The following is a 40830-nucleotide window of genomic DNA, read 5'->3' on the forward strand; positions in this document are numbered from 1 at the left end:
ACTGTTATTCGATTTTCTAAATAAAATTTCTGATTTAGCGTGGAATTAATCGATTCAATAATAACCTTCATAATAAGGGATACATTCCTATTGATAATGACGCCTTCCCTAATTCCCTGTTCGATTAGATTGCGAAGCAATTCCCAATCACTTTTTAGTAAGGTATCCATCTTAATCCACTGTTCAGGATAATACCGTTTTATTTGGTCTAATATATTTTGATCAATAAACTCATAATGATCTGGCAAAACTGTTATAACACCTTTAATTTTTTCAATTAAGGATAATTGGTCATTCTCAATAATGGCTATGGCTTTTTTATCCATATCTTCAAATGTGTAATCAATAACCGCATCCAGCATTTCCACTTTTGAAGAGAAATACTTGTACAACGTTTTTTTACTAATGCCTAGTTGTTTCGCCAAATTATCTAATGGGAATTTCACCCCTTTAAGTTGAATTTCTTCAATAACAGCTTTTATAATTCGATCCCTAATACATATCATCCTCTCAATCTTCCGGTGGAAACTATAGAAACTATAATAGTTTTCAATATCATAACATTGAAAGAATATTTTGACAATAGGAAAATGAGCACTGGAACTAGTTAATGGATTTGGTTACTTGATTGACTATTCTTGAAGTTTAGGAACTAGGACAAAAAACCATTATTTCTCATAACATAGAGATTGTAGTACCGAATCAATCGGATCAGGAATACATACATAGAAAAATTGTTGAAGATTGTCGATACCATTTTTATGAACAAAACTCATTGACCTTATTTAACTATAGGGAGATTGAGTTGAACAACGGAGGTAGCTGCGGCACCTCTTTTTCTTATTCCAAATTTAATTTGTGAAGGATTGTACTTAAACTAACGGTGCGTTTGCTCAAGATCAGAGCTGTCTTTAAGGCAGCTTTTTCTTATAGGGGCAGATTAGTTGAATAAGCATTTTACTAATAAAGGGACAGTACCTATTTTACATGGTATTGTCCCTTTATCCCGTGTGATTTATTTTTTCAAACCAGCTGCAAAGAAGGGACCATTGACTGTAATGGTCGATAGGATGCGGGCCATTTCTTGAGGGGATTCCTTCCTGCCGCTATCCAGCCATTGTTGAATGACCCCTATATGTGCAGATGCAACGTAAGAGGCTAAATATTGTCCTGGAACAAGTAAATGATCCTCCTTAATAAGTGCGTTTGGATCGTTTCCAAACATTGTTTTCCACATAAAATCTTTCAGTCTTGTTTGAAATGATAAATCTCCTTTTGGACCTAACACCGCTTTCATGAATCCACTATTTTCATTAAAATACTCAAATATTGAAACTGCGAGGGTAAATGGCTCTAAAGTGGGGGCGCCGGTTCCAAGTGCGGCAATAACAGCTGGAAAGTTCTGTTTTGCTATTCTGGACATTTCAAGCATGATTTCTTCTTCGTATTTAGTCATTAAATCAAATTTGTCTTGATAGTGGGCATAAAATGTGCCTCTATTAATTTTTGCCCTGGTTGTTATATCTTTGACCGTAATTGCTTTGAAACCTTTTTCATCGATTAATTCTACTAGTGCATTTCGGATGGACTCTTTTGTCCGAATGATCCGCAAATCCGTATTACTCTCTAGCAAGCTAATGCCTCCTTACTTTTATCCAACACATTTATTTACGGTGTTCCGTAACCAACACATGTGCCATTTTTGATTATTGAAACAGAACTTGTCCCCAAATTATAATTTGGATTGTAGTAAATAAAACAACAGGTTGTTCTTTATTATAACCGAAACCAAGGAGGGGTAAAATATGTTCAAAAATAAACTGGTATTGGTTTCACCGATCATCGCATTGGCCGTTATTTTTATTTTTTCACTGACATTATTTCCATCGGTTCAACCACAGCCGAAAAATCTGCCGATTGCAATCGTAAATGAGGATGAAGGAGTGGAAATTCCTAATCAACCAAAGATGAACATGGGGCAAACGATTGTTGAAATGATACAAAAGTCTTCAGCCTCGACAAGGGATAAAGACCCTGCTGTAAAATGGGTGGAAGTGGACAGTATGGAGGCAGTCCAAAAAGGTTTGGATAATCAAAAGTATTACGCGGCTTTAGTTATCCCCAAAGATTTTAGTCCAAAGCAGGCATCATTACGGACACCAGCACCTTCTGCACCTGAAGTGCAAATATTTATTAACCAGGGGATGAATGCGGCTGCTTCGACGATGGCAGGACAGGTCTTGAATGGAGTAGTTGACAACATGAACAACACGGTCCGAAAACAACTACTTGATGGATTTGAAAAACAAGGAGCAACTTTGACAGCAAAACAGGCAGCAAGCCTTGCAGTTCCAATCACTAAGAAAGTCACGAATGTCAATGAAACCGGCACGAATAGTGCGAACGGAAATGCTCCTGTTTCCTTATTCCAGCCATTATGGATGGCTAGTTTGGCTAGTGCTGCGATAATCTTTATTTCTATTAGCAAAATGCCGATCCGCACTAGAAAAGAAAAACTTGTCACGAAGGCCGGGCAAATTTTAATGGGTGCGGTTGTAGCTCTGGTAATTGGATTTGGCTTTACCTGGATAGCAGATGGACTGGTTGGTTTGAATATCCCGAATTTCATGGATACGGCTTTATTCTTATCAATTTCCGCCTTTAGTTTCTTCTTAATGATTTCGGCAGTATTTTCGTTAGTTGGAATTAAGGGCATTGCAGTCTTTGTCTTATTACTTTTCTTCGGTGCCCCTTTACTGGCAATGGCACCTGAAATGATGTCCCCATTTTATCGGGATTGGATTTACTCTTGGTTGCCCATGCGATTTATGGTAGAAGGTCTTCGGAAATTACTCTTCTTTGGTGAAGGCTTAACCTGGAACACTCCAGTTACAGTCTTTGTTTGGATTGGATTAATAAGTATGATTGTGATACTGAGTACTGCTGCTTTAAAACGCAATGGAGTGAAGGAAGCAGTATCGGATTCTCGAAATGTATAAAAAGTGATTGCAAGGATATAACGTTGGCCAATTTGTTGCCATGTTTACCAAAAAAATCGTTTTCCTTATAGGGAAAACGATTCTTTTTATTGAGTATGTAAAAAATTAACTTAGAGGAGATCGACTTTTTAGGTTGGTATTCATTTAGCGTATAATTTCTGAAATGTGTTACTTTAGGAATTATTTTGTACATCTAACTATTGTAACTTTAAATAAACTAAAGGATTTAAGAAAAAAATAAACACTATCTAAACAACTTGATGGGTTTAAGCTAAAAAAGGTTCACAAAAGTGAGCCTTTTTAGCTTAAGTACAAATACAATTCTTCATTTCACATTAGCATATAAATCAAAATATTATATTTTCAGTAGTGTACTAAAACCGACCGTTTTTGGTACACTACTAATTTGTAGTTTAATAATAAAGTCGTTCCTTTTATAAAAATAATAAACCAAAATCAATACTTGATTTTGGTTTTCTTTTATGAAGGATTTTTTTTTCCGCAATCGTGCCATTTTCTTGAATAAGAAGTTGCATAAAATCCTACTTTTTTATATGGCTACCAGGTGCGCGAGTGTGCACAAACGTTGATTTAACAATGATAAAATCCTGAAAAAATAATAAATTGTGACAGGTTCTTGGCGCCCAAGGGGGTTTGTGAGGGGAAACTTCCGTTAGATTAATTATGTTAACTTAATATGAATAGAGTATGCAAGACCTTTTTCGCAGGAATTCAATCATTTTATAACGAATTACTAGAAGAACTTTATACAAGAGGAAGGAGGATTATAGTGGGGATAAAAATTGACGAATACGAACTTCTTGACATAGATTCAGGCCCTTATGGAATAACTGCTGGAAAAGATGGTGCGCTATGGTTTACACAACATAAAGCCAATCAAATTGGTCGAATGACTGTTAACGGTGAAGTCACTCATTTCGTTGTTCCTACACCCAGTGCAGGTGTGCTATCTATAATCTCCACAACTCAGGGGGATGTATGGTTTACGGAAAATAGGGCGAATAAAATTGGAAAACTGAAAGTAACAGGTGAAATCATCGAATATACTCTCCCGAGTCCAAATTCAGCACCTTTTGGAATAACTGAAGGACACAATGGAGACATTTGGTTTACCGAAATGAATGGAAATAGAATAGGGCGAATTTTACCATCAGGTGAAATTATTCAGTATGATATACCGAATCCTGGCTCCTATCCCTCTTTTATTGTTGCTGGACCTGACGGTGCCATCTGGTTTACTGAGAATCAGAGTAATCAAATTGGTCGGATTACGATGCTCGGAGAAGTGACTAATTACATTTTGCCAACAAAACATGCTGGTCCTGTAGGTATTACAAGTGGACCGGACGATGCACTTTGGTTTGTGGAAATTAACGAAAATAAAATCGGAAGAATTACTACCTCTGGAACAATAAGTGAATATACCATCCCTACTGCAAATGCTCGCCCACACGCAATAGTAACGGGTCCTGACCGTGCTTTATGGTTCACTGAATGGGGAAGTAATCAAATTGGCCGAATTACAATGCAAGGTGAAATTACGGAATATCCAATTCCTACACAAAATGCGGAGCCACATGGAATTGTATTAGGCCCTGATGGCGCCATTTGGTTCGCTGAGGAATGCAATAAGATAGGTCGGCTAAGTTTATAATAAAAATCCTGAAAGGCAGTGGATATCCATGGAATCAAATAAGCAACATGGACCAAATCCTAAAGATAAATATCCGATTAAAGGGAATCGCGTCGTGCAATTTATAAAAAATACAATTACTAGACCAAACATTATTGTGGGTGAATACTCATATTACGATGCAAGAAATGGTGAATCTTTTGAAGATCAAGTGTTATATCACTACGAATTCTTCGGTGACCGACTTATCATTGGAAAATTTTGCGCCATAGCACCTGGTGTAAAGTTTATTATGAATGGAGCTAATCATAGAATGGATGGTTTTTCAACCTACCCATTCAACATTTTCGGACACGGTTGGGAGAAATATACGCCAACGTTAGATCAGTTGCCGTTTAAAGGTGATACCATAATTGGAAATGATGTTTGGATAGGAATGGATACTGTCATTATGCCTGGAATAAAAATAGGGGATGGTGCAATTGTAGCAGCCAAATCGGTTATTACAAAAGATGTGGAACCTTACACTATCGTTGGAGGAAATCCTGCAAAGAAACTTAATACCCGTTTCTCAGAAGAAATCATTAACGAATTGCTGGAAATTAAATGGTGGGATTTAGATATTGAAATCATTTCTGCTCATATTGATGTGATAGTGAATGGAGAAATGGAGAATCTAAGAAATTTTAAAAATAAAATATGACAAAATAAAAACTGTCTATAAGGCCCAGTGACAGAGTTCTTACTCTAATCCGTCAAATGTTTTATATAAAATGCAAACTAATAGGAGGATTATCATGGTCTATGTCGCACTGCTTAGGGGAATCAATGTGGGTGGGAAAAATAAAATTAACATGAAGTTGCTTAAACAAGCCTTTGAACGAGTGGGTATGAGCTCTGTAGTTACATATATCAATTCAGGTAATATTATTTTCACAGTGAATGGCCAATCGAAAACAACAATATCCCATATTTTAGAAGAGGCTATACATAGAAACTTCGGATTACAAATCAAAGTTTTAGTCCGTAGTTTTGATGATGTTAAAAAAGTCATACAATCCCTTCCAGAGTCTTGGACGAACGACCAGCAGATGAGAAGCGATGTGCTGTTTTTATGGGACGAAATTGATGATGAGTCAGTGCTTAATAAGCTGGTCATCAAACCAGAAATTGATACGGTGAAATACGTTCCTGGAGCCATTCTATGGTCGGTTGAAAAAAAAAAAATTACCAAATCCGGTATGGCTAAACTCGTTGGTTCAAAGCCATATCAACAAATAACAATCAGGAATGTAAATACAACTCGCAAAATATACGAACTTATGCAAGCTGCAGAGGTGTGAATTACATGATACTAGCAAGAACTATTTTCTAGTAATTGGAAACTGTCTGACGAATTAGAGCAAGAACCCTGTCACTGGGCCTATAACACCCGTTATGGTAAAAAAAAGGTTAGGTGCTTTTTTGGATATCCAACCTTTTTTGCTGATAAGACACTTTATGAAAGTTCTGTTATAAACACCAGTTAAATTAAATTAATCAATCTTCAACAATAGGGCGCGATTCTTTAATAAGAAACGCTTTTCTTAATGAACTAACGAGTGCGTTAGTTCATAAAGGTGTATAAAAAAAGCCTGTATCAATGATTACTCGGTAATCTAAGGTACAGGCTTTATATTTAGGTAACTTTTATATATATTTAAAGATCATAGGCTTTTCAACTGGATAATTATAAAGAAAGGACAGGATCAGGTTGATCCTCTATTTTGATCAAAGAAGGAACAGTGACTTGTCTTCAAAATGAAATACCAAGAAGTTAGAATGGCAGCTAAATTCTTTTCAATTTTAGAAAAATATTATCAATATTGCTAAATTGGTAATTTCGATAATTACTATGTTTTGCAGGGAACCTTGCCAAAAATGAAAATAAATAAAGAATTTTAATAGTAAAACTGTAGATTTTATAAGGTTTACAGAATTGGCATAATTTTTGCATATAAAGATTTGCATACAACTAATGAGAAAATAAAAACGGCAGCATTTCAGATTACTAAAATTAGGAGGCATAATAATAATGAACTATTCATCAAAGCTAGTAAAAGTAAATAAAGATCCAGGGCATGGCTCACACATCTCTCCTGTTTATATGACTTCAACATTTGTTTTTGATAATGCAGAAGTAGGAGCACAACGCTTCGCAGGTGAAGATCCAGGATTTATGTATTCACGTCTGGGAAATCCAAATGTAAGAGAACTGGAAGAGAAGGTAGCGGCATTGGAATTTGGTGAAGGTTGTTTGGCTTTCTCATCTGGCATGGCTGCTATAACTGGCTGCCTTTTGGGTGTTTTGCAGGCAGGAGATCACGTTGTTGCACACACAGCGTTGTATGGGGCGACGCACGCATTTCTATCCAAAACGGTAAAGAAATTTGGAATTGATGTAACATTTGTACCATTTAAGACAGGGGAAGAGCTTGAACCACACATTACAGATAGAACGAAAGTGGTTTACTTCGAAACTCCTTCTAATCCCACGCTTTCCTTAGTGGATATGAAGAGTGTAGCGGCGATCGCTAAGCAAAAGGGTATTTTGACTATTGTTGATAATACGTTTTTGTCCCCATATTTACAAAATCCTATTCTATGCGGCATTGATATTGTTGTCCACAGTGCAACGAAATATTTGTCGGGTCATGGATATCTTATTGGCGGACTAGTGATTTCCAGCAAGGAAATTATTGATCCGATGAGAAAAGAAGTGCAGAAGACTATGGGAGCAAATTTGGCCCCTATGGATGCCTGGCTTCTCTTTCAGGGGATACGTACATTGCACATTCGCATGGACCGCTCACAAGAAAATGCACAAATTTTGGCTGAACGCTTGGAAAAACATAAGGCTATAGAGAAGGTTTATTTTCCAGGGCTAGCAAGTTTTGAAGATAAAAATATCATGGAGAAACAAATGAAAGGTCCTGGAGCAATGATTTCTTTTGTCTTGAAGGGGGGATACGAAACAGGTGTTAAAGTTATGAATTCTGTAAAACTGAGTACTTTAGCAGTTTCCCTAGGAGATGTAGGTACATTAATCCAACATCCAGCTTCGATGACACATGCGATAATCCCTAAAGAAGAAAGAGAAAAAGCAGGCCTTTATGATGGACTCGTTCGTTTTTCGGTTGGCATTGAAGATGTAGAAGATATATGGAAGGATCTCGAAATGGCATTAGAATAAAGGTACAGCTGAAGGAATTGTCAATTTCATTGCGGTTAATGGCATGAATAGCAAATTAATATTCATATTTAAGAGATTAGCGAACCAAGGAGCCAAGTAATGTATAGAAAGGAAAAGGGAAGCTCCTGAAATCTGATAGAATCAGTGCAGTATCAATCATCGAGGGTCGTTTTCTTCCGCAATCGGGGATAGGAATTGAACCGGGAGATTTGTTGAGTGTTTAGGTTAAATATAATCTGGAAAAATCCAACCAGGTAAAGAAGATGTAAAATGCTATTACCCATTGGCTTTAGAATTAAATCATGTCATTGAAGAACGGAATAATCAGTATATGAGATGTTTTCAATGTTAGGAAAATCCTTGTATTAGTAGCGGAAGAATTAAAAATTAGTTTATCGACACTTTATCGTAAGCTAAAACGATACAATCTAAAAGTTTTATCCACTTTACCTAAGATTGCAAATTTTATTTGCAATCTTTTTTCGTCTCCGTGGTGGATATTTCGCATATTTGGAAATATTTATTCCGAATTTGGGAAGCGAAAAACAGTGCGGATCGGTAGGTTACCACTATATTCGTCGCGGATATGGGAATTTATCAACTAGTTCGATAGAAGGGATGTTGAATTAACAAGGATTTTATTTTGGCACAACTCTTGCAAATAATATGTATGATAACGAAAAGGAGGAGGTGGAGTCCATTTGAAAAGTATAGATAAAATTTACAGAATATTAAAAATATACAGAATATAAAACACATTCTTGAAACAAAATCAACCGAAAAACTTTACAAATTAGCTGTTATTTGAGGGCTGTTTATGGAAACCAGTGTATATCTGACTTCGAAAGATTGAATGAAAAGCCGTCCCTTAATGAGCAATTTGGTTGTTGTTGTCGGCACAGATTTAATTGTAAATGAATTTCCAAAATGGACAGAACCACCTTTTATAAGGTATTTACCTTTTTGGCTTCAAACAGAAAGAATAATCAAACTGAAAATTATGACACTATTTATACAACGCTGGTGAGGGGGGAATTATTTATGAAAAAGAGTTTCATCATCATCGCTTTTTCGATACTCGTAGCACTTGTATTATCTGCGTGCGGAAAGCCTGAAAATCAGGCAGCAAGTCAACCAGGCAAACAGGCAGATGAGAGCAGGGATATACTAGAGCAAATTAAATCAAGAGGGACCATTAAAATTGGAACAGAAGGAACCTTTGCACCTTTTAGCTACCATGATTCTTCAGGGAAGTTAACCGGTTTTGATGTTGAAATCGCGGAGGAAGTAGCAAAAAGACTTGGTGTGAAACCAGAATTCATTGAAACCCAATGGGACGGTATGTTCGCAGGACTCGATTCAAAGCGGTTCGATATTATTGCTAATAATGTAGGAATTACTCCTGACCGCCAGAAAAAATACGATTTTTCAGTGCCGTATATTATGTCAAAACCTTTCTTAATTGTTCACAAGGACAATAATACGATTAAATCATTTGAAGATTTGAAAGGAATAAAATCAGCTCAGACATTAACTAGTAACTATAAAGATATAGCAGCATCCTATGGTGCTGAGATCGTTGGAGTAGAAGGTTTTAATCAATCCATTGATTTATTACTTTCAAAACGTGCGGATGCGGTTGTAAATGACGGACTATCCTACCTAGATTTCAAAAAGCAAAAACCTGATGCACCGGTTAAAACTGTCGCAGAACTTGATGATCCGGCAAAAATGGGGGTCATGATGAGAAAAGGGAATAAAGAATTGGAAGAGGCCGTAAATAAAGCGCTTTCCGACATGATGAAGGATGGTAAATATTTAAGTATTTCACAAAAATATTTTGGAAAAGATGTTTCAAAATAGGGAGGGTTCTACATGTTTGCTGATGAAAGAATGGACCAAATTGTTGACATCATTGTAAATTCCTTTTTCCCGATGTTAAAAGCTGGGGTTGCGTTTACGGTTCCCTTGACATTAGTATCCTTTTTACTGGGACTCCTTCTTGCTTTACTTACGGCATTAGCTCGAATCTCGGGAATTAAACTCCTAGACGCTGTTGCAAGATTTTATGTATGGGTGATTAGGGGAACACCGCTGCTTGTTCAGTTGTTTATCATTTTCTATGGCCTTCCGAGTATAGGCATTACGATTAGCCCCCTTCCTGCTGCGATTATCGGTTTTACGCTTAGTGTTGGCGCCTACAACTCAGAGATTATTCGTGCGGCTATACTCTCCATTTCCAAAGGTCAATGGGAGGCGGCTTATTCTATTGGGATGAGCTATCCGCAGGCATTAAAAAGAATTATTCTCCCTCAGGCAACAAGGGTATCTGTCCCGCCTTTGGCAAACAGTTTTATTAGCTTGGTAAAGGATACATCGTTGGCTGCTACCATTACGGTGACTGAAATGTTTAGAGTTGCTCAGCAAATTACCGCAACAACCTATGAACCATTGGTACTCTATTGTCTAGCAGGATTTATTTATTTGATTTTCAGTACCGTTCTTTCGAATGCACAAGGACAGATGGAAAAACGGCTCGATCGTTATGTGACGGGCTAATTTGATAGGGGGAACTATACATGATTGAAATAAAGAACCTGCATAAACAATTTGGACAAACAGAGGTTTTAAAGGGAATCGATCTAAAAATTGAGGAAGGCAATACAGTTTGTATTATTGGGCCATCGGGTTCAGGGAAAACAACCTTGTTACGTTGCCTGAATTTATTGGAAACGCCTACAGAAGGGACCATTAAGCTTGGAAAGTTTTCTTTGGATTTTCAGGATAAAAAATCAGTTCCAAAAGATAAGGTAATTAAGTTCCGTCAACAAACGGGTATGGTTTTCCAAGGTTACAATTTGTTCCCTCATATGACTGCACTTGAAAATGTTATGGAAGGTCTTGTTTACGTTCGTAAACAAGACAAGGAAGCCTCTCGTACGAAGGCTCTTCAATTGCTGAAAAAGGTAGGATTATCGGAACGGGCGAACCACTATCCATCCCAGCTATCCGGTGGACAACAACAACGTGTAGGAATTGCACGGGCGATGGCTATGGAACCTGAAGTTCTGCTTTTTGATGAACCTACTTCCGCGTTAGATCCTGAGTTAGTTGGTGAGGTTCTAAAGGTCATGAAAGAACTTGCTAAAGAGGGAATGACCATGGTTGTAGTGACACATGAAATGAATTTTGCGCGTGAAGCAGCGGATAAAGTCGTATTTATTGATAAAGGTGTAATCGTTGAAGAAGGAACACCTCAACAAATTTTTGAACAAACAGGGCATGAACGGACATTACAATTTTTAAATAGACTTTGTTCATAGGTAAGGACCGATAGCCTAAGCTGCGGAAGAATGGAAAACTCGTTACTCGGCACTTTCCCGCAGGTTAGGACGACAGAATCTTATAACTTTACCCTAGGATTGCAAATTTCAATTGCAATCTTTTTTTGAATAATTAAGAAAAGGAAAAAGCCCTACTTCAGTTAGAACAAGCAGTCAAGCAACTTTCCCATACAGGAAAGTAAAACATAAGAATATTGAGGAGGAATTAAAATGGATCACATGAATAAATATGATTTCAAAAATTTTGTTCAAGATATGACGGTTATGGTGGAACGGAGTCAGAATGATAACGAATGTGTTGTGGAAGCAGAAAGGTTAGTTGGTAAATTAATTCAATCCCAATCATGGCTTCCTTTTGAGAAAAGAAGACCAAGTGAGGAAGGCTACTCGCGGCATCTGTTGTATTGTGACCCAGAGAATCGTTTCGAAGTGATCGCGCTAGTCTGGAAGCCCGGCCAGAAGACCACTCTTCATGATCACGATGATACATGGGGAGCAGAAGGAGTTGTCGCGGGTAAGGTTAAAGTGACTAATTATATACGATTAGAGGAATTATCTGGGGGCAATATTGTTAAGTTACAGCATACTGATACCATCATTGTAAACGAGCAGAATACAGGAAAGCTACTGCCTCCAGCAGACTGTCATATCTTGGAGGGGGTAGGTAATAAATCAGCTATCACGATCCATGTTTATGGAAAGCAATTGAGAAAATTTCGGGTATTCACCCCTTTAGACGAAGAGGGGCTATATCTTGCAAAAGAAAAGCGGGTTGAATACTCCCCTGCTTTGGCTTTTAATCCACCGTTTGAAATTTGAGTTGGTACATTTTTCTTGGTCTTGAAAAAAATTTTCTCAAACGTGATAGGAAATAGGAATGATTAACCTATAAGAGGCTGAAAAAATAGTGATTTTGCAAGGAATTAAAGGTTGGCACGAATATTGCAAATTAATATTCATGACTAAGAGATAAGGAGGTAAGCGATGTATAAAGCCGTTATTCTAGGGACTGGACCTGCTGGGTTAACCGCAGCAATCTATTTAGCACGTGCTAACATAAGTCCTTTGGTCATTGAAGGGCCTGAACCAGGGGGGCAATTGACATTGACAACAGATGTCGAGAATTTTCCTGGTTTTCCTGAAGGGATTATGGGACGAGAGTTGATGCAGAACATGCCAAAGCAAGCTGAGTTTTTTGGAGCAAAGTTTATAAGAGGCTGGGTTAAAAAAGTCGACTTTTCCAATAACCCTTTTACCTTAACGGTGGAAGGAGTAGGGGAGCTTAAAACGCAATCTTTAATCATTTCAACGGGAGCTTCAGCGAAACTTTTGGAGATTCCAGGGGAAAGAGAAAATATTGGGCGTGGGGTAAGCACCTGTGCAACATGCGATGGATTTTTCTTTAGAGGAAAGAAAATTATCGTTGTCGGGGGCGGAGATTCTGCTATGGAGGAAGCAAATTTTTTAACGAAGTTTGCTTCGGAGGTTCGGGTTGTCCACCGCAGAAAGGAGCTTCGCGCTTCCCAAATTATGCAAGACCGTGCCAAAAAGAATCCAAAAATTACGTGGAGCTTAAATTCCATTCCTGAAGAAGTGATCGCAGGGGATCGACACGTTACTGGCTTGAAAGTAAAAAACAGCGAAACAGGAAAAGAGGAAATTCTGGAAGCTGATGGTATTTTCATTGCCATTGGGCACAAACCGAATACAGCATTTTTAGACAATCAAATCAAAACGGACGATATTGGATATATCATGGTGAATCCTGGTACTACCGAAACGAATATCCCAGGTGTATTTGCCTGCGGGGATGTTCAAGATCATAAATACCGCCAAGCCATTACGGCTGCGGGAAGTGGTTGTATGGCTGCTCTGGATTGCGAAAAATATCTTGATGCAAGTGAATTATGTAGTGGAAACAATCAATCTATCAATGAGAACCAAATATGGGGAGGATTTTAATAATGAAAGAGATTAAAACAAAACAAGAGTTTGAAGAGGCGATTTTATCAACAAAACCAGTTATGGCCAAATTCTATGCCGAATATTGCCCAGACTGTCAGCATACCGATTTATTTATGCCCATCTTGGAAGAAGCGTATAGAGAAAAAGTAGATATGATTGCAGTAAATCGTGAACATTTTCCAGAGGTATTAGAGAAGCTGGATGTGTACGGAATCCCAAGCTTTATTGTTTTTAAAGAAGGGAAGGAACTGAACCGCTTTGTAAGTAAAGTTGGAAAAAGTCAGGAAGAGGTTGAACAGTTTCTTAATCAAATTTTAGAGGGAAGTGGAAAACTAGGATAGAAAATCCTTGCCTGGAGCCAATAAATATTGAGCAGTCACTCAATATTTATTGGCCATTTTTTTAGTCTCAACAATCTTATCAACTTATTTTAATAGAAACTATACAGTTTTTAGAGTGCATTTAGTAGATGAATATTGTATGACCTTTTTTGCTTCAAGGGGGATAAGAAATAGAACTTATGAAATATGTGAAGGAATAAAATGATCTAAAATCCAAAATGGAGTCATCAGCATTAAAGTATGGCCTATGTGATTCAAGAACGATTGAATATAGCCAGGAATTAGATCTATTACTTAATAAAATTATGAAAAATTAGATACAGGATTAAAACAGTTTAAACGTCTTAATGATTTGTCAGGAGGAACAGAGGATGAAAACAACAAAACGATTCCAAAAAGGCGTATAAAATTTGGAGGCAAGAGTAAGCTAACATACGTATATAAGCTGCCGCGGGAGGTGAGTAAGTATGAGTAATGATGCAAGAGGTTCTAAAAAAAACAAACCAAATGATGCAAACCATGTGAATGCTGCGACGAAAGCCCATCAAAGACGAATTTCAGAAAAGAATAACCAAGAGAATAATGATAAGAAAGAATAATGGGGAGATTCAGTAGTGACTGATTTTTTTTGATTCCACTATAAATTTCTTCTCATATAACAAATAAAGAATATAGAAAAAATTTTTACTAGAGAACTGATATATCGACATCAGTTCTCTTTATTGATTTATCACGCAAGACTTGATACTGCAATAAATGGAACGGGTGGGGATGAAGTTATCCAACAAACTGTTATTAAAGAGAAGTGAGCTGCTGCCTCAACATTTTAGCTTCAGACATAATATCTTTCATTAATCTTTCAACGGGTTGACTTTTGGCTAATCTTGGACTTTGTCCAGACCAGAGTGACATGAAATCTTGATTATTTTGTCCACTGCTCGTTTTTCTAATTACTTGAGTTAATAGGTTTTGAACAGGAAAATCGGGTACAAGCAATTCATGCTCCAGCATATCTGCAATAAATTTGTTTTTAATACCTCTTGCCCATTTACCAGAAAAGGCACGAGTAAAGGTTGTCTGGTCTTCATCACTATTCAATATGGCTTCTTTATGTACCTTGTGTGCCCCACTTTCTATACAAGTCAAGAAAGCTGTGCCCATTTGTACACCTTGTGCCCCTAAGAAGAGTGAAGCCATTAATCCTCTTCCATCCATAATTCCTCCTGCAGCAATAACGGGTATGCTCACATTGTCAACAACCTGCGGAATAAGTGACATTAAACCTACCAGGCTCTCCTGATGACCATCAATAAAGTTCCCGCGGTGCCCGCCAGCTTCACTGCCTTGCATAACAACCATATCCATTCCCGCTTTTTCATTTTCAACGGCTTCCCTAACCGTTGTAGCTGTTCCTATAAGAGTGATGTTATGCTGTTTTAATTCATCCATCACTTCCTTAGGAGGAATACCAAATGTAAAGGAACAAATGGAAATATTCTCTTCAATGACAACCTGAACTTGTTCAATGAAGCTTTCATGAATTTTTTTATACTCAGGAATGTCAAAGCTGTCTGTTCGTTCTAAATGTAATTGCTTACGAATGGTGTGTAAAAGCTGGTTGGCTGATTGGACCGCTTCAGGCGTTACGTTAAATTCGTTTGGCACGAATAGATTGATGCCAAAAGGGTTTGGCGTTAACTGCTTGATTTCTCTAATCTGCTCTCTCGTTTGTATGGGTGTCTGATAGCCTGCCCCGATCATTCCAAGTCCCCCAGCATTGGATACCTCGGCCACTAAATCCGAAGTGGTGATCCCGCCAGCCATAGGAGCTTGTATAATAGGATTCTTAATCTTCAAATGCTTCATCATTTCATTATTCAACATCATTGACTCCCCCAATTTTGTATTTTGATCCCACTTAATTCTCTTCTGTTTTTTTTATATTGGATGGATGAACGTTAGGGTTGATCTCGAAATGAATCCCACTTGAAAGCAAAATTGCCCCAAAGAAGACAACACTCGCTGCGCCAATAAAAGCAGCATTGAAATCATGTGTGAGTGATGATAAAACCCCAGCAAGGGTTGGTCCTATCAACTGTCCAATAGCATAAATAGCGGTAAGCATGCCAATGGTCCGATTGCTATCAGATGGATTCATTTCCCGTCCCAATGTTGTAGCCAGGGTGGTGATACCCATAAACGTGGCTCCAAATAATAAAGCACTTATGACAAAACTTGTTTTTGACATCCAAAAGGCTGGCATCGCAATACCCAAGGATTGCAGAGCCATTGCAAGCACTAAAGATTTAATGAATCCCCATTTTTTAGCTAGTAAAGACCAGATGAGACAGGATGGAATCGCGGCCAATCCCACCATCATCCAAACTAAGGTAGCACCATTATGAAAGTATGAGGTCTTTTCAGCGATGGATACGATAAACGTTCCTGTAACAATGTAACCTAATCCTTCTAAACCATACGCAATAATCAACCATATAAGCCATTTAGCGGGGGGCACTTTTACAATCATATCTTGTTTATCTTTCTTCCCGACAACGTTAGGGGGATCATCGAGCCAGATCCAAACAAAGATAGCAAGAAGTCCACTCACAACAGCTAGCCCTATCCATGTTCCTTCCCACCGAAATACATGGTTTAAAGTCGGAATCATTAGACTGGATAAAAAGATTCCCAAACCTACTCCCCCATAAAAAACCCCCGACCAACTGGTTTTTCTTATAGTTGCAAGTTTATCTAACACGATACCGGAGGCTGAGACCAACACAAAGGCACTGGCAAATCCTGATAGAAAGCGAAGTCCATTCCAAAGTAAAGGAGAGTATGAGAGACCCATCAGGGCAGTGGTTAAGATACTGATGATCAGACTTATTCTTAACAAACTGGTTCTATACTTCTTAAAAGGAATGGCACCTGCTAAAATTGCTCCAAGCAAATATCCTGCGTAATTACTGGATGCTAGATAACCAGCAACTGTATTTGATAAAGAAAGTTCTTTTTGCATAAGGGGAAGAATGGGAGTATATGCAAATCTTCCAATCCCCATAGCAATGATTAAAGAAAATATTCCCCCTATTAAAAAAAGATAAGATTGATTCTTCAAAGATTCTCCTCCAAAAATTGTATACTATACGCATACATTCATAGCTATAATGAACCTGTTAGAAACTGTGCTTCCCCTCCTCCAAAACTCCAGTCAGCATCGCTGTTTTCCGTTATGGAGACCATCAAGTCCTGTGGAGAAATCCCACAGTCCGATTCAAGTTTATGAGCAAGAAGTGAGTATAAGGTTTCTTTCTGTTTTACCGTTCTTTTTTTACTTACAATACTGATGATTACTAGGTCTCTGCTTCTTTTAAACCCCAGTCCGGTATCCTCGATCATTAGTTCATGCGGCGGGTGCTGATGAACGATTTGATAACGATCGCTTTCAGGCACCTGGAAAGCTTCCACCATCGCATGGTGAGCCGAATCCAATAATTTTTTTAACGTTTCTTCGCTTCTTCCTTCTACCAAATCAAAACGTAATAATGGCATTTTGTTTATCCCCCTCAAAATAAATAATGGTTTTAGAGTGTCCATTTACATGTAGGATATTATAAGCATATCTTTTATTTGCTATATGGTATAATACTTAAAATTTATATTTGGTATCACTCTTATTGATGGCTAAAAGATAAATCAACTAAGGAGAGATTATTTTGGATTTGCATTCATTAAAAATTTTCCAGAGTGTTGCTAAGATGGGGAGTATTTCTCAAGCAGCGAGGGAACTTCAATATGCACAGTCAAATATCACGATGAAAATACAGCAGTTGGAATCGGATCTTCAAACAACTCTTTTTTATAGACATAATCGTGGAACTGCATTAACTGACAAAGGAAGCATGTTGCTAACATATACAGAAAAAATATTCGATCTTATAGAGGAAACCAAAAATATGATGAATGATGATCAAACACCTAGAGGTCCGTTAACTATTGGTTCAATGGAAACGACCGCAGCAGTTCGCTTACCAGTCTTGTTTTCAAAGTATCATAAAGATTTTCCAGAGGTCGATTTAACTTTAAAAACAGGCTCCACTGAACAAAATATTCAAGCTGTGCTTCAGAATGAATTGGATGGAGCATTTGTGGCTGGACCCATTAATCACCCTGATCTCATTCAGAAAGAAGTGTTCGAAGAGGAACTAATTCTCATTACAGATACAGCCCATCCTCCTATATCATCTATCGAAGATATTCAAACAAGGACGCTGCTTGTATTTCATGCAGGGTGTGCTTATCGGGAAAAGTTTGAACTATGGTTAAAACAAGAGAAGATGATACCCAATAAGATAATGGAGTTTGGCACTATAGATGGGATCATCGGTTGTGTCGCAGCTGGTCTAGGAATAAGTATGCTTCCACAAAGTGTTATTGCAAAGCATGAACAAGACGGCCTTAGGCAACATTCAATTCCCAATCTATGCGGAAAAGTCAAAACAGTATTCATTTATCGAAAAGATAAGTATGCACCTGCGTCTTTAATAAAATTTATCAATATGTTAAGTGATGAGGAGGAATTGGTAGAAAATAAAAGGTTCATTTAAGCGGGGGTTATATTAATAGGTCCTTTATTAAAGGCTGTTTTCGCATACTTTGTTGCTATTTACCAAGTAAAGCGGTGTGTTTGATTTCCCCTCCAGATGCTCGCTTTCCGCTGCTCCCGCAGGAGTCTCGCACTTGCGCTCCAATCAACCTTAAATCGTTTCGTTCTTAAAAAACAATCTTTACGAAAAGAGCCTTATGTAGAATGGTATTTAAACGATATTAATTTTAGATTACATGGGTTATTAGGAGTTTGAGGTTTTCGAGTATTGTACTATGATAAATTTAAATTATTTAAGTTGGGAAGGGTAAGGGACAGTGACCATACTCTTACAGAATGACCTAAGGAGTGATAAAATGGCACGTGTTTTATTTATTAATGGTGGATCAGAAGGACATATCAATCCAACTCTTGGAGTTGTGCAAGAGCTTATTTCGTGTGGAGAAGAGGTAGTGTACTTTACGATAGAAGCTTTTCGGGAGCGTATTGAGAAGACGGGAGCTACTGTACGAACATTTGACGGTGAAAAATTTATAAAAGCTTTTATCTCAGGTGGAAGAAATTATTTACTTGAAAGAATCAACGGTCTTTTACGTACGGCAGATATCGTCATACCTAGCGTTCTTGAACAGATCAAAGGAGAGCATTTTGATTACATCATCCACGATTCTATGTTTGGTTGTGGACATTTACTTGCCAAAATCCTTAAGCTTCCTGCAATCAATTCTTGTACTTCTTTTGCGCAGACAAAAGCATCATTCGATAAAATGTTGGAACAGCTTTCTGAAGGAATCCCTACACGTATATACGATGAATTTCAAAGCCTGACGGCAAGGGTGAAGGGGAAATATGATGTGGAGATCCATTCTCCTTACGAAGTTTTTTGTAATCTTGCACAACTTACAATCGTTTATACAACTAGGGAGTTTCAACCTATTGGAGAAGCATTCGACCAAACTTACAAATTTGTAGGTCCATCCATCTCTTCACGATTAAAACAGGATAACTTTGACCTTGCTGCTATCAAAGGACAAAGTCCCATTTACATTTCACTCGGGACAGTTTTTAACCGTGATGTTGATTTTTATAAGCTTTGTTTTGAAGCATTTGGAAATAGCAATCACACGGTTGTAATGTCGATCGGTCAACAAACCCCATTAATTGATTTAGGAGAGATCCCCCAAAACTTCATTGTAAAAAAATATGTTCCACAAACGGAAGTGCTAAAATACACGAAGTTATTTATCACACATGGTGGAATGAATAGTACCAATGAGGGGCTCTACTACGGGGTTCCGCTAATTGTAATCCCACAAAGCGCGGATCAGCCAATTATTGCAGGGCAAGTTGCCAATATCGGAGCAGGTATTAAATTACAAATGCAAAGCTTGACTGTAAATCAACTGCGTGAGGCCGCAGATCACGTGTTAAACGACCCATCTTTCCATAAAACTGTTTCAAATCTAAGGGAATCCTTTCAAAAATCGGGTGGATATCACCAAGCTGTTGATGAGATTTTTGAATTTAAAAGTCAATATGATATCTAAATATAAAAATTTCTCAGCTGCCATTGGTGACTGGTAAAAGGTTTTGAACAACAACAACCGAGAATGTTTCAAAAGATATTACGTCAGGGATAATTTAAACCTTGTTAAACTAACAGGTGCTGTAGCTGATGATCGGAGCTGTCTATAAGGCAGCTTTTTCTTTATGCAACTATCAGGCTGATAAGCGGTGACATATAAAGGTATTGTCCTTTTTACATAGAATATTTTAAGAGAATAGCAGCTGGCTAAATGGGGGATATATATGGATATTTGTTTTATTGGCGGCGGAAATCACACGAATAATGAATTAGTTGAAGTGTTCCTGGAACTCTCAAAAATGATTAAACCTGAAGCTAAGGTTTTAATAATTCCTTTTGCAACCGACAATTCCAGGTATGAAAGTTGGATGGCAAGTATCAGACAAGCTTTTTCAATAATGGAGAATGTAAGTATTGAATTATTAAACGAAGACCTTTCAGACAAAGAAATGAAAAAGTCTATAAATGAACATGATATTCTTTACTTTATTGGTGGAAGGCCAGAAAGGTTGATCCATGTTATAGAAGGAAAAGGACTTGCCCCAATTATCAAAGACTTTCAAGGTTTAATCATTGGTTATAGTGCGGGTTCATTAGCTTTCTGCAATGATTGCATAATAACAAAAGATAAAGACTATCCAGAAACGATAGTGATCAAGGGCTTGGGATTAGTCAGGTTTAGCGTCGAGGTCCATTACGAGGATAATATAGATGGAGATCTAATTTCCTTATCAAATGAACGAAAGATATATGCAATACCAAATGGAAGTGCAATTTTCTCCAAGAACGGGGAACCATTTAAAGTTACAAATGATATCTATTCCTTTCAAAATATGAAAAAGGAAATTGTGAACTCCTGAGTCTTAAAGAACTAGCTGGGGTTGGCGGGGAGAATGAAGGAAGCTTGAAAATGGACAGGTTAGCTATAAAGTCTAATTGTTAGCGTAATTAAAAGTTGAGTCAATGAACTCAATTTAAAAGCCTTCCAACAAATTCGATTTACAGAGAGGGATGGGACAATGGAAAGTAAATGGCCGAATGAAATGAAAGTAGCGCAAATCCGGGTTGCACGTCCTACTGATCAACTAAAAAAGGTTGTAAACTTCTATTGTGAAGGCTTAGGTTTGAAAAAGATCGGTTCTTTTGAAGAGCATGAGGGATATGACGGCATCATGATCGGGCTTCCAGATTCCAGCTATCATCTGGAGTTTACTCAGCATAAAGATGGCAGTCCTTGTCCTGCCCCAACAAAAGATAATCTGCTTGTCTTTTATATTCCTGAACGTAAAACCATTGAGGAAATCACGAATAGATTAAAAGGTATGGGCTATGAACCGGTTTCTCCGGAAAATCCATATTGGGAAAAATCCGGTGTTACCATTGAAGATCCGGATGGTTGGAGAATAGTATTAATGAATTCGCCCGGCATAGGAAATTAAATTTCACGAGTAAACAGGCTAAATTCACGAGTAAAAGCGTGGAATTCACGAGTAAATTGGTGAAACTCACGAGTAAATTGCTGAAATTCACGAGTAAATCGCTAAAACTCACTCGTAAATCGGCTAAACTCACGAGTAAACGCCGACTCACGAGTAAAAGCGTGGAATTCACGAGTAAATGCATAAATCTCACGAGTAAACAGGCTAAACTCACGAGTAAATCCCCGAAATTCACGAGTAAATGCTTAAATTTCACGAGTGAATTTTCTATATTTTGGTTTGTTGCAATACAATTGGCTTTATAAGGGTGTAAAAGAGATTGAAGAAGGCAATAATTTCCCTTTCATAAGCAGTTATTGGCGCTGGCGGATTCTGTTCATCGGAATCTGTTTATTCATCATTTTCACAACTGTACATTCATTCTTTCGTTAAAAAGCCTTATTTTAAAATTCTTGTAATGATTTATTTAGCCTTGGACATACTTAATTAAGATATCAAAAAGTAACATTCATTTAAGGAGGAAACCCAATGGCTAACGAAAATATACAAATGAAAATGGAGCATATTTGGCAGGATACATGTGGATCATGGGAAAACTGTACCGAAACCACAATTCAGTCATTCTTGGCGAAATCTCAAGAAAGCAATATAGACCCGCAATATTGCATGAGCTGGGTGGAACAACATAAAGCCGAAATACCTGAGTGGGATACCGTTTCAAAAGTGTCGCTTGACTGGGTTAATCAACATACCTCAACGGGTTCACCCATTTCAATCAAGGAAGATTTTTAAAAAGTTATCTTTGTCTGCTTATGATTGGTTCGAACTCTACTATGTTTAAGAGGTGAAGACAGTTGTCAAATAATGAGGAACAAAACGGTAAATCAAATCGTCGGGATCCAGATTACAAGGTTAATGCTTGGGATGAAATGAATGATGAAGATAAATTTGTACAATCAGCGATCCAAGAGGAATTCAATAATCCAGTAATTGAAGAAACGATCTTGAAGTTCAATAAGATAGCGAATGAAGAAGAAACGGAAACTTGATTTTGGACGCGCCCTATAGGGCGTTTTTTTTTGAAGTATGAACAAGCAGGAGCTTTTCGTTGGATACCTCTTTCACCGGGTACCTTGGAAATTCAGGATTTGTTTTGTATAAACAGTGAAATCGCTGAGATGATTCACTACGATTTGTTCTAAAATGTCTAAATTAATGTTTTGGTAATCATGAACAGCAATGTTTCTAAATCCAACCATAGCTTTTAAGCGCCTAGCTATATCTTCATTAATAACCGAATGATCCTTCAGCATATCAAAAGCATCCCTGCTTGATTGAGGCAACCCAAGTCTTTGATCAGCTACAATATGCATGGCCAGGTCAATCGAGGATTTGCATGCACGTTGTATATTAAGGATGATGGAATCTTGTTTCGTATAGTCCTTTAGGCTTTCTGGATTATTCGCGTATACAACCTTAACGCGGTTCATGCAACGCTCGATTACACTGGTCTTGTTCAAAATCACACTTTCCTCTATTTTTTTAAAGATAATTTCCCGTTCCTCATTCAATTTAGCGTACATGCTAAGAGCAATCATTTGTTGGTTTTTTAGAAGTGTGTCATCTTTTGAATAAATCACAATGCCGGTTGTGTATATTTGTGCCTGAAGAACGGTTGATGCTGTCTTTAGATTAATCAGGTCCACATCTATTTTCAGGATATCTGCCAGTTCCTGTGCCAATAAAAATAACTCATATGTAATATGTGATGAATCTTGACTGTAGAACGCTACATCGATGTCACTATCCCTATGTGCAGTGTTCTTCGCGTAAGAACCAAATACGAAGATAAAGGAAGGATCAATTTTGTCTATTAGGAACTTTTGGATACTTTGAAACATCTCTGTTTTCATAGAACACGCTCCCTAATGATAATAAGCATAGTATAACAAACATTAGTTTTCCTTTGTACTCGCCACAAAGAATCCTATGAAAAATATGGATTCATTTAAGAGTGGTGATGAGGAGCTCTGCTTCAGGGATGGGGGCAGAGTCCAAGATTAATAAAAAATAATATACAAATAAAGGGAAAAGGCATTTTGGTATCGTATAAAGCATAGTATAAATCGTTTTTATTAATGGCTGTTTTCGTAAAGATTATTGTTTTTAAAACGAAACGATTTAAGGTTGATTGGAGCGCAAGTGCGAGCCCCCCGCGGAAAGCGAGCATCTGGAGGGGAAATCAACCACACCGCATTACTTGTTAAATCGCAACAAAGTATGCGAAAACACCCTTATTTTTTTAGCAATATCATTAAGGAGTGAAGATCATGGAAGCGTCGGTAGAACGGATTTTTTCTAATGAATTGGTGAAATTGGCTGGGCATCTTTTTCAAGTGAATGCTGGGGACCCGGTTAAACTTGGAGATGCAGAGAACTATGTATTTGAGGTTTACAGGGATGGAACGCCATACATCTTAAGAATGACACATCAATCGCATCGTACAAAAGGTCAAGTGCTTGCTGAGTTAAAGTGGATTGAATATTTACAGAATAATAGTAGTGAAATTCCTAAAGTTCTCTCTTCGAAAGAAAATAACTTAGTTGAAATTGTAAAGGGTTCGGATGGTACGGAATTTTATTGTTGCCTGTTTGAAAAAGCTCCTGGTGTAAGGATGAAAGTCACTGATGAAAATTTCGATGGACCTTTATTTTTTGAATGGGGAAGAACGATTGGCCAAATGCATAAACAAACTAAAAACTATCAGCCTGAAACAAAATTTAAGAGGCTGGATTGGCATGAAGAGGAACTATTGAATGCCGAACTCTACCAATCCGATGTTCCAGAGCAATTGATGCACCAACAAGAATTAATCAAGAAGAAATTAAATGCCCTTCCGGTTCATCAAGATAATTTTGGATTGATCCATTCTGATATACATAACGGCAATTTCCATTTTCATGAGGGGAAGATTCATGTTTTTGACTTTGATGACTGTTCTTATCACTGGTTTGCCAGCGATTTGGCCATACCTCTGTACTATTTGATATGGAGTTTGGAACGTGAAGGGATAAAAGGGCTCGATGAATATGCCGCCAAGTTCATGCGGGAATTCATAAAAGGCTATGAAACGGAAAATATCCTGGCACCTGAGGAATACGAAGCGATTCCTCTATTTTTAAAGTTAAGGGATCTAACGTTATATAATTTTTTTCATAAAAAGTATGATTTGAAGAATGCGGATGGTCAATTATTCAAAACCGTCAAAAGTATCGAACAAAGAATAATTGAAAGCCGTCCTATTGTTCACTTCGATCCGAACATGGTTCATTAAGGGGGATTGGAATGTCAGAGATGAAAAATAATGGACTTGCATATCTGATTCGGACCGGTGAATTGGAAGATGCGGAAGCGGTTTTGGATGTACAGAATTCCGTTATTTCCGAAGGAGAGTATTTTATTGCGGTATCGGAGGAGTTCGATAAAACACCAGAACAACAAAGAGATTGGATCCGAAGGTTATTGGAAAATGAACGAGAAACCATCATCGTGGCCGAAATAAATGGTGAAGTGATTGGGTGGATAGGATTTCAATCGGAAAATAGGAAGAGAATGTCTCACAAGGGCTCATTTGGGGTGATGATCAGAAAAAAATACAGAGGGATGGGGATTGGAAAAGAGCTTATTAAAGCATTATTGGAATGGGCAGAAGCCAATCCGTTCATTGAAAAGGTGAGCTTGGGAGTTTTTTCAACAAATCAGCGGGCAATATCACTGTATAAAAGGCTGGGGTTTGTTGAAGAAGGACGTAAAATAAAGGAATTCAAGATGAGCGAACGTGAATACGTCGATGATATCATCATGTACAAAATGGTTTGAACAGACCAAAAGAGCATGAATCGATTCAATACATGCTCTTTCGGTTTGGTTATGTATCTAGTTTTATATGAAAACGATGTGTATGTCACGCATCATCTAATAATCTTCACGTTCACTTGCTTTCTTCCCCACGTTAAAGCATCCGCTTCACCCGCGATGAATACATCGATTCTGTTTCCTTTGATCGCGCCGCCCGTATCTGCAGCGATTGCTCGTCCATAGCCTTCAACTTCAACGATGGATCCTAGCGGAATCACGTTCGGATCGACTGCTATCAGTTTGGCATCATCATATTTTTTTAGGTCAACGCCCATTCTTGTAGTTCCTGAGCATCCCTCGCAGCTCGCTGTATATGCTGTACTTGTAACCGTTATTTCTTTAACGGCAGAGCTTGCTGAACTTGCTCTTTCTTTTAATTTACTGAGGGTCCGTGCACCGGCTATTCCATCAGCTGATAATCCCTTTTGCTTTTGAAAGGTGATGACGGCTTGCTTTGTACCTGTTCCATAAATGCCATCGATCGTTGATGTGTAAACGTCCCAGGCTTTCAATAACCTTTGCAGTTCAGCTACAGGTCTTCCCATATCCCCGCTTTTTAGTACCTGTATTTTCTTATTCGTTTGTGTTCCTGCTATTCCATCGACTTTCAGTCCTGATTTTTCCTGATACTTCTTTACGGATTCTTTTGTAATCGGTCCGTAGTAACCTGTTGCTTCGTGATAGGGAAAGACCCCTTTTGTCAGTAATAATTCTTGTAATACTTTTACATCACTATTACTCATTCCAAATGAAAGTGTGCGATCCAAAGCAGCGGCTTCGCCTTTTGTTGGCATGCATACTCCTAGAATGAATACAGAAGCCGTTAGGATCGTTAATAAAATTTTCTTCATGTTTATCCTCCTCGTTGTTTCCTGCAATAAACGATTCGTTAAACTATCACTCTTTTAGGCGCAGTTAAGGAAAAACACCGCGAAGGCACTAAGTAATTGTTAAAACATGTAACATATAAAAAAGAAATGAGGCGGACATCGGGTTACCATATCCTTAGTGATTAACTAATTATGGAAAAAGGTCAAACTTCCCATGGAACGAACGGAACCGTTTGGTTGAACAAGGGAATTCATTCATGTACGTTTATGTTAATAGAAATTCAATTTCAAGGTTAAAGGAGGAAATCATTATGATTAAAGCAGTTATTTTCGACTTTGATGGTTTAATTTTAGACACAGAAACGGCTTGGTATGAGGCTTATAAAGAAACGATGGCTTTTTATAAATCTGATTTGCCCCTCGAACATTTCGTAAAATGCATCGGAACGGATAATACTGAACTTAATCAGTACTTCAAGGATCAGCTGGGGGAAAGTTGTAATATTGAAGAAATTGAATCCAGAGCAAAAAGCTTTCATGAAGTCAAAATGAAAACATCACAGGCACGTGAAGGTGTAAAGGATTATTTAGAAGAAGCAAAAAACAATGGATATAAAATCGCCCTCGCTTCAAGCTCGACAAAAGAGTGGGTCACTCATCATCTGGGGGAACTTGGGCTGTTAAACTATTTTGAAGTTCTTATTACAGGGGATGATGTTGAAAAAGTAAAACCTGCGCCTGATTTGTATGTAAAGGCAATTGAAGTCCTGGGCATTCGGCCTTCAGAAGCCGTGGCATTTGAAGATTCGTTAAATGGGCTTCAAGCGGCCCTGACGGCAGGATTAAAGTGTGTAATCGTTCCTAATCCCGTTACTGAAGCTTTAGCTTTTGAAAATCATCATTTACGCCTCCGATCCATGATGGATAAGAGCTTGTCTGACGTTATAAAACATATTGAGCAATAAGCGTTCGAAGGAAATTATAGTATGATGAAGGAATGAAACCGCGCCGAAGATGGCAGAGTCTTCGGTTTTTCCGGTTTTTAATGAATTGGTGGGGAGGGTGACATTATGGGATTGCAAACCAATGACGAAGGAGTACGGCTGCGGGAGGTCATGGATCGTGATCTTCCTATCTTTTTCGAGCAGCAACTGGATCCTGCCGCAAACTATATGGCTGCTTTCACATCCAAGGATCCATCAGACAAAGTGGCGTTTTTGACACACTGGAAGAACATCTTATCGAACCGGGATATTGAAAAAATGACCATAATCCACAACGGATGTGTTGCGGGCAGCATTCTCAAGTTTGAGCAGTTTGGTAACCCTGAAGTGAGTTATTGGATCGGGAAGCAATATTGGGGTAAAGGAATCGCTACAGAGGCACTACTCAATTTTTTGCCGAAAATAAAAGTTCGTCCTCTATATGCCCGGGCAGCCAAGGATAATCTCGCATCCATCAGGGTGCTGAAAAAATGCGGATTTGAAAGATTCGATGAAGACAAAGGGTATTCCCATGCAAGAGGGGAAGAGGTCGAAGAATTCATCTTGAAACTTGAATCCTAAAAACCAGTTAAGATAAGAATATAACAATATCGTTTAACCTATGAGGAAATGGGTGACATACAATGGGATATAAGATTTTTTCCATCATTTTTATTTTATGCGGTCTTTTTGTAATGTGGTTCGCCGTTTTTGGCAAAAAGAAAGAGATCAAAGAGTTCGGCTCCGGAATATCAACGAATTTCATCGATGTAATTTTAATGATGATATATAAGCTTTTACCATCTATTGTTAGAAAAGTCCTTCTTTTTGCATTGGGCCTGGCCATTTCCATCGGCTTTACTTATATATTGCTTAGTTTGTGATTATCCGTAAATTTTCCTGATTAGATAAAATAATCCTGTAACTTTATTCGAACAAAAACGTATTAAAAGAAAAAGGTACATAGGAGTTGTTGCTATTTCGAGGAAAAAGGTGTTTATGATAATGCGGGCGGGAAGGTGACGCCGATGGGGGCATTGGTTCAATATACCCGAATGAAAGAATATCAGTATAGTAATAATATGCATAATATGGTAATGTAGGGTTTGTGTGATTTTGGAAAAAATGAAAAAAGGAAGGTATTATATGTCTGAATCGGTTCTTAAGGTTCAATCCTTAACTAAAAAAATTGGAAAAGCAACCATCGTGGACAATGTTAGCTTTGAAATAAAAAGTAATGAAATATTTGGTTTGCTTGGTCCGAATGGTGCTGGTAAGACCACTATCATCCGTATGATCACAGGTCTCATCAACCGTACGGGCGGTACTGTCATGATCAATGGCAGTGACCTCGATAATGATTTCGAAGGTGCAATGAATCAATTGGGGGCCATTGTTGAAAACCCGGAGTTTTATAAGTACATGACAGGCAGAAAGAATATCCTCCATTATGCCCGAATGTCATCCAATGACATATCCAATGAGAGAATAGAAGAAGTCATCAAGCTTGTCAAACTGGATCATGCCATCGATAAGAAGGTTAAAACCTATTCATTAGGGATGCGCCAGCGCCTTGGCGTGGCACAGGCCATTTTACATAAACCGAAGTTATTAATTTTTGATGAACCGACGAATGGTTTGGATCCACAAGGGATTCGCGAGTTCCGTGATTATTTGAAAGTACTGGCAAGTGAAGGCGTCGGGATATTGATTTCATCACATTTACTATCGGAAATGCAATTGATGTGCGATAGTTTTGCCGTTATCGAAAAGGGAAAACTGATACATACGAAAGAGCATATTGTTGATGAAAAAACCGAAACGATCAATGAAGTTTCATTCACTGTCAGTGATGGGAAGCTAGCTAAGAAAATCCTTCAAGAACAGTTTAGGGATATTACGATTCTGAAATTTGATGCGAAGACAATCTCCGTATCGGCCACTCGAGAACAAACGGCCAATATAAATAGGAGTTTTATTGAAAATCAACTCGATGTCTATGAAATTGGCATTACTAGAAAATCACTGGAAGACAAATTCTTTGAAATCACTGAGCAGGAAATGAGGGAGTCTGTATGATGTCCTTAGTAAAAAATGAATGGATGAAAATCTTTTCAAAAGTATCAACTTATATATTCATCGCTTTTCTTTTATTGGCAGCATTAGGGGCTGCAGTCATCGATTATAAACTAAGTCCCGACGAATCGGGTAAAGATTGGAAGCAAGAGTTAAAGGCAGATATACAAGAACAGGAAAAGGCTTTGGAAGCTAAGGAAATCAGTGAAGATGAAAAAGCCATGATCATGGAAGATATTAATCTCAACAAGCAACTGTTGGCTGATAATATAAACCCTGACTTAAACACGAATTGGACCTATATGGCGGAATGGACTACATCATTAACTTCATTTGTCACTTTATTCGTCGTTATTGTTTGCAGCTCGCTCGTTTCCTCTGAATTTTCGGATGGCACCATTAAACAACTTTTGATCAGGCCTTATAAACGTTGGAAGATTCTACTTTCCAAATATATTACTTCCCTATTATTTGCAGCGTTATTACTTGCGAGCCTACTTATATTCAGTTATCTTATCGGCATCATATTCTTTGGCAATGGTTCGTATTCAGACAAAATCATGGATCCCGCATCTTTCGGTGAATTCAGTACGGTGGTGGTCGGCGAATATTTCGTGGACATGATCGTATACTGGATACCAGGATTCCTGGTCATCACGACAATCGCTTTCATGTTAAGCACATTATTTAAAAACCAAGCACTTGCTGTAGGTATATCCATTTTCATCCTATTTGCTTCCTCGACATTAAATATGGTCATTCAATCATTCATCGATAAATACGAGTGGTTAAAATTCGTCTTATTCCCCCACCTTGATTTAAGGGGCTATATTTCCGGAACCATAGAAATGTTCGATGGAGCTACACTAGGATTCTCGATGGGTGTACTGGGAATCTATTACCTTATCTTTTTAGCGCTAACTTTCTTCTTCTTCCAGAAAAAAGATATCACTAATTAAATAGAGCGAAAAACCGAAATCAGTAGCTGATTTCGGTTTTTCTTATGCAAAAGGAATGTGGCTACTTTGAATCTGGCATAAAGTGAAACTTTTATCCAAATATATCCGTATAAGATAATATAAGGATTTTTAGTAGGGCATAGGGGTGTAAAATGAATAAAAAAAAGTTTTTGTTAATTGGACTTATAGGATTCTCTTTATTTCTAACGGGCATGATTATTTCACAATGGACAGTTGTTGGCGTAGTGATCGGGATAGGCGGAGGATTCATAATGGGGGTCAGTTCCTACCTGTTTGCTAGTTAGCAGCTCAATTTACAGAATAGTCGACCCACGGAAATAATCCGATAGAGATGGAGTAGATTCAAAGATGGGAAAAATGCATGATAAACGAAAGTTCATAATTGTACTTATTATTATTGGAACAGCATTAGGTTTCTATGTGTACTCGGCATTCTCTGAAAAATTGACAAAATCAACAGATTTGTCCGATGAATCCATCGGGGGATTTAAGGTTTTGGATAACATATCGAGTCTGGAATTTATTAGGAAATATGGAGAGCCCATCGATCAAGATAATAATAATGCATATGATTATTATTATTGGAAAGGCGGTTTAAAAACGGCCTCTATCAATAAAGAAGAGCATAAAGGGAAAATTATGCGGTTAATCATTTCAAGTACGGACGACGATCTATTTGAAAACTCCCTACAAACAAGCAAAGGTATTAAATTAGGGAGTAAGAAAGCGGACGTTCTTTCGAAGTATGGAGATCATTATTATAAAAGTTATGAACAGGGAGCAGATATTATCGGCTACATTGATCATAAACGGAATATTACTTTAGAATTTTGGTGTGTTCAAGGAGGAAGGGTTGCAGAAATACGATTGGACGATGCAGAGGTCATGTAATGTTTTTTCTCGAGTGCCCTCGATTAAGAGGTTCGGCCGTTTAAGAAAGGGATGCAATAAAGAATATGTATAAGGAACAATTTTCCATTTTTTTATAAGTTCTGAAACCATTCCTTACTTTATCCGTATATTTAATTATGTACGGTGCTGGACCGGTATTTATATATAGAATGGGAGATGAAGGATCATGAACGAAAAGGGTTGTATGAAATGCGGAAGCAATGATGCTGCTAAGAAGGATGTAGCCATGACAGGAACAGGCTTGTCAAAAATGTTCGATGTCCAGAATAATCAATTTACGGTTGTGTATTGCAAGAATTGCGGTTATTCGGAGTTTTATAATAGGCAATCATCGGCAGGCAGTAATCTGCTGGATCTATTCTTAGGATGATCACTGCACGAAAGGAATCCCCTTCTTCATGAAAAGGGGATTCTTGGTTTTTCTTCATGGCTCTTTTCGTAAAGATTGTTGTTTTTAAAACGAAACGATTTAAGGTTGATTGGAGCGGAAGTGCGAGACTCCTGCGGGAGCAACGGGACAGTTGAGACCCCACAGGCGTTTACGCCGAGGAGGCTCACCGCCCGCCCCGCGGAAAGCGAGCATCTGGAGGGGAAATCAACCACACCGCTTTACTTGGAAAATAGCAACAAAGTATGCGAAAACAGCCTTCTTCATTTTAGGAAGGGAATTACTGATGGAGCCGGACTGGGCCGCCAAAATGAAGGAAGGCAGGGAAGACGAGATCATGACGACCTTGCCGTGCGATAGCAGGTGTACATGAATGATTCCAGATCAAATGTGGGCGAATATCATCACACGTGACGGCATGCCGGAGAAATGTTAGTATGAATGTAAAAAATGGAAAATTCTTGAGGGGAAATTAAATGAATAAAATAGCACTTCTTCAACTGACTCTAGCCATGACGATCTTTGGTTCTGTCGGTTTCTTTTCAGGACTATCAGGACTTCCTGCATTGGAATTGGTTTTTGTCCGCTGCATTTGTGCTGCCATTTTCTTATGTGCAGCATGGATGATTACAGGGCATTTCAAGAACGAAATATGGAATTCCAGAGAGGTAATGCTCATCATTTTCTGCGCAGTGGCCAACTTGTTAAACTGGATATTCCTCTTTAAATCTTTCGAGCTGATATCCGTGACAATAGCCATTTCGCTCTATCATTTAGCACCGATCATTGTACTCATTATCGGGAGCTTCATCTTCAGGGAGAAAATGAGTTTATTCTCCATCCTGGCCATTTCACTTTGCTTCATTGGCACATTATTCATTATGGGAACAGATGGATTTCGATCATCAACCCCTGAATGGGAAGGGATCATTTATGGAATCATTGCTGCATTTTTCTATGCGGCAACCATGCTTTTAGGAAAGAGCATTTCAAAGACCAGTGTATACGCGACCACCTTTCTGCAAATGTTCATTGGATTTCTATTACTGATCCCTTTTGTCGATTTTTCAGTCTACACAACGCTAAAATCTTCCGAATGGTTTTATACGGTACTTACTGGCATCATCCATACAGGCGTCGTGTATCTGCTGTTTTTTAATAGTATCCGTCACTTGCCTACAAATGTAGTTTCTTTCATGATTTTTGTCGATCCGGCAGTTGCCATCCTTTTGGATATTCTGCTTTCAGGATTTCAACCGGACAGGATTCAAATCTTGGGCATTACATTGATATTTATTGGGGTGCTCTATTCACTTAAGACGGCAAGACCAACTGAAAATGATGCCATTCAAAAAAGGCCGCACACAATGTGAGGCCTTTTTTCCTTATGGTTTTTCTATTAATCTATTGATTAAAATGATAGACATCCCAAATGTCAGGGGTTTCTGATCCAAGGTACCAAGCAGATACACCGCCTAGATGATTTTGTTTTACCAGGTCAATACGGAGCTTCATCGATTTTTTATCTTCTATCCATATTTGGTGCTTTTCCCCGTTGGAAGTGTACTCCACGTAATTTTGTTGAGCCTTTTTATCCCATACCTTTTTAAGTTTATGAGATGAAATGATTTTGTTGACTTCAGCCATGGTTCGGTCGTGGCTTTTCACTTTTTTGGTCGATAAATCGGTTACCCATTCTCTCGTATAAAATGGTACGGCCAATATAATCTTATGGGCAGGTACTTCTTTCATTAAAAGCTTGGTTCCTTCTTTGATCCAAGGTAACGAGGAAACGGAACCGGCTACCGGGCTCCCTCCCCAATGCTCGTCATAACCCATTATGATGATGTAGTCCGCTATTTTGCCAAGTGCTTTCCTATCCAGACTTTTTGACCAAAAAGGGTCTTCATTTTCTCGGGTGACATCGACGGATACTTTAATTCCATGGGGTTTTAGTGCCTTTTTCAGTTCGCCTATGAAAAGTACGAAGTCCTTCTTGTTTTTTGGATCGATGTTTTCAAAATCCACATTTATTCCATCACTTTTAGTTTTAACAAGTGAATCACGTAAAGCTGAAACTAATTTCTGGCGTTTTTTTGTATTGCCTAGTACAGAACCAGTTAAAACAGGGTCAAATTGATTACCGATAAGCTGCCAAACTTGTTTTCCTTGTTTATGGGCGTTTTGGACGAATTTTGCATCAGCAGAAACGGAAACGAAATTACCGGAATCCTTCAGCGTATAGGAACGGGGAGAAACTACATTTAAATTGGGCTGTTTAATTTGTTGGGTGTAGTTTTCTTTCGATCCATTATGCGTCCAGCCCATGACAATAGGTTTTTGCGCCTTTTTTTGAAGCTGGGATGCCTTTATCCATCCCTTTTTACCATCAAGCAATTGAACTTGGTAGTAATAATCCGGAATCTTCAATTTCTGGCCAACTTTAAGGGTAACCGTATGTAAGTTGTTTAATTTCGTCAAATCACTTGTGGTTACCTTATATTTAGTAGAAATCTTCCACAATGTATCTCCTGATACAACCTTATGGATCTTATATTTCTGGGGAATCTTCAGGTTTTGGCCAATATTTATTTCGGTCGAAGTTAATTTATTTTCTTTTTGTAACTCACTTACTGAAACACCATATTGATTTGCTACCTTCCATAATGTGTTTCCAGCCTTTACTTTATGAATGATAGGCCCCGCGGAATCCCCAACGGAAGAAGAAATGACGGGAAACTCCTCGCCCTTTTTTAAGGTCTTTAATTGAGTGGAACCTAATTTAGGAGAACTGAAAACTTTTGTATTGTCCACTTTAACAGAACCTATGTAAAGGGTCTTACTTGATGAATTACCATTGGTCGGAAAGAGGCATGTACAAAGAAGGCTTACCATAATAAAACATCCAACGAATTTTTTCACAATTATTTTATTCCCCTTTGTAAAATTTAACTTTACCAGTTTACTATGGAGAATCGCTATAAAATAGAGGTACATTGTGGAAAGGCCCTATATAGAAGTAAATAGGGAGTCTAATTACGATTCTGTCACTCTATGGTAGGTCGAATTATTTTTGCTTACTGCTGGTACTGTAAGCCTGATATTGACAGTCCCGTTCTTAAAAGTAAGGCTACATGTTATTTCAAGATAACGAAATCCTATACATATGAACAGGTTAATCATTTTTTACTGGTTGGCCTTTATTACGTTTGCCGTTGAAATGACTTGTACATGACATTTGTCATCTTCTAGTCATGACACCTGGTACTAATAATTTCAGGTTGTTTTCTTTATAATATGAAATAACGACAAATAACAAGGAAGTGCAATTGAATAATGACCTTGCAAAATACGAAAAACTTGAGAAAACAAATTGCTCCTTTTGAACAATCAACGACAAAGCAAAGTATATGGCAAATCGTCAATACCTTGGGGCCATTCATTATTTTATGGTACCTAGCATATATAAGTCTTTCCGTTTCTTATTGGTTAGCTTTAATTCCAGCTGTGTTTGCTGCTGGTTTCTTGACAAGGATATTCATCATTTTTCATGATTGCACGCATCATTCATTTTTCAAAAACCGCCGTGCGAATAGAACAGTCGGTACGATCATGGGTGTTTTGACTTTATTCCCGTTTGATCAATGGGGACATGAGCATTCTGTGCATCACGCAACAAGCGGCAATTTGGATAAGCGGGGTACAGGGGATATTTGGACCCTTACGGTGGATGAGTATTTGGCTGCACCGCTTAAACTTCGTTTTGCCTATCGTTTTTATCGCAATCCATTGGTTATGTTTGGTTTGGGACCAATTTATGTTTTCCTTCTTAAAAACAGATTTAACCGTAAAGGTGCTAGAAAGAAGGAAAAGATGAATACGTATTTGACGAATGTAATAATCGTCGCTTTAGTGGCATTGCTTTGCCTGGCAGTAGGCTGGCAGTCGTTCCTTCTGGTACAAGGTTCAATCTTCATGATTTCTGGTTCAGTGGGCATTTGGCTGTTTTACGTCCAGCATACATTCGAGGACTCTTATTTTGAAGAGAATGAGGAGTGGGAATATGTATTGGCGGCAGTGGAAGGAAGTTCTTTTTATAAGCTTCCAAAACTGATGCAATTCCTTACTGGTAATATCGGTTACCATCATGTTCACCATTTAAGTCCAAGGGTACCTAACTATAAATTGGAAATGGCGCACAATAATACGCAGCCTTTAGAGAACGTTCCAACGATTACTCTTGCGACAAGCTTGCGCTCACTCCGTTTCCGTTTATGGGATGAGGAATCCAAGAATTTTGTTAGCTTCAAAGACATTAAATATTTATCGAAAAAAAGTGTTCCCGTTCAAGTGAAATCTGAACTGTAACGTTCATGTATCATTCCAGACTCCCTTAATAATCCTTGGATTTGGGGGAGTCTTTGTTTCATATAAGGAACTCGATAAAGGAGAGAACTTAAAATGATTCGAATTGTCATTGCAGAGAATCAGCAAATGCTGTTAGAGGCAATAAGTTCTCTACTCAATCTTGAAGAAGATATAGAAATTGTCGGGCAAGCCAGTAATGGAGAAGAAGCGATGGCCCTTGTACACCAATTACAGCCTGATGTGTGTATTTTGGATATGGAGATGCCTGTAATGAGCGGACTTGAGGCAGCGGAAGCATTAAAGTCATTTGAATGCAAAGTGGTCATTATAACGACATTTCGAAGGACTGGTTATTTTCAACTCGCATTAAAAGCTAATGTAAGTGGTTATTTATTGAAGGATAGCCCGGGTGAAGAGTTAGCCTGCTCGATTCGCGGCATAATGGACGGCAAGCGAATTTACTCCCCGGAACTTATAGATGAGTCTCCCAGCAATAATGGCCGGGAAATGGGAGTGTTAGGGCTGTTAGCAGATGGTCAATCCAAAATGGAAGCGTCTAATAAGCAAAGCGACACAATAGGGACAGTAAGGAAATATTTTTCGACCATCAAGGATAAAATGAAGTTACCGGCTGGTTAGGATTTGTTTCTTAAATCCTGTTGACACGTTTTTTTAAATTGTGTACGATGGATTAAATTATAATATTGAAAATTCTGTGATGAAGAGAGTAGTTCATTTCGAAATGGAAAGCGAGTTAGGGATGGTGGGAGCCTAATGCAGGACGGATGAATGAAGCGCACTTTGGAGAAATTTCTTGAAACGTTTAGTAGGGAACATCGGGGAGTCACCTCGTTAACAATGGAAAGTGGCCACAATTTGTGGCAACTAGAGTGGTACCACGGGAATTCATGCTCTCGTCTCTTATTTAGAGGCGGGGGCTTTTTTGTTTAGGAGGGAAAATGTCGATGAATAAACCAATTGCAGAATTGATTTCAACTGCTTTGAACAATGAAATGCCAGCAAGTGAAATAGAAAAGTTAATGGAAAAGCCTAAATTGATGGAGTTAGGTGATGTCGCCTTTCCATGCTTTACTCTTGCAAAAAAATTCAAAAAATCGCCTCAAGTGATTGCATCTGAAATAGCCCAACAATTAAACAGTGAGTTGATCCAAGAAGTGAATGTTGTGGGTGGTTATCTGAATATCTTCGTCAATCAACAGATGGTGACGGAAAATGTGCTGCAATCGATATTAAGGGAAAAGGATCAGTATGGTTCGATGCAGCCTGTACAGGAAAATGTCGTGATTGATTACTCTTCCCCGAATATCGCCAAGCCTTTTTCCATGGGGCACTTACGCTCAACGGTCATAGGGAATGCACTGGCTAACATTTCCGGAAAAAATGGCTACAATGCCGTGCGTATCAATCATTTGGGAGATTGGGGCACGCAATTCGGCAAGTTGATCGTCGCGTATAAGCTGTGGGGCGATAAAGAGGCAATCGAAGCTTCGCCGATTCAGGAATTATTGAAAATCTATGTGAAGTTCCATGAAAGAGCTGAAACGGATGAATCGTTGAATGAACAAGCTCGCGCAAGCTTCAAGTCGCTTGAAGATGGGGACGAGGAAGCACTGGCATTGTGGAAATGGTTCAGGGATGCGTCTTTAAAAGAATTCGAGACGATTTATGATTTATTGGGCATCCGTTTTGATTCCTATGCAGGAGAAGCATTTTACAATGACAAAATGGATGCTGTTGTCGGGGAACTAAAAGAAAAAGGCTTGCTTACCCTATCCGAAGGTGCCTATGTCGTGCAATTGGAAGATATGCCGCCTTGTTTGATTACGAAAACCGATGGGGCGACACTTTATGCCACGCGTGATTTGGCTGCAGCCATGTATCGAAAAAAACAGTACGGGGCCAAGAAAACATTTTATGTTGTCGGAAACGAACAATCCCTGCACTTTAAGCAACTTTTTAACGTCATTGAAAAAATGGGATATGATTGGTCAAAAGATTTGCAGCATGTAGCATTTGGCATGATGTTAAAAGACGGCAAGAAAATGTCGACACGTAAAGGGAAAGTCGTGCTGCTTGCGGATGTATTGGCAGAGGCGATCGAAACTGCGAAGCGCAATATCGAAGAAAAAAATCAAGCGCTTGAACAGAAGGAACTGGTTGCAAGACAGGTTGGTGTCGGAGCTGTAATCTTTAATGATTTAAAAAATAACCGCATGAACGATATTGATTTTTCATTAGAGCAAATGATGAATTTTGAGGGAGAAACGGGTCCATATGTACAGTACACATTTGCGCGAATTTCCTCATTGCTTGAAAAAGGTGAATTTAAAGAGCAGGACATCACTTTTGAAGCTTTAGGAGAATATGCGTGGCCGGTCATCCAGCTGTTGGAGCAATACCCGATCATTGTCCAAAAATCATTTGAACAAGCCGATCCATCACAAATCGCGAAATTCAGCCTTCATTTATCGCGTGCATTCAATAAGTATTATGCACATACGAAAATCTTGGTTGAAGATGAATTGAAACAAATGAAGCTCTCATTCGCTTTTTCCGTAGCGATTGTATTAAAGGATGCGCTTAGTTTATTGGGAATTTCAGCGCCGAATAAAATGTAAAGTTAAAGAGTCCTTGCATTAGCGAAGAAAACTGAATAAAAAAAGAATCCATTTTGATCAATTTTCCTTCAAAATGGATTCTTTCAAAATAAAATGGAAGCAAAAAACGCCTACTCGATGACATCGAACCATAACGGGGATTTATCATCAGGTTCACCATTGTAATTGATCGTGATTTCCTCGCCAGCCTTTATATCTTTATGTGCATAAAAGTCTATCGTTAAATCTTCAAAATTATTATCGAATGTAGCATTTGGAGTGTATGAATGATTGAATAGTGAACCATTTCCTAAGGCAATGGCAGTTTCATCATCATCTCCCCAATAGAAACAGTGATGAAAGAGTGCGGTTTTCTTTAGATATTTCCATTCATGTTTGGGTGAAATGATGACAGGTGATACCTCAATGAGTTCATCTTTTTTAATATCCCTTGTAGCATATACTCCCCTGCCATACTTCCCCGTATTTTTAATGCAGATTGGTGACATGGAAGCAACTCCCCTTTTTCGGTCTTGTTTGGCTATCAGTTGTGTCGTGGCATTTTTTTCATCTAGGCCACCAAGGTGTTTATTTAAGTAAGCACTGCGTTTGCGAATGAATTCGAAGATGAATTCCGGTTCCTTGTCGAATAGATCAATCTTATTCTTTTTATATGGATCATGAAGGATGTGGGGGCGTATGCCCTGGTGCAGTGGTAATACTTTATTTTCCATATACTTCACAGTAAATGTGGTTTCTAATGTTTCAACCAAGAGGTCTTTGTAGAACTTACTGTATTCCGGAATCTGCAAGAGCAGATGAATAAGGTGGTTTGTCTTTTTTCCTCCGATAGGGACATATGTGTGCTCCATGATCCCTCCACTGACTTTGCGTCCCCAAGTGGCATCGTAATCCCAAGGAATGATTTCAAATAACTTCGTTTTACTATTGCGGTATAGTGCATAGTTATGAGTGAAACCGTCGTTATTCATGGTGCAAACGGCTCCAACCAGCCAGCGTAAGTATTTATGGATATCAAGATGTTGCGAGACTACTTCAGGAAACTTTGCAAGTGGGGTGGTGTTGATTTTTTTGATCAATTCGATTAGATATTCATCATCGGCGGGTTTGCCAAACGCTTGTTTATAGCCTGACGTAAGGGAGTCTTTCGCTATCCCATCCCTTTTCAATGAAAAGTTGGCATCATTGTTGACAGCATAATAAATCGGGCCGGCAGGAAGTCCTCTTTTTTCTAAAAAAACCCCATCGACGGAATCCAATTGTAAATACACACCTTTAAACGTGCCATTTCGGATTAGGTTGATGTGTTGGCTATGAGGGGAAAGGACACCAAGGTCTTGAAAGAAATCGAGTGAGAGTTTATTGCGAATGAGGGAAGGATCTCTGTATTCGGCATTGAGATGGATTTTGTGGGCGCCAAAGAATCGTTCTGGCTCGATGAAATCAATCCAATAGGACCTTTTTCGGAATTTACGGGTATAAGAACCCCGATAGGCAATATCGATAACATAAATGTCGTTTTCTACTTTCAAATTGGCAGGAATAGGGTTATCGCTCCAAATATCCGCACGTAAATCTTCTAGATCTTCTTCTTCTATCATTAAGAAATAAGATGGAATATGGTAAGACATACACTCACCTTCCTTCCTTGTATAAGATGTTTTATGGACAGTCTTGACCTTAATGAAGCCGTAATATCATAAAATACTTCCGCTTGATTAATCAGGATCAATCAAGCTGAAGCATTTTATATTTAACTATCTATCTTCTTCTTTTTTTGCCACGTCCAGTGGACGAGCTTAAACTTGAACTTGATGAAGTAGATGTTGTTGTGTAGATGTGATACCAGTAGTTATGATACCAGTAGATTATTTTCCAGTGGATTTATTGCCAGTGGATTTATTGCCAGTGGATTTATTTCCAGTGGAATTGTTGCCAGTAGAAGTGCTACCGGTAGATGAACTGCCAGCTGCTTTTCCTTTTTTTCCTTTCATACAGAACCCTCCTTAATAAGGTTAATTTTATGATATGCGCAATGGTACAGACATGAGCGTTAGTTAACGACAAACGGGCTAATAAAAATTAACGGAGAGGATTTAGGAGAGTTGCCTTATCCCAGGAGATTTATAGAATGGATAATCAACAAAATGGAGTACCGTCCATTATTAACATCTTTCGTCAATCATTTCATCATGATCAGGCATAATAATAATTTCATGAAAAAAATGCCCTTTAATCCCGATGACCGGGAAGAAAGGGCATGTACCGCGGACATATCAATGAACTGGATGTCATGTCACGGCGATGATGAATTAATAAGCCAGGCTGAATAGGGCCTTGATGTGTGATAGATAGCGGACATTACTTGCTTCTTTCATCAATGTAGCCGGCAGGCCTTTAAGGGAAGTGTTATTGGCCCCGACGGTTGCCACTGCATCCTTACGGCCAAGGCTCGCAAGTGTACCTGAGTTTACAGGTGCAAATTCTTCAAGTTTCTTGCCTTCAAATGCTGCATATAGGTTGTATCCAACAAGCTCACCCATTTGCCAAGCATTTTGTGCAGTAGG

The 40830-nt window shown here is 38.4% G+C and carries 44 protein-coding genes, 3 pseudogenes and 1 other annotated feature (1 of these 48 cut by a window edge); of the genes and pseudogenes, 34 read left to right on the forward strand and 13 right to left on the reverse strand.

The window, feature by feature from the left end; translation table 11 throughout:
* Both BW986_RS21425 and BW986_RS21430 read right to left on the reverse strand, forming a co-directional pair.
* Positions 1–506, reverse strand: partial view of a TetR/AcrR family transcriptional regulator gene (locus BW986_RS21425; RefSeq protein WP_311316570.1) — the 5' portion only. 67 nt of this gene lie to the left of the window's left edge; the window shows 506 of its 573 coding nt (coding positions 1–506); it begins with the start codon at positions 504–506; the stop codon falls past the left edge of the window.
* A 509-nt stretch (positions 507–1015) separates the two neighbouring features.
* Positions 1016–1633: a TetR/AcrR family transcriptional regulator gene (locus tag BW986_RS21430; RefSeq protein ID WP_076370534.1), complete on the reverse strand. Its 618-nt coding sequence runs from the start codon at positions 1631–1633 to the stop codon at positions 1016–1018.
* Positions 1634–1805: 172 nt separating this feature from the next.
* Here BW986_RS21430 and BW986_RS21435 point away from each other — a divergent pair, with 172 nt between their 5' ends.
* From BW986_RS21435 to BW986_RS30875, 14 genes are all read left to right on the forward strand, one after another.
* Positions 1806–2999: a YhgE/Pip domain-containing protein gene (locus BW986_RS21435; protein ID WP_076370536.1), complete on the forward strand. Its 1194-nt coding sequence runs from the start codon at positions 1806–1808 to the stop codon at positions 2997–2999.
* Positions 3000–3789: 790 nt separating this feature from the next.
* On the forward strand, positions 3790–4674 hold the full coding sequence (locus BW986_RS21440; RefSeq protein WP_076370538.1) for a Vgb family protein: 885 nt from the start codon (positions 3790–3792) through the stop codon (positions 4672–4674).
* Between the two features lie 28 nt (positions 4675–4702).
* A complete protein-coding gene (locus BW986_RS21445) occupies positions 4703–5356 on the forward strand; it encodes a Vat family streptogramin A O-acetyltransferase (protein ID WP_076370540.1) in 654 nt (217 codons plus the stop codon).
* Positions 5357–5450: 94 nt separating this feature from the next.
* Positions 5451–5996: a DUF1697 domain-containing protein gene (locus tag BW986_RS21450; RefSeq protein ID WP_076370542.1), complete on the forward strand. Its 546-nt coding sequence runs from the start codon at positions 5451–5453 to the stop codon at positions 5994–5996.
* Between the two features lie 731 nt (positions 5997–6727).
* Positions 6728–7885: a trans-sulfuration enzyme family protein gene (locus BW986_RS21455; RefSeq protein ID WP_076370544.1), complete on the forward strand. Its 1158-nt coding sequence runs from the start codon at positions 6728–6730 to the stop codon at positions 7883–7885.
* A 356-nt stretch (positions 7886–8241) separates the two neighbouring features.
* Complete coding sequence (locus tag BW986_RS31300; protein WP_142244710.1) at positions 8242–8490, forward strand: helix-turn-helix domain-containing protein; 249 nt, start codon at positions 8242–8244, stop codon at positions 8488–8490.
* A 436-nt stretch (positions 8491–8926) separates the two neighbouring features.
* Positions 8927–9748, forward strand: coding sequence for an amino acid ABC transporter substrate-binding protein (locus BW986_RS21460; protein WP_076370546.1), 822 nt, complete (start codon positions 8927–8929; stop codon positions 9746–9748).
* Between the two features lie 12 nt (positions 9749–9760).
* Positions 9761–10444 carry an amino acid ABC transporter permease gene (locus BW986_RS21465; protein WP_076370548.1) on the forward strand — a complete coding sequence of 228 codons (684 nt, stop codon included), beginning with the start codon at positions 9761–9763 and terminating at the stop codon, positions 10442–10444.
* 20 nt (positions 10445–10464) lie between these two features.
* On the forward strand, positions 10465–11208 hold the full coding sequence (locus BW986_RS21470) for an amino acid ABC transporter ATP-binding protein (RefSeq protein WP_076370550.1): 744 nt from the start codon (positions 10465–10467) through the stop codon (positions 11206–11208).
* Positions 11209–11439: 231 nt separating this feature from the next.
* Positions 11440–12048, forward strand: coding sequence for a cysteine dioxygenase family protein (locus tag BW986_RS21475; RefSeq protein ID WP_076370552.1), 609 nt, complete (start codon positions 11440–11442; stop codon positions 12046–12048).
* Positions 12049–12213: 165 nt separating this feature from the next.
* Positions 12214–13191, forward strand: coding sequence for a thioredoxin-disulfide reductase (trxB, locus tag BW986_RS21480; protein ID WP_076370554.1), 978 nt, complete (start codon positions 12214–12216; stop codon positions 13189–13191).
* Positions 13192–13193: 2 nt separating this feature from the next.
* Positions 13194–13535, forward strand: coding sequence for a thioredoxin family protein (locus BW986_RS21485; RefSeq protein ID WP_076370556.1), 342 nt, complete (start codon positions 13194–13196; stop codon positions 13533–13535).
* Positions 13536–13753: 218 nt separating this feature from the next.
* Positions 13754–13852 carry an aspartyl-phosphate phosphatase Spo0E family protein gene (locus BW986_RS31305; RefSeq protein WP_076370558.1) on the forward strand — a complete coding sequence of 33 codons (99 nt, stop codon included), beginning with the start codon at positions 13754–13756 and terminating at the stop codon, positions 13850–13852.
* A gap of 150 nt (positions 13853–14002) precedes the next feature.
* On the forward strand, positions 14003–14134 hold the full coding sequence (locus BW986_RS30875) for a hypothetical protein (RefSeq protein WP_260320919.1): 132 nt from the start codon (positions 14003–14005) through the stop codon (positions 14132–14134).
* Between the two features lie 196 nt (positions 14135–14330).
* On the opposite strand, the gene BW986_RS21495 is transcribed toward BW986_RS30875, so the two are convergent.
* Genes BW986_RS21495 through BW986_RS21505 form a run of 3 tightly spaced genes read right to left on the reverse strand, consistent with a single transcriptional unit; the run spans position 14331 to position 17090 of the window.
* Positions 14331–15419, reverse strand: coding sequence for an NAD(P)H-dependent flavin oxidoreductase (locus tag BW986_RS21495; RefSeq protein ID WP_076370560.1), 1089 nt, complete (start codon positions 15417–15419; stop codon positions 14331–14333).
* Between the two features lie 34 nt (positions 15420–15453).
* Positions 15454–16656 carry a YbfB/YjiJ family MFS transporter gene (locus tag BW986_RS21500; protein WP_076370562.1) on the reverse strand — a complete coding sequence of 401 codons (1203 nt, stop codon included), beginning with the start codon at positions 16654–16656 and terminating at the stop codon, positions 15454–15456.
* 44 nt (positions 16657–16700) lie between these two features.
* Complete coding sequence (locus BW986_RS21505; RefSeq protein WP_076370564.1) at positions 16701–17090, reverse strand: tautomerase family protein; 390 nt, start codon at positions 17088–17090, stop codon at positions 16701–16703.
* Positions 17091–17254: 164 nt separating this feature from the next.
* Here BW986_RS21505 and BW986_RS21510 point away from each other — a divergent pair, with 164 nt between their 5' ends.
* The 6 genes from BW986_RS21510 (at position 17255) to BW986_RS21535 (ending at position 22217) form a co-directional block, all read left to right on the forward strand.
* The gene (locus BW986_RS21510; protein ID WP_076370566.1) at positions 17255–18145 is read left to right on the forward strand and encodes a LysR family transcriptional regulator; all 891 of its coding nucleotides are present in this window, start codon (positions 17255–17257) and stop codon (positions 18143–18145) included.
* Between the two features lie 355 nt (positions 18146–18500).
* The gene (locus BW986_RS21515) at positions 18501–19691 is read left to right on the forward strand and encodes a macrolide family glycosyltransferase (RefSeq protein WP_076370568.1); all 1191 of its coding nucleotides are present in this window, start codon (positions 18501–18503) and stop codon (positions 19689–19691) included.
* 262 nt (positions 19692–19953) lie between these two features.
* On the forward strand, positions 19954–20589 hold the full coding sequence (locus tag BW986_RS21520; RefSeq protein WP_076370570.1) for a Type 1 glutamine amidotransferase-like domain-containing protein: 636 nt from the start codon (positions 19954–19956) through the stop codon (positions 20587–20589).
* Between the two features lie 159 nt (positions 20590–20748).
* Positions 20749–21168, forward strand: a complete 420-nt coding sequence (locus BW986_RS21525) for a VOC family protein (RefSeq protein ID WP_142244706.1) — start codon at positions 20749–20751, stop codon at positions 21166–21168.
* 528 nt (positions 21169–21696) lie between these two features.
* Positions 21697–21960, forward strand: coding sequence for a hypothetical protein (locus tag BW986_RS21530; RefSeq protein ID WP_076370572.1), 264 nt, complete (start codon positions 21697–21699; stop codon positions 21958–21960).
* A gap of 62 nt (positions 21961–22022) precedes the next feature.
* Positions 22023–22217, forward strand: coding sequence for a hypothetical protein (locus tag BW986_RS21535; protein WP_076370574.1), 195 nt, complete (start codon positions 22023–22025; stop codon positions 22215–22217).
* 72 nt (positions 22218–22289) lie between these two features.
* Here the strand turns inward: BW986_RS21535 and hepT are convergent, their stop codons facing one another.
* Positions 22290–22706, reverse strand: coding sequence for a type VII toxin-antitoxin system HepT family RNase toxin (hepT, locus tag BW986_RS30880; RefSeq protein WP_076370671.1), 417 nt, complete (start codon positions 22704–22706; stop codon positions 22290–22292).
* A gap of 30 nt (positions 22707–22736) precedes the next feature.
* Positions 22737–23081: pseudogene (gene mntA / locus BW986_RS30885) on the reverse strand (type VII toxin-antitoxin system MntA family adenylyltransferase antitoxin); the annotation flags it as partial.
* 417 nt (positions 23082–23498) lie between these two features.
* Here mntA and BW986_RS21550 point away from each other — a divergent pair.
* Positions 23499–24503, forward strand: coding sequence for a phosphotransferase enzyme family protein (locus BW986_RS21550; protein ID WP_076370576.1), 1005 nt, complete (start codon positions 23499–23501; stop codon positions 24501–24503).
* Positions 24504–24514: 11 nt separating this feature from the next.
* On the forward strand, positions 24515–25048 hold the full coding sequence (locus BW986_RS21555; RefSeq protein ID WP_076370578.1) for a GNAT family N-acetyltransferase: 534 nt from the start codon (positions 24515–24517) through the stop codon (positions 25046–25048).
* Between the two features lie 92 nt (positions 25049–25140).
* Here BW986_RS21555 and BW986_RS31310 read toward each other — a convergent pair whose 3' ends face one another.
* Positions 25141–25938, reverse strand: a complete 798-nt coding sequence (locus BW986_RS31310) for a peptidoglycan-binding protein (protein ID WP_076370580.1) — start codon at positions 25936–25938, stop codon at positions 25141–25143.
* A 290-nt stretch (positions 25939–26228) separates the two neighbouring features.
* Between BW986_RS31310 and BW986_RS21565 the strand changes: the two genes are divergently transcribed.
* From BW986_RS21565 to BW986_RS21605, 9 genes are all read left to right on the forward strand, one after another.
* Positions 26229–26882 carry an HAD family hydrolase gene (locus BW986_RS21565; RefSeq protein ID WP_076370582.1) on the forward strand — a complete coding sequence of 218 codons (654 nt, stop codon included), beginning with the start codon at positions 26229–26231 and terminating at the stop codon, positions 26880–26882.
* 105 nt (positions 26883–26987) lie between these two features.
* Positions 26988–27482 (forward strand): GNAT family N-acetyltransferase, encoded by a 495-nt coding sequence (locus BW986_RS21570; protein WP_076370584.1) that lies wholly within the window; start codon positions 26988–26990, stop codon positions 27480–27482.
* A gap of 62 nt (positions 27483–27544) precedes the next feature.
* Complete coding sequence (locus BW986_RS21575; RefSeq protein WP_076370586.1) at positions 27545–27784, forward strand: hypothetical protein; 240 nt, start codon at positions 27545–27547, stop codon at positions 27782–27784.
* Positions 27785–28046: 262 nt separating this feature from the next.
* Positions 28047–28979 carry an ABC transporter ATP-binding protein gene (locus tag BW986_RS21580; RefSeq protein WP_076370588.1) on the forward strand — a complete coding sequence of 311 codons (933 nt, stop codon included), beginning with the start codon at positions 28047–28049 and terminating at the stop codon, positions 28977–28979.
* Positions 28976–29935, forward strand: coding sequence for an ABC transporter permease (locus BW986_RS21585; RefSeq protein ID WP_076370590.1), 960 nt, complete (start codon positions 28976–28978; stop codon positions 29933–29935). Before BW986_RS21580 ends, BW986_RS21585 begins: the two co-directional genes overlap by 4 nt.
* 152 nt (positions 29936–30087) lie before the next feature.
* Positions 30088–30240 carry a hypothetical protein gene (locus BW986_RS30370; protein WP_179086132.1) on the forward strand — a complete coding sequence of 51 codons (153 nt, stop codon included), beginning with the start codon at positions 30088–30090 and terminating at the stop codon, positions 30238–30240.
* A gap of 64 nt (positions 30241–30304) precedes the next feature.
* A complete protein-coding gene (locus BW986_RS21590; RefSeq protein WP_260320920.1) occupies positions 30305–30847 on the forward strand; it encodes a hypothetical protein in 543 nt (180 codons plus the stop codon).
* Positions 30848–31034: 187 nt separating this feature from the next.
* Entirely contained in the window at positions 31035–31238 is a 204-nt protein-coding gene (locus tag BW986_RS21595; protein WP_076370592.1) for a zinc ribbon domain-containing protein, read from the forward strand.
* 494 nt (positions 31239–31732) lie between these two features.
* Positions 31733–32629, forward strand: coding sequence for a DMT family transporter (locus tag BW986_RS21605; protein ID WP_076370596.1), 897 nt, complete (start codon positions 31733–31735; stop codon positions 32627–32629).
* A gap of 31 nt (positions 32630–32660) precedes the next feature.
* Here the strand turns inward: BW986_RS21605 and BW986_RS21610 are convergent, their stop codons facing one another.
* Complete coding sequence (locus tag BW986_RS21610; protein WP_260320921.1) at positions 32661–34178, reverse strand: LysM peptidoglycan-binding domain-containing protein; 1518 nt, start codon at positions 34176–34178, stop codon at positions 32661–32663.
* Positions 34179–34592: 414 nt separating this feature from the next.
* Here BW986_RS21610 and desA point away from each other — a divergent pair, with 414 nt between their 5' ends.
* The 3 genes from desA to argS all read left to right on the forward strand — a co-directional run bounded on the left by desA (position 34593) and on the right by argS (position 38263).
* Positions 34593–35624: a Delta(5) desaturase DesA gene (gene desA, locus BW986_RS21615; RefSeq protein WP_076370598.1), complete on the forward strand. Its 1032-nt coding sequence runs from the start codon at positions 34593–34595 to the stop codon at positions 35622–35624.
* Between the two features lie 93 nt (positions 35625–35717).
* Positions 35718–36263 (forward strand): response regulator, encoded by a 546-nt coding sequence (locus BW986_RS21620; RefSeq protein ID WP_076370600.1) that lies wholly within the window; start codon positions 35718–35720, stop codon positions 36261–36263.
* A 67-nt stretch (positions 36264–36330) separates the two neighbouring features.
* Positions 36331–36549 (forward strand) — a binding site (T-box leader).
* Positions 36550–36583: 34 nt separating this feature from the next.
* Entirely contained in the window at positions 36584–38263 is a 1680-nt protein-coding gene (gene argS / locus BW986_RS21625; RefSeq protein WP_397222806.1) for an arginine--tRNA ligase, read from the forward strand.
* 110 nt (positions 38264–38373) lie between these two features.
* On the opposite strand, the gene BW986_RS30900 is transcribed toward argS, so the two are convergent.
* The 4 genes and pseudogenes from BW986_RS30900 to BW986_RS21645 form a co-directional block, all read right to left on the reverse strand.
* On the reverse strand, positions 38374–38751 hold the full coding sequence (locus BW986_RS30900; RefSeq protein ID WP_260320926.1) for an SET domain-containing protein: 378 nt from the start codon (positions 38749–38751) through the stop codon (positions 38374–38376).
* Positions 38752–38823: 72 nt separating this feature from the next.
* Positions 38824–39894 (reverse strand): annotated as a pseudogene (locus BW986_RS21635) (CotH kinase family protein); the annotation flags it as partial.
* A gap of 237 nt (positions 39895–40131) precedes the next feature.
* Positions 40132–40257 carry a hypothetical protein gene (locus BW986_RS30905; protein ID WP_260320922.1) on the reverse strand — a complete coding sequence of 42 codons (126 nt, stop codon included), beginning with the start codon at positions 40255–40257 and terminating at the stop codon, positions 40132–40134.
* 318 nt (positions 40258–40575) lie between these two features.
* Positions 40576–40830, reverse strand: a pseudogene (locus BW986_RS21645) (NAD(P)/FAD-dependent oxidoreductase); the annotation flags it as partial.

Origin of the sequence: Peribacillus simplex (genome assembly GCF_900156045.1) — a bacterium.
GTDB classification, from domain to species: Bacteria; Bacillota; Bacilli; order Bacillales; family DSM-1321; genus Peribacillus; species Peribacillus simplex_D.

What these genes read in the sequence shown, in the direction of transcription:
- BW986_RS21595 (WP_076370592.1), top strand. Translation starts at nt 31,035, where the DNA reads ATGAACGAAAAGGGTTGTATGAAATGCGGAAGCAATGATGCTGCTAAG.
- BW986_RS21590 (WP_260320920.1), top strand. Translation starts at nt 30,305, where the DNA reads ATGGGAAAAATGCATGATAAACGAAAGTTCATAATTGTACTTATTATT.
- BW986_RS21570 (WP_076370584.1), top strand. Translation starts at nt 26,988, where the DNA reads ATGGGATTGCAAACCAATGACGAAGGAGTACGGCTGCGGGAGGTCATG.
- BW986_RS31310 (WP_076370580.1), bottom strand. Translation starts at nt 25,938, where the DNA reads ATGAAGAAAATTTTATTAACGATCCTAACGGCTTCTGTATTCATTCTA.
- desA (WP_076370598.1), top strand. Translation starts at nt 34,593, where the DNA reads ATGACCTTGCAAAATACGAAAAACTTGAGAAAACAAATTGCTCCTTTT.
- BW986_RS21465 (WP_076370548.1), top strand. Translation starts at nt 9,761, where the DNA reads ATGTTTGCTGATGAAAGAATGGACCAAATTGTTGACATCATTGTAAAT.
- BW986_RS21515 (WP_076370568.1), top strand. Translation starts at nt 18,501, where the DNA reads ATGGCACGTGTTTTATTTATTAATGGTGGATCAGAAGGACATATCAAT.
- BW986_RS21445 (WP_076370540.1), top strand. Translation starts at nt 4,703, where the DNA reads ATGGAATCAAATAAGCAACATGGACCAAATCCTAAAGATAAATATCCG.
- BW986_RS21585 (WP_076370590.1), top strand. Translation starts at nt 28,976, where the DNA reads ATGATGTCCTTAGTAAAAAATGAATGGATGAAAATCTTTTCAAAAGTA.
- BW986_RS21460 (WP_076370546.1), top strand. Translation starts at nt 8,927, where the DNA reads ATGAAAAAGAGTTTCATCATCATCGCTTTTTCGATACTCGTAGCACTT.
- trxB (WP_076370554.1), top strand. Translation starts at nt 12,214, where the DNA reads ATGTATAAAGCCGTTATTCTAGGGACTGGACCTGCTGGGTTAACCGCA.
- BW986_RS21525 (WP_142244706.1), top strand. Translation starts at nt 20,749, where the DNA reads ATGGAAAGTAAATGGCCGAATGAAATGAAAGTAGCGCAAATCCGGGTT.
- BW986_RS21470 (WP_076370550.1), top strand. Translation starts at nt 10,465, where the DNA reads ATGATTGAAATAAAGAACCTGCATAAACAATTTGGACAAACAGAGGTT.
- BW986_RS31305 (WP_076370558.1), top strand. Translation starts at nt 13,754, where the DNA reads ATGGAGTCATCAGCATTAAAGTATGGCCTATGTGATTCAAGAACGATT.
- BW986_RS21555 (WP_076370578.1), top strand. Translation starts at nt 24,515, where the DNA reads ATGTCAGAGATGAAAAATAATGGACTTGCATATCTGATTCGGACCGGT.
- BW986_RS21455 (WP_076370544.1), top strand. Translation starts at nt 6,728, where the DNA reads ATGAACTATTCATCAAAGCTAGTAAAAGTAAATAAAGATCCAGGGCAT.
- BW986_RS21530 (WP_076370572.1), top strand. Translation starts at nt 21,697, where the DNA reads ATGGCTAACGAAAATATACAAATGAAAATGGAGCATATTTGGCAGGAT.
- BW986_RS21620 (WP_076370600.1), top strand. Translation starts at nt 35,718, where the DNA reads ATGATTCGAATTGTCATTGCAGAGAATCAGCAAATGCTGTTAGAGGCA.
- BW986_RS21575 (WP_076370586.1), top strand. Translation starts at nt 27,545, where the DNA reads ATGGGATATAAGATTTTTTCCATCATTTTTATTTTATGCGGTCTTTTT.
- BW986_RS21475 (WP_076370552.1), top strand. Translation starts at nt 11,440, where the DNA reads ATGGATCACATGAATAAATATGATTTCAAAAATTTTGTTCAAGATATG.
- BW986_RS30905 (WP_260320922.1), bottom strand. Translation starts at nt 40,257, where the DNA reads ATGAAAGGAAAAAAAGGAAAAGCAGCTGGCAGTTCATCTACCGGTAGC.
- BW986_RS21495 (WP_076370560.1), bottom strand. Translation starts at nt 15,419, where the DNA reads ATGTTGAATAATGAAATGATGAAGCATTTGAAGATTAAGAATCCTATT.
- BW986_RS21435 (WP_076370536.1), top strand. Translation starts at nt 1,806, where the DNA reads ATGTTCAAAAATAAACTGGTATTGGTTTCACCGATCATCGCATTGGCC.
- BW986_RS30370 (WP_179086132.1), top strand. Translation starts at nt 30,088, where the DNA reads ATGAATAAAAAAAAGTTTTTGTTAATTGGACTTATAGGATTCTCTTTA.
- BW986_RS21520 (WP_076370570.1), top strand. Translation starts at nt 19,954, where the DNA reads ATGGATATTTGTTTTATTGGCGGCGGAAATCACACGAATAATGAATTA.
- BW986_RS21550 (WP_076370576.1), top strand. Translation starts at nt 23,499, where the DNA reads ATGGAAGCGTCGGTAGAACGGATTTTTTCTAATGAATTGGTGAAATTG.
- argS (WP_397222806.1), top strand. Translation starts at nt 36,584, where the DNA reads ATGTCGATGAATAAACCAATTGCAGAATTGATTTCAACTGCTTTGAAC.
- BW986_RS21485 (WP_076370556.1), top strand. Translation starts at nt 13,194, where the DNA reads ATGAAAGAGATTAAAACAAAACAAGAGTTTGAAGAGGCGATTTTATCA.
- BW986_RS21580 (WP_076370588.1), top strand. Translation starts at nt 28,047, where the DNA reads ATGTCTGAATCGGTTCTTAAGGTTCAATCCTTAACTAAAAAAATTGGA.
- BW986_RS21450 (WP_076370542.1), top strand. Translation starts at nt 5,451, where the DNA reads ATGGTCTATGTCGCACTGCTTAGGGGAATCAATGTGGGTGGGAAAAAT.
- BW986_RS21505 (WP_076370564.1), bottom strand. Translation starts at nt 17,090, where the DNA reads ATGCCATTATTACGTTTTGATTTGGTAGAAGGAAGAAGCGAAGAAACG.
- BW986_RS30900 (WP_260320926.1), bottom strand. Translation starts at nt 38,751, where the DNA reads ATGTCACCAATCTGCATTAAAAATACGGGGAAGTATGGCAGGGGAGTA.
- BW986_RS21565 (WP_076370582.1), top strand. Translation starts at nt 26,229, where the DNA reads ATGATTAAAGCAGTTATTTTCGACTTTGATGGTTTAATTTTAGACACA.
- BW986_RS21605 (WP_076370596.1), top strand. Translation starts at nt 31,733, where the DNA reads ATGAATAAAATAGCACTTCTTCAACTGACTCTAGCCATGACGATCTTT.
- BW986_RS30875 (WP_260320919.1), top strand. Translation starts at nt 14,003, where the DNA reads ATGAGTAATGATGCAAGAGGTTCTAAAAAAAACAAACCAAATGATGCA.